Origin of the sequence: Leptospira ryugenii, from assembly GCF_003114855.1 — a bacterium.
GTDB classification, from domain to species: Bacteria; Spirochaetota; Leptospiria; order Leptospirales; family Leptospiraceae; genus Leptospira_A; species Leptospira_A ryugenii.
Genome location: NZ_BFBB01000005.1, coordinates 1 through 57,671, shown reverse-complemented (window position 1 = coordinate 57,671; position 57,671 = coordinate 1). Strand labels below are relative to the sequence as shown.

Here is a 57,671-nt window from a genome sequence, read left to right as displayed (position 1 = left end):
TTACTGACTATTCAGAATTTTTTAGTACAAAAAATCCAAAACTTGGGTCCGTCTCAGGTTATGAATGGGGATTGAATGTACGCAAGCGACATGCATTGGCTTTTGGAGGACGAGAAAGCATTCCTGATTATTTTCCTATCTATGCGAGTCGGGAGAATGTGAGTTGGACATTTCGGAAGATGAGAGAAGCAGGAAGTTATGTGGTTGTATCCCATCCGAAGCTTCACGATGCATATACGAGAGAGGACCTGTCCAAAATTTACCATTACAATGCGATAGAAGTATTTTCTCCATTTGGGGATGATACCAAAGTACTAGACCATCTATTGAGCCAAGGAAGAAATGTGCACTGCATGTCTTCAGATGATATGCACTACCTTCCTGAGTCAGTAACAAAGACCTTAGACCAGCCGTGGTGGAAAAGCCTTCTGCAAACCGTCTTACTGCAAAGAGGGAGGAAAGGAGAAGGATTCAAACGCCACCTTGTCTTTCCAAAAACACATACCAATGAAACTAACATCCATACAGACCTGGAAGCTGGCGCTTTCTTCTGCGTAAAGAAACACTTCGCAGACGCTACTGACCCGCTCGTTCCCCAAATTAAAATCGAAGGTAGTGAGATTACTCTAACATCTGAAGAGCGCTATATTGAAGTTAGATGGATCGGAGAAAACGGTGAGTATCTTAAAATTGATTCCGATACGAACAAGTCGAAGCTAGCTCTTGAAAATGTAAAGACATACGTGAGACTGGAGCTGATGAGCTTGTCGGGTGTGGTTCTTTCCAACGCACTCACCAGAACAAATCTTTAATTTACTGTCTTAAAGTTGATTTTATCGCCTTCACTGCCTGCTAAACTATCCAAGAAGTTTTTACTTGTGTATTCGTAAACCCTTGCAGCCGGTTTTCCTGCGCCTAAACTCGAAGAGGCATCGATTCCTGTTCTCGAAAACGCCTCATCCACTGACATAAAATCCGCTCCACCTACTGTCGGACTCGGGTAAGTGCTTGGAACCTCGTCTGCTCGTAGACCATCTCTAACAAATCCATTCACATCAAAAATTCCATAGGAAAGTTTAGCTCCCGAAATACTAGAAGATAGGTTACAAATGGTTTCGGGAAATGTTGAATTTGATGCCAAGGCGGAGATGCTTGCCTTTGCCGTCGTATAGAAAGGGCTCGCAAACTTTTGCATGTACGCAAGCCCGTAGTAGATTTGGTCACTGCCACCACAGACTGTTTTGAGGTTGTTAAGATTTGTCGTTTGGCTTGGGTTGATCGCCACAAGTTTACTAAATTTCATCCGAACAACCGATCGAAAGCAAAGCTGTTTTCCAGAATCCACTTCGGTCAAAACGACTCTCCCGATATCACTCGGCCAAGTTGCATTTTCTGGACCGTTCTTCCAGGTGTAGGATTGGAATTTTGTACCATAGCTTGATTCGTTTGCAGTATAACTTTCAGTAATGACTGATCCCACATTTGCAAAGTTAGGTGAATTAAAGTCACCTAGTTTGTAATAGATGAGAGCTCCATCATTTCCCAAGAGTGTGTTTGGATCATCAAAGAACAATTGGAGGCTGGGACTTGCGTTTCCTGTTTTTGTTAGTTCTAAAAAATGATTGAAAGCCTTTGTCCCTGCATAGGCGGAGGAAGTGATCCCTGAGATGGGACTTGCTTGTTGGTTGATCTTTAGTCGAATCGTGGTGCTTCCGAGTCCATCCAATTGGATATTGGTGAGCGTTTGGCTGAGTGGTGCAGTGGAATTGAAATAACCTGCATTTTTTAAGCCAGCGATCAGGAGATCAATTAGGTTTGAGTTGCCTCTTGCCCAAGTCGCGGACTGCCGCACAAAGCCCCATGCATTTGCATCGGCATAGATCGGGTTAGTGCCAAAATCTAAACGCAAGAAAGAGCCAATGTCAATCGGTAGACCTCTTTCCCAATTTTTTTGGAAAGCTTTGTCACTGAACCGAAGGGAGGAGCCAAGGATGAAGATAAGGATAAGTAAGTAACGCATCGTTTACTCCGCTATCCCTTGGGGGATACAAATTGTAAAACCAGACCTTGGATTGCAGGCGGCAGTATTGGATCTCAATAGGAGAACACCTAATATCAGCAAATCATTGGAGTTCTCTTCTTTCTTTTTGCAAAGAATATTTGTAGAGAGCAGTAGGACTAGAACGAGTGTAACAATGAGTTTCATGCGCATTGCTTTATTATATATGTCTCCGAATCCTTTTGCAAGATTTGGTGGAAAAAAAAACGACAAGTAGAGAATCAAGCTAGAAGTTTGGTAATTCCCTTGAACAAACCTGTTTCCATTGCTGCTCTTTTTTTCCTTTGTGCCTGGTCATTTGCGTCTAGCGCAGAACCAAGGAAAAAGGGAGTTCTAACAGACCAAAAATCAGGCAAACGGATTGCCCTTTTGGTTGGCATCAATGAGTACAAAGATGTAGGCCTTTCTGATCTCCGAAAGGCGAGAAATGATGCGAAAGGCCTAGCCAAAATCTTAATCCAGAATGGTGAGTTTGATTCTGTCGTGGTCATGACCGATGAGATTGATCCAAAACAAGACCCTGATTCACTTTTTCCTACCAAATTGAACATCGAAGAAAAACTAGATAGCTTACTTGTGGAAGCAGGCCCGGATGACGTCTTTCTTTTTTTCTTCTCAGGCCATGGCGTTTCAGATTATGAAGAAAAAGGTTTTCTACTTACACAAGATACTGTTTTATCCAAACCATTTAATTCTTCGCTCTCTGTAGATTTGATTGCAGAAAAGATATCCAAGAAAGGAATTAAGAATTCACTTTTAGTTCTAGATGCTTGCCGAGATTCCATGTACACTTCAAAGAATGCATCCGCCAATTCTCTGTTAGAGAGCGGCCTTTCTCGTTCGGAGATTTTTGCCATTTTGTATAGCACAAAGGCAGGCTTTTTCAGTTATGAAGATGATGAAACTTCTTATGGTGTATTCACAAAATATCTGATCTACGGTTTGGAGGGGAGGGCCGATGCCAACCGAGATACACAAGTTAGTTTTAGTGAACTAGAAAACTATATCACAGCTGCTGTAAAAGATTGGTCTCAGAGAAAAAACAAGCAGCAGAAACCGTATACAAAGTACATTGGAGAAAAATCTGGAGATCTGATCTTAACTTACTCTACTAATCCCGAAGTTAGTTTGGCAGATGTGCCAGTGAACCAATATGCACGGGAGTCCATCTACGTTCGTTCACTATTGTTTCCTGGTTGGGGTCAATACTACCAAGGCTCAGAGGTTAAGGGAAAGGTTTATATGGGAATCGCAGGTGTTTTGTTGCTTGCCACTTTGGATTCCTATTTAAAATACCAAGACGCAAAGAAAAATTATGATTCCTTTGTTGGTCTCCCGCCTAGCACAAGGTTTGGTGAATCTTTTGTAATCAATTCTATCCTATTAGAACCAAGAGAAAGAGCATTAAACGAAGCAAGATCCAATTTCGAAACCTCCAGTCTTTTGTTTGGCTTGTTTTATTTCTGGAACATTGCCGATTTAGCTCTGTTCCCCAAAGTTGCAGAAGAACCAAAACAAAGGTTTTCGTTTTACATGACTCGAGAGGCTAGATCTGAAATCTATCCCATGGCCCTTGGAAATCACAGGTACGAAGCCTCCTATGAAATTAGGTTTTAAACATTTAACCCTCTTTTGCTTTGCTCTATCTTTGAGCTGTTCCTCTAATCCCAACCAAACAGTTGTATTAACAGAACTTTTGGGTTTAGGAGCCTCAATGGAGGCAAGCTCTCAACCTCAAATCAGTTCAATTCTAAATGAATTACCATCTCTACGTATATTTTTGCCAATGGAACCTTTGCGACCCTTGGGCAAATCCGATTGGGAAATAGATGGGGAGGCGAAAGGTAGCCTAAGTCTTGAGTCTTTTGAGCAAGTAAGTACAAAAGAATATCGATTGGCATTGGCAGGAAAGGCGGAAGAAGGACTTTTGCGCATCAAACTCAAACGGACTACTTTTTTGGGAAGGTTTGGCCAAGAAGAAAGAGAATTTATCTTTAGTTATGTGATAGACCAAGGTGCACCAACGGTCACTTTAAATTTTAAAGAAGGAGACTTTCCTGTTTTTTTAGACGATGGGTTTTTGGATCTGACCTTTTCAGAGCCGGTAGAAGGGGCTAGTCTTAAAAGCAATTATTCATTCTCGGCACCGGTTTCCTCAGATGTTACCATCATTAATGTACTTTCCTTAAGTAGTAAAAGCTACCGACTTGTATTGTCGGGCAAACCCCAAAGATCCTTCGATCGATTGCAATTTTCGATTAGCAATATAAAAGATTTTGCTGGTAGGGAATTACAAAACAAAGCATTCAATTATTTCCAACCCAAGGTAAATATATTGCCCTCTCTTAATGTAGCTCGCTGTTACCCTAGATTGGTAACTCTGAGTGATGGAAAGGTAATGATCATTGGGGGCATCATACCCGATTCTAGTCCCCAAGACACTTTGTCCTCGATAGAAATTTTTGATCCAGCTACCAATCAATTCACTGTATTTCCTCAAGTTTTGAACCAAAAGAGATCCGATTTTACCGCCAATCGACTGTCAGATGGTCGGATCATTGTAGTGGCAGGTCTTCTCGGTCCTGGTAGCAATTTAGCTAATTATCTATCTGATTTTGAATTGATTGATCCTTCTGGTACTGTGGCACCTGTGCGAAGGATGCTACCTGCACAAGTCCGCGCAGGCCATAAATCAGCTTGGGCAGGAGATGGATTTTTATATATCCTAGGGGGAAGAGGCCATCCCTCTGCCGCCAACTCCCTTGCGTATTTGGATCGAGTCGACCGTTTTGATCCGTCTACTAATGATTTTGTGAATGTAAAGAAAATTGCAATTGGTCGGGATGGATTGGAAGTAGGGACAGATTCTAAGGGAAGGATACTTGTGACCTTAGGTATCAGAAGCCAGAGTTTTCATTCCAATTCCTTTGAATACTATGATTCTTCTTCAGTTACTGCGAGCACGGAACACCCTGTCCTTTTGGCAAATACCAGACGTTTCCATAGCCTACTGAGAGACGGTGCAGATCAGTTTTATGTCTTAGGTGGTGGGAATCTAGATAAAATCACCGCCATCGAAAGGATCAATGCCGATGGTTCCAATACTTATTTAGCTAACTTCACGGAACAAAGATACTTTGCTGGTTTTTCGTTTTGGAACCAAAACCAAATCCTTGCCATCGGAGGGAATACAGATTCAGGCTTTGCCTCCAGTATTGAATCTTTAAATCTGAGTAATTCTAAGGTATATACTGTTGGTACACTTCCTTACCGTAGTTCTTGCACCACGGTGCATACCCTCGGTAATCGTGATATTTTGATCTTAACTGGTAACCAACCGGCACAGAGGTTGCAAATTGCGCAGTAAGAAGTCTGTAACTATTTTATTGTCTCTTTTCCTGTTCCAATGCCAAGGATTGCTAGAGGGTGGGCGAAGTGGCCAGGATCAAATTTTCCTTTCAGAGATTGGTTCTAGACTTCTGTTTCCCAATATACTCCTGACCAGCAATCCTTCCTTAGGTTCAGCGATCTCTGCCCGTGAGATTGCTGTTAGAAGCTCGGAAGCTGTATGGACCAAACAAACAATTCCACTCCTAGAAATTAGAAACCAGTCCAATGGAGATCTCGTTACGGCAAAGATAGAAGAAGTAAGTGCGTCAGAATTTAAAATCCAACTTCCGAAAGATTTAGCTCGCGGAACTTATGTGGTTCAGTTAGAATCAGTTTCCCGTTTGCTTGGCAAATCATTTAATCCCTCACGATTGGAGGTTAACTTTGATCCAGAGGCACCAACCGTACAAAGTGTATTCGGAACTATTTTAGATTCATCTTTTTTTAACCAAGGGTATTTGGATGTTTCTTTCAATGAGACCGTACAGAATGCAAATCTTCTTTCCTCCTATTCTTTAAATGGTCAATCGCTCGGAACACTTCGTTTATCAAGTGTATTCCCTATTTCGGGCAATTTGTACCGTCTTTTTTTTACAGGTCTGCCCTCGTCTACTGGTGGTATCTTGGTTCTTTCCTTTCAAAATATATTGGATACTGCTGGGAATGCTTTGCAAGTACCAAACCTACAATTCCAAGTCTATGGTTTCAAGTTTGCTGGTGAGATGCAGACCGCCAGATCCCAGGCTGTGAGTGTTCTTCTTCCCTCTGGTCAAATCCTAACGATCGGAGGTGTTACAGGCTCTGGTGTGAGCAACCTTTGCGAACTATACAATCCTAATACGAAGTCCAGCGTTAGCGTTGGAAATTTAACAACGGGGAGGAGACGTTTCACAGCAACCTTGTTAAATGATGGCCGAGTTTTTATCGCAGGCGGTGATCGGAATACAAGTCAGAGTGCAGGAGATACCATCAATACAACAGAAATTTTTGATCCAGCTACAAATACATTTTCAAATGGTCCAAATTTAATCACAGGTCGTATGGACCACGCAGCCATTCTCCTTGCTTCGGGTAAAGTCTTGATTGCTGGTGGGATATTAATTGAAAATGCCTCACCATTTTTGAGTACGAATTTAGCTGAAGTGTATGATCCAAATACAAACACGATGTCCTCCACTGGAAATTTACAATATCCTAGGAGAGATTTTGTCTTCAAGAAGTTAGCCGATGGAAATGTCTATGCCTTTGGTGGATTGCGAAAGATATTAAGTGATGAGTACATTCGTGAGACAGAAGTTTTTGATGAACAAAGTGGAAATTTTACTGTGGTTCCTCGCTACGAACTTCGTCTCAATCGTTCTACTTTCTTTGTGGAGGAGTTTTCCGACCGCATCCTCGCTTTTGGCGCTGTGCCTACCACAGAACGTCTGTTAAAGAATGAAAGTGCATTTTCTCTAGCAGCTTCCTTTTCGACGATTCGAACCAAATTCTCACCTATTGCATTTGCTGAAGAAAAAATCATTTTGTTCGGCGGGGAAGCTGATGGCACCTATGTTCCGCGCATTGATTATTATGATATTCCCAATAATAGATTTACACTAGGTTCACGGATGCTCGTTCCTAGGATTGACAGCCAGACCATTCGATTGCCATCGGGTAAGGTAATTGTCATTGGAGGCCTTGCGGCAAATCCTGTAAAAGAGATCGAGGAATACTCTTATGAATGAGAGAATTTCTCTACTTTTTGTTATCCTTAGTTTTCTAGTCCAGTCCTGTACTTTGAGTCCAAAACAAGACCAAAATGGCAATGCAATACTCGCTGAGTTAGGTGTATTTTCTACCTATAGCAGCCAAACAGCATGTAGTTCGAGCCCTCCCAACCAGGCATTCGTAAAAGAATTGCAAGAAGTCTCCATCGTTTGCCCGCCTGGTTTCCGTATCATGGAACCTAAGCTTGACAATCAACTCAAGTATACCTCTTTATCTTCCATAGATACACTTCGTAAACAAGATTTTGAGTTTATACGAGTCTCTGACCACCAAATCAAGGTCCGAGCCAATCGGAACATGTTGGCGGGAGAATGGATACTTACTTTAAAAGAGATTTACAATAGAGACTCCCTTTTGCTTCCAGAAACTATTTGGAAGGTAAATGTGGATACACTCAGTCCGAATTTGACGGCTAGTTATCCCTCGGGTAGCTATGATCCTTCCATCTTTTTCACAAATCAATTTGATTTACGATTTGATGAGCTTGTGAGTGGGATTGATGAGCTCAGTAACTACAAAGTAGAAACCAATTCAGGTTCAGTCACGATTCGAAATATTGCAAAGTTAAGCGAACAATCTATTCGAATTTTTTGGCAAGGAGATTTTCCTAGATCTGGAGGTACATTGCGATTGTCCTACCTTGGAATCAAAGACCGATCCGGGAATGAAATCAAAGGAGAATTAAACTATCGTATATTTGGTTGGAAGGATGGACCTAACGTACAAAATGGAAAGAGAGACTTTGCGATCGCAAACTTAAGTAATGGAGATAGTTTGCTGATTGGGGGTTTGGGAGTCATTAAAAATACCAGTTCTACATCCACTCTTTCTATTGTTGAGAGATGGAATGTAAATTTAGGTACGATCACAGAAGTAAGTCCTCTCAATCAAACTAGGCGGTTTTCTAGTTTTGCGCAAACAAATGAGGATCGCATCGTACTCTCAGGAGGATTTACAACGAACTTATCAAGCTCCATTACCAATACGACAGCGATTTACAGACCAGACACGGGAACTTGGAATGCTGGCCCCAATTTATCTACGGCGCGCATTGGGCACGCGAGTTGTGCGATTTCTAGCAACAAAATTTTAATCACTGGCGGAAGGACAACAAACTTGGGTTCGGCGGTAAGTACAGCTGAGATCCTTACTTTAGATTCCATTGGTGGAGGAAGCATACAAACCATTTCCAATCTACCGAACGCCAGGATGAACCACCAATGTATTCGATTGGCAAATGGCATGTATTGGATTGTGGGCGGAAGTACGACTACCACGGAAATTTTCAATCCCACAACTGAGTCCTTTACTACAGGACCTTCTCTTGTGTTCCCACAAGAGTTGTTCACAAGCCAATTTGATTTGAATGGAGATCCTTTTTTGATCGGAGGTCGTTCTGGCTCACTTGTCACCGATATCGTGCAAAAGTTAAACCAATCCAATATGACTGTATCGGTGTCCACTTACCTCTTCCAAGCAAGGATGGAACATGCATCAGCTCGCCTTCCTGATAGGAATTTTATTTCAGTGGGGGGGATTGCATCCGCAACTGGTTCTGTTTTGTCTTCAACGGAAAAACAATGGAATCGTAGTGGCATCGACTCCTATGTTTTGCCTGCCACCAAACAAGGAAGGCGTGGGCATCGTTTGCTGAATCTAGTGGATGGCAGACTCCTCCTGGTTGGAGGAATCAGTGGAGTAGGCGTGCCAGATTACCTCACGAGTACGGAAGTCTTTGGTGATTAGTTGGGTGCGATTGTAATTTCCCACTCTGCCACTTCTACATCTTTCAGCATCTGAGTTGTGACTTCTGAAACGATGATTGATTTCGAACTTGTTAGAGCAGGAGGAAGCAATTTAAAGAAACTATCCCCTTTTTTGTTTTTGAATTGAAACTCATCCCAAGCCTCTTTGGAAGCAAACGCTTTGATTTTGTCTTTTCCAAAAGGCGGTGCCGTACGAAGTGAACCCAAATTTTCTGGAATTGTTACCTTTTCTCCTTTTTTCAAAAAGTTAGCCGTCTGTGTCGAATTGGGAAAGATCAAAACGGGATCCTCTTGCTTGGATTCGGGTACTAATAAGACATACACATAGTGGTCTTCTTCAACCTCAAGTTCAAAACGAAGGGGCTCTCCTGCTACATATTTTGATTTGAGAGCTGTAATTTTAATCGGAGCAGAGGGAGATGATTTTTTTTCCGAAAGAGCTAAGTAGATATTCTTTTTGTCAATGTGCGCATAAAAATCTTGGAACAAAGTTTTATGCATGGAACTTGGAAGTGAGTTTTTGTATTCCAAGTTACCAGATTCTATATCATACAATTGAATGCTTGTCATCGAACCTTGGTCTTTCAGTAAGATCAGCTTTTCTGCTACTTTGATTTCGGCTTTCTCTTCTATGATTGCATTTACGTTTAGCTTCTCATCACCTGAAAACATAGGATCGGATACGTAGATAAAATCTCCTCGTTTGCTTTGTATGATTTGCCCGCGAAGGTGATTGCTGATCTCAAGTGCATCCGTCGTTCCTTGAGAGACAAGAAGGGCATATTTATAAATAGGGAGTTTAGTTTCTTTTGGTTCAGCAAACAATCCTATTGTAAGGATAGCTACAAGGATCAACAATCGGCTATTCATTTGTTTTTCCCTTCATTTCTTCCATTAGCTTCTGGTTGTTTAGATGTTGTTCTTTAAATAATTGGTAATTTTCTTCTTTCATTTGGCTCAGCTTTTGAAAAATCTGCATCTTTTCTTTAGCATAGTTACTTAATATCTGTTTCTTGAAATCTTTTCCTTTTAGGACGATTTCTTCATTTTGTTTGACCATCACTTCTTTTTTGTCTGGTCCACTGACTGCTACAGAACCCTCGTTTACAAATACTCCGCTTTCCAAATCCAAATCTGGATTGGTCCCACCTTCATCAGGATTTGAGACTATAAATTCTGTCCCACGAACACCTGCTACATAGCTAGGGCTAACCACGGATAGCTGGTGATTTTTGGTTTTTTCATGTTTGTGGACTTTGACAAACAATTTTCCAGCCATAGCTCGCACTTTTGTTTGTTTTGTCTTTGGATTGAGAATGTCCTCAAGAAAGATGCGGCTGAACTTTTCGATGCGGATCGTGGCCTGTGTGGCCAACTGCAATTCGCATATACCATTTTCCGTCTGGATGCTATCCCCCGCTTTTAAGATCTGGTTGAGTTTCACTGATTCGGCTTTAGTTTTGCCCGAGGCAATGAAGGAAACTTTTCCTTGGATAAAGGTGAGGACGGCTACTTCTTCAGAAAAAAGTTGTGTAGAAAGGCTAAAAAAAAGAACCAAAAAGGCAAAAGATCTCATACCTCTTTGGTACTGCAATTTTGGATCGCCTTCAAGCTAAAAAAACTCTATTTACCTGCCAATAGCTCATATTCGGCGACCAGTCTCTCTAAATCCCCAGTGCCTTTGGCTCTGTAGACCCCCCGGAGGTAGTTTTGGGTATCGAGCAAAAATACATTTTCCGTGTGGACAAAGTCTTTCCAGTCATACTTTCCTTTGATAAATTTCACATCCGCCGAAAACTGATCGCGTGCTAAGGAATGGATCTGCTCCCTATCTCCCGTGAGAAAAATCCAATTGGATTGTTCAATTTTATAGCGAGATCTGTATTTTTTTAATTCTTCTACTGTATCTTCTTCAGGATTGATGCTTACCGAAAGAACTATGAGCTTCTTCTGGTTTTTGAGTTTGGGTAAAAAACGAATCAAATTGCTCGTGATCATTGGGCAAACGCCCGTACACTTTGCATAAAAGAAAACTATAATTTTGTAATGATTTGGATATTCATCCAAATCAAATGTTTTGTTTTGTTCTGATACCAAGGAAAGATTCAGGATACGTTTGAGATCTGAGGGAAGATCTCTATCTTCGCTCCAATAGGGATCGAGCAAAGCCCCTTTGAAATAGGGTAGGATACCAGGAATCTGTTTGGATACAAATGTTAGGTTTGGGTCGATATTTGGTTTCTTATCCTTACACCCTAAAATTAGAGAACAAAGTGAAATCAAAAATAGCAAGTTAATTTGTTTCATTGTTTACTTCACTGTTTTTGATCGGTTTACAAACTTTACTTCCAGGGAGTCCGTAAGAGCTTCCATCTTCTTGGAATACAAGATTCATATATATCTTCCCCTCTCGGTAGAACTTTTTAGCTCCTAGAATCTTTCCTTCGGGCGTATACTTTTCATAGAGTGCAAGTTGTCCGTTATCATGCCATTCCATACGGTCATTGACATAAAATCCATTTTTGAACTCTGAAAAACTTCTGTTCTTTCCATTCAAAAACCAAGTATAAGAATATCCGTTTTGTTTACCATTTTTGAAAGGAGTTTTTTGCAATAAAACACCTGAGTCATGGATAACGGTAAAATCTCCATGCTGAATTCCATTGTCAAATGTAGTCAGATGGGTCTCACTCACCGCTGGGATGTATTGGCGAATGATACCGGAGAGCAATTGGTTTTTATGGACCATCACACCAGAAATCATTTGGAGATCTGGGTCAGTTGCTTCATAGATTTTTGCTTGGCATTGGAGAGTGAGAAACAAACTGAAAATCGCCCATCCCTTAGCTAGGGATAGACGATATAAATGGTATCGAAACATAGAAACTAGTTATTGGTCACTGATCCTATATTGCCTCGGAAGAAAGAACCCATGAGAGTATAGATAGTAGCAGTTGAATCATAAGCATAACGGTAATGGTAGGTTCCATTCGGAAACTCTGCGGTTGTACCTGTTGTTCCATGAAAGGAATCTAAGGTCGGAGCCACTCCGGCATCATTTTTTTGACCGTAAATCGGGTAACCATCCAAGGCTATGCCTATCAACTTAGCATTGTTACATGCACCTGAATTGCTCGTATTCGCTGCTCCATCACACACTTTTGGTACAGCGGCATGGTGGTGGTAAACTCCTGTATTTTGTGGGTGTCCTTGGAAGTTATCAAAAGTAGTCGCTTCTGAGGCGAGAACATCACCGGGAGCTGCAGCATTGTTATAAATCGCTAGCCCATTGCGCGTCACACCAATAGCGACCAGGCCACCTTGGGTTGAGACTGTACCGGATCCTGTTGTTGGTGTTGCCGGGATGGTAAAGGTAAGGTTTTGTGCAATGATTACGTTTGTACCAGCACTCGAATTGCCAGAGGGAAGAGCTTCGTATAAGGGTGCGCTTGTAACACCTGTTCTACTTGCGTAATAGTAACTTTTGGTATTGGGAAGGTTTTTGGTTTTGATTACGTAGTTGGAGCCAGAGACATATCCAACCACACAAGTAAAATTGTTTTTGATCCAGGCAGGGAGATTGCTATCCAAACATGTCACCACACCATTCACACAGCCTGTAGCATCGTTGAGTGTGGCAGTAGAGGGAGTCACGGTGGAGGTGGTGGTGCTTGTGCTTGCACTGCAACTTGAATTTGCGCTTGCGATCGCTGCCAATGCCAGTACCAAAGTTTGGTTGTCATCGTCCTCTTTACCTGTAATTGCATCGCAATTGACCATTGTGCATAGAGAAAGTACAACGATCCCAAAACGAGATCTCTGAGAAAAAGTCATAAATGCTCCTCTTTAGGTTTCCTAAACGAGAAAAAGCTATATGCTTTTGCGCCTATGTCAAGGAAATTCTAGAATGAATCTGATTCTATTTCTAGAATTGATGGACATTTTGTTCGTTAATTAGATTTATTTTGTGCAATGCAAGATTAAGATAGAACATTTGGTTTAAATCAGGTGGAGTCCAAGTTAAGAATTGAAACTATTTTGTGATCAAATCTTAAAATAAGAAAATTTGAATATAGGTGAAAAAAAAAGAAGCAATTCGATTGATACGGTATGCAGCCTTATTTGGTTCATAGAATCCGAATTTTTAATGTAGCAAGAATATTGATTTCCTTTGTTTCTATATCCTATCTAAAGATTTTTCATGAACTTTCCTTTCATCTAAGTTTATTATTACTTTTCCATATCATCTTTAGTCTTTTTTGGGTGATGTTTTCCGAAATGAAGTTGTTGGACAAAAATCTCTCCAATTTGTCTATCCGAATGTTCTTCCCTTTATTTATTGATCTAATGGTAGTTAGTGGACTCATCGTAGCTTCCGGAAATTTGCGATCTCCTTTATTAGGATCATATTTTGTATTTACCACGATTGCTTCTGTAAGTGAAAACAAAAGAATTGGGATATTTACAATATTTGTATCTGTGATCTCCTCTTTATGTATGGGTATCTTTGCCGAAACTGAGTTTATTCGCAAATTCTATATTGCAAATATAGCAAAGAATATAATTTCCGAGGAGACTACAATTGTTACTGTTTTTTGGTTAGCGATCGGTTTGTTTGCCAATTTTACAATCGTCTTCCGCTTTGTCCAAAAAAGTCTGGAAGAGAATCAAAAAGCCACCTTTGCCAAAGAGAAGGCTGAAAACTATCTGTACAAATTAAAAAAAGACCTACGTTTTGCGGGAAACATCCAGAGAAATTTGTTGCCATCCCAAAACTTCCAATTTGATGAGATTCAATTTTCTACTTGGATTCGGCCGTTGACTGAAGTAGGAGGGGATACATTTGGTATTGTTCCTTTGCAAGAAAAGAAACTTCGCATTTTTTTAGTCGATGCAACAGGTCATGGAATCGAAGCGGCACTCATGACACTTTTAATCCGATCCGAATTGTTAAAATTTATGTACCAATCGATTCCCTTGCATGATGTATTAAATCAATTCAACAAAGTATTCATCGAGAATTATCAGAAATTAGGATATTTTTGTACGATCGCATTGTTGGAGATAGATTTATCCAGTAAAACACTCGTATATAGCTCGGCTGGTCATCCTACTCAGTATTTACGAAATGGAAATCAATGGCATCATCTGCAATCCTATGGAAGGATCATTGGACTTTCAAAGGAAAGCGAGTTTGAGTCAGTATCTCTTCCCTTACAGGATAGTTTCACCTTCTTCCTTTTTTCAGATGGAGTATTTGAAGAAATTTCGAAAGATGGAACACTTTATGGAGAAGTCTTATTGGAAAGAGATCTCCAGGAAATTAGCGGACTATCTCCCGAGGATATTTGCCAAACAATTGAGGCAAGACTTGAAGAGCATCGGTCTACAAAAGGGTATCGAGATGACATTTCACTCGTTGTCGGCAAAGCCAATCTTGCCTATCCCTCTTCAGTTAACAAAATATAGGTGCTTAGTTTGTCGCATATTTGAAAAAAAATGCAAATGAACGAATCAATTTTGGCAATTCAATGAGTGAGAGTAGGGAAAAACCAGTATCACCATGTGAGATGAGATTGGTTTTGCATACATTCCAAAGCGAGTGGTGTTTTTTGAGTTCTTCAGCCATTAGGTCAGCTTCACTGGCAGGCACTACATCATCCTTATATCCGTGTACGAGGAGAACGGGAGAGCTTACCTCTTTTAAATGCTCCAAAACAGACAAATCCGATAGTAGATGTTTACTCTCTCCACCATTCCCCAAAATCCTTTCCCAGTGATATAATCTTGTCTCTGCCTGTGATCGAAGTTGATTGAATAGAGTTATATTTTCTTCAGACATATTTTTAAGAAAGGGGGCCAAACGTTTGTCATGCTCTTTGAAATAGTTATCCAAGAGTGCAAATCGTATTGCTTGGTATAATTCTTGATTTTCACCTATCGAAAGAGGTAAAAAATTAAGTAGAAGGATCATCCTTCCATATTCATCTAAGTCTTGGTTTGAAAAAAGATTTTGGATCACCGTTTTTACATTTCCATAGGCACCTATACTACAGATTGCATTTGTGATTGGTTTCATTCGTTTGTCGGAGCTGACGATGAGACTCAAAGAGCCTGAAAAGGATGGAGCAAATAAGGAGACCTTTCCGGAACTGGTAAGTTCTTCCCTGGAAGATATCCATTCAATAGATTCGCGGATGAGAGATATATTTTCTTTTGAAATGTAAAAATTGCAAATATCTTCATAATAGGGGCTAACGACCGTAAAACCAAAGTTTTGTAGACTCTTATTCACAATGATGAATCGTGGGTCGCGATTGCCAAGTGGGGCTAGTCCATTGATCGTGACAATGGTACCTAGGCTCCTTCCCTTTGGGATATAGACATCCGCATTCAATTTTTGTTTGGAAGTTTCGATCTGTATTTCTTCTACGGATGGAAGGGTAGAGTTTTGTATTTGTAGGTCTTTTAAAAAATGAATGGTTTTCCAAATGTATTTGAGTTTCTGCATGCTTCGTATGTCCAATACTGCTCTAAAATTGCAACGAGAACAAAGGTTTGGAACAAAACGAATGCATTACATTTCAATGGCAGAGCCATTGCAAAAAGAAAAACAAATCAAACAGAAAGAAAAAAATTCTGTTGATGAAGTCTATGGTACAAAAGTATAGAATTTGAACGTATTGATTCATTTTTTTCTCTCCATTTATGACAAATACATTACATACAAATAAAAACCAATCTGCCTACACCAAAGCACTGTTTTTTGAAACATACGAGGAGTGCCGAAAGGATTTTCTAATTCTAACAAAGAAAGTAAAAAAGAAATTTCCTGAATCCAGGATTGAGAAAATTACGTTTTCAAAGGTAGAGGATCCCATTGATTCCTTCTTCTTTCAGCCAAAGAAAAAGCGAAGCAATAGGTTAATACTGATTACCTCTGGGATTCATGGAGTGGAAGGATTTACTGGCAGCGCAGTCCAGCGTCTTTTTTTACAGGAAATCTTATCTGGAAATTTTGCGAAAGGTTGTGATTACTTCTTTTTGCATGGCATCAACACTTTTGGTTTTAAAAACCGAAAGAGAGTCAATGAAAACAATATTGATTTGAATCGTAATTTCTTTTTTAAGAAGGAAAAAATTCCAAAAAAAGAAAGAAACTTAGGCTACCGTAGATTTGCCTCATTTTTTACTCCGAAATTTCCTTTTACTTTTTTACCACTTGAGTTTGCTATTTTCTTTCTTCGATTTTTGGGCATCATGCTTCGTATTGGGATTACAAATTTTTCGAATGCCTTTGTGAGAGGACAATATGAGTATAAGGAAGGACTCTACTTTGGAGGGAAGAGGCCAGAGACGGTTGTTAAACGCCTTAAGAGAAATTTTAAAGACCAATGCAAAGGATACAAATCTATCCTCCATTTGGATCTCCATACAGGCCATGGAGAGGCGAATGATGTTGTGCTCATCCAGAATGCTGATTTAGGAAGCAAAGAAGATCAATTCATTTCTCAAGTTACAAATGGTCAATCTCTACTCAAACCGGGATCAGGTGGTGCTTTCTATAAAACTGCAGGAGATTTTACAGATCTATTGTCCAAAATTCTACCTAATGACAAAGAAATCATACCATTAACTGTGGAGATTGGCACAACAGGAAATACCAAATTTTTACAAGCCGTTTGGACGAGTTTTCTCATCGTTGCAGAAAACCGAATCCGTCATTATGGCTCTTGGTTCCAAAAGAACAGGTATGCAATCGAAGAAAAATTCTTTCGGTATTTTTATCCTGATTCCGAATTTTGGCGCTATACCATCTTAATGAAAACACGTGATATGATGCATGAAATCATCCGACAGTTTTGTGAGTTCCCAAGTAAATAAAGCCTGTAAATAATTTGATTATAGACAACAAGCTACTGGATTGCTGGTATCACAAGTCTTCCACGTAACCCCTCCAGACTCATTTGCAGTCCCCCCTTGTGCGGCCGATGCACTCGTCCAACCATTGCAATCATAAACATTCAATGAAACCGTACCCAACCAATAGCCATAAGCTGAAAACCAACTAGGCTCAGCTACGCTAATCCCTTGTTGGCGTGTTAAAGACATCTCATGAGCAGTGCATACATGCGCATTCGTATTGCCGCAAGCCGTTGCACAAGCTGACCTAAGCCCCGTAAAGCCGCCTGCATTCCCAGTCGTACTACTTGTCACTCCACAATACAGTCCTAAATTTCGAGAAGAGATTCTTCCATTGACAGATAGAGTAGAAGAGTTCGCAAGTGTTGACGTGTTCAGCATCAATCCGCCACCTGCAAAGACGGCATTGACTCCATTCTTTGTGAAGTCTGGTATAGACTCAATGGCAGTCCTCAATGAAGAAAAGTTGGTATTCAAATCATTGGCTTTAATGACTTGGCCGGAAAAAAACGTATTGATTGTTCCGGTAATGGTAATGGCAAATATATCGAATGTATAGATACCAAAGGCAAAAGCAATGCCAGTGATAAATCCTTTTGTTCCTAATTTGGAAAGTTCTCTCAAAGTTTCTTTCATGCATTTGTCCTCATCAATCAAAGATACAAGAATTAAAAATACCAAAATCATACTGGCATGTACTAGAAGGAGTGCTACTAGTGGAAAATACCCAGGAATAGGGATCGGACATAGAATTTCCAGCAAGATCCTTGACTCCTGTACGCAATGTAACGATGAAAGGGGTAAGGCTTGCCAAATTAGGACTTGGCACAAAAGCCAATGTTCTATCTGTTAGGTTGATATTCCCTGTTGGATTTCCAGAGATTGTAAATTGGTTGCCGGCTAAACTAGTTGGGTCTATAGCCTCTGTGAATGTGATGATGATGGTTCCGTTTGGGGGGAACCCAGTCTCCCCTGCTTCGGGCGATGTGGAGCTGACCCTAGGTGGTGTGATGTCAATTTCTGTACCAGTCGAGAAAGTAGAAGTAAACTCCGATTCCAACCCATTCTCCTTCGGGATTTTGATCGTAAATGTAGTGTTTGGTGAAAGGAACTCTTTAGGTGTAAATAAAATGTATTTGCCTGAATAGTTAAAAGTTCCATTTACTTTTTCTCCATTTGAGGAAAGGATTTGAATCTCAGAAAAAATTCCCGTATTTTTAGAAAAACCTATTAAGATATTTGTATTTCTAAAATTGTTTGTCGATGTATCTTTGGGAAAAATACTACTGATGACAAAGGGTGATTCGTCACGGAGTAGTATACTTAAAAGTTTCAAAAGGTAATCTGAGCGTACCTTGGAAATATCCCAAGGGTTACATGCTACAAAGCAACAACAGACCAAAAGAAAGAACCGCTTCCTAAGCTTCAAAACAAATACCTGAGTTCTAGAGAATAAACCGATTCATTCATTTTTTGGCCGTATACATTTGTCTGTGGTTTCATCTGAAAGTGCATAGAAGCTTTTGGCAAAACATTTGGCAGACTGGGTAAGTAATACGTATCTACCAATGAGAATAGGTATACCAGTCCCAATAAAGAGACCGATTCTCTACTCTCTGCAGCCGATCCCTCGAGCCTCTGTAGTGACCTTTGTTCATTCCAAAGGCTTATGAGATCAAGCGACCTTGTATTGCTTAAGAGAAGAATGTCTTTACTTTCCCTATAATTATCCTTTTCATTCTGGAAGGACTGGTAGTCAGTATATGCTTTAAACATAAGGATACTGGAAATTACACCAAAAGTCAGGCCGCGGTAGAATGCAAAATTTTGCTCTTTTTCCTTTCCAAAATTGATCTGACCAAATCCAGGGAAGTAGGCGGACTGTTTTAAGTAGATTAGGTTGGGAATATTAGATTTGGAGTAATATGATACATCGTAATATTCTAAAATACCGCCTGCAATTTTTTTACTAAACAACTCTGATCCACTGGCTATATCTTTAGATCGTTCGATAACTTCGCTTTCCGCGAACTCAATTCGCTTCTCGCTGGGATCAACTACCATTGCGTTGAGATATAGAATGTTTCCCACTTTGGTCACTTTACCAGTGATCAGCCTTTGCGCATTTAAAAGTGAACCCAATAACATATTACAATCTTTACGATTGGTTTTGCAGTCCGGATTGAATTTTTCCTGTTCTGACTTTATCTTTTTTAATGACTGGGGGTCAATGATGGAAAAGAGATTGGTTTGAACTAGGGTGGTGGAAAAGATTTGGTTGATGGTTTCGATCTCACCCGAGCTCACACCCTCTCCTGCCTCGAGAGGGAGAAAGGCAACGGTAGGCTTTCCACCTATCTCCGATTCCCAATCAAATTGTCCCAAGAAGGATTCAGCCATCCGGATCCTTTCCTTGGCCAGTTCATCGCTTGCAGAGATGGGCTTTTTTGTGGGCTTAGTTGGTGCAGTGCCAGGATCGTTTAGAAGCACAGGACGAAGTTTTAGCGAAGCCAATTGTTTTTTGGGAAAGCTCTTTTTGGTTCCATTCCATTCAAAGACAACAAAGTCCGATTGAATCTCTGATTTTACATTTTCAAATTTTTGTCCATTTTTCAAGACGATGGTATCTCCAAAGACTTGAGAAGATAGCAAAAGGAGAAGGAAGAGACCAAATCTAAACATAAATCGCTTCAAAAGGATGCTCCCATTCATTAGGCTGTCAATCGAATTGGAGGTTCCTTTGCTAAAAAGTAAAGTTTAGGAAATTACAGAGTGACATTCTATCCTTTTCAATTGATGGAATTGGAGCGGTAGTAACACCTAACAGATTGCATCGGCGATTGGATTTGTTCCGTGTAGAGTGGCTTGGAAAAATGATCTAATTTATCTTTGTCTTGGAGAGTATTCTACGGAGAGATTTGCTGGATTTTCCACCATTGTTGCTCTATCAATAGCTGAATTGGATGCTATTGTTTTTAAAATTCTAGCAAGTCTTTAATTTGCAAATAAAATCAGTCTAATGAAAGTAAAGGACATAAAGCTGGTCATTTTTTTATTGCTTTACACTCGTTTGACATTAAGTTAGAAAATCCATAAACGATGGGATCTACCTCTCGCAATCTGATCATAGTGGTTTTCGCAATTTTGTTTTGTGCATGTAAACCACCTTCATTGAACAATGAATGCGACAAAAAATCTTTCTCCTTAGAAGACCAATGGATCGCCGATCAGATCTTAGCAAATAATCCTACATTTGATCGACTGGTATTGAAGTTAATCGTACCAGATCGCGTATCACTATGCTCAAATCAAAATCGCACTGTAGGGACAAATTTGACTGCCCCCACTCTCACTTCCTTTAGTTTCAAAGGGTCATTAAACAATTTAAACCAGGATTATGTAGGAACCATCTCCGAAAGCATCATTTCGATTCGCTTCCCATATGGAAAAGCAAATCAGATGATACCTAGCATTGTTTCAGATTCTGTGAGCATCAAAATAGGTGATCTGACTTTCAAAGACCAAGAAACCGTTATTGATTTTTCTAAAAACCAGACTGTAGTATTAACAAGTGCTAGTGGCATTCAAAAAACTTATACGATTACTCCTTATTTTTTGACTCCGGTTGCGGATACTGGCCAGACAAAGTGTTATGTAAATGATGCTACCGCGGCGGTCTGTTCTGCTGTTACAGCTACTATGGCAAACCAAGACGGAGAACTTCAAAATTTTCCGAACGCCAAAAATGTGCAACTTAGTACGACTACAACCAATTATCCAAATGATCCGATCAATATTGATACCTTGAAGGGGATTGTATGGAAAACCTGCCATCAAGGATTAACAGGAAATAGTTGCACGGGCGGAACTTTCACTCAGTATACATATGCAAATGCGGTCACGCAGTGTGACAATTTGAATTCTGTGAATTCTGGACAAGGCTATGCAGGATTAAAACAATGGCGGCTTCCTACAGCGCAGGAGTTAAACCAACTGATGGAGCACAATACGGCAGGGACAACTCTCCATTGGAATACGACTTATTTCCCTAATACTCCTTCTACGGCAGGTGCAAACATGAATCGCTGGACTTCGTCTTTGCTTCTTCCTGCGGCAAATTCCAGTTTAGCCTTAAACGAATTCTTAACCGTACAGCTTTTAAGCGGAACAAATCCAGTACATTGTGTCAATGGTGTGTCTCCTCCTAGTTTTGATTTAAAGGATAATGGGGATGGAACTGTTACTGACAACAGAACTCTTTTAGTTTGGCAAAAATGCTCTGCTGGTCAAACCAATGATGCAAATTGTACGGGATCCCTTAGCACTGACAGTTGGTCTGGAGCTCACCAATATTGTAAAAATTTAACCTTAGGATCTCGGTCTTGGAGATTGCCAAACCTGAATGAATGGTTAAGCCTTTTGGATATGTCAAAATCTACGTATTATGATACTGTTTTGTTTCCAAACATGAGTTCAGGCACATTTCATTCCTCTTCTACTTTAACTAGTAACGAATATTATAATCATTTGCTTGTTCTGTCGATACCCAATACACAAGGGATTTCAGGCAAACCAAATAACTATAATATCAAATGTGTGAGCGGCCCTTAAATAGGTTCAATAGCAATTCCTGACTCTTCGCCGGAATTGCCTTTTATGCATAGGTCCATTTTCGCAAAAGCCATTCCATCGGACCAAGTTCAAACCTAGATTTCCAGAATGCTGAGAATACAAGGTTAAGACCGTAAATAGGTACGGTTAACAAAAGCACTATCCCGGGATGGAGGTAAGAAAAATAACCTAGACCCCAACCATCGAAGATAAAAGTGCAAATCAGAGATTGGGAAAGGTAATTGGTCAAGGACATCGATCCTGCTTGTGATACATACCTGACCAGAGCACTAGATTCCCATTTTTTAATAAATAGAAAGTAGATAATTCCATAAACGTATAACAAAGCATAGCTGATTCCTCCGAAGGCAAGTAAACTTGAAGGTAAAACACCCAAGAAAAAATGGTCTGGATAAAATTGACTGAGCGTATAACCGAAGTTTGTAATGGTTCCAACTAAGAATAGATATCTTTTCTTTCCCTTACCATATTCCCATATCTTTTGAGGGTCAGCAAAAATTTGTAGTTTGCCTGCCCAAAGACCTATCAAAAACATCATTGCGGCAGTCGGCACATTGAATAGAAGAATGAAAGGAAATGCAATTCCATAGTCGATGATTTGTTGTTCAAAGTTTTGTTTGAGGCTGCCCAAGTGGTTCACAATGGAATCTTGGGTGAGTTTGTTTGCTAATTCCTTTCCATCGGAAAAGCCATAATAACTTACGAGGCCAAGTGCAAAATAGGCAATAAAAGATAGGATCCAAAAGCATAAAATATATCGTTTCCATACATGGTCTTTGTCTTTAAGGTAATATAACATCAGCCCTAATAGCGAATACGAGACTAGGATATCTCCTTCAAACAGAAAAAAGGCATGTAGCAAGCCGAGAATAAATAGACCAAATAACCTTCGTAGGTAGATACGTTTTGGATCCTTTCCTTTTGCTTCAATGCTTTGCAATAGAATGGCAAATCCATAACCAAAAACAAATGAAAAGAGCACAAAAAACTTTCCAGTAACAAAGAACATATAGAGCGCTTTTACGCACTTTGCCGCTAAGTCTTGGAAAGTTGAATCAATATAGATTGGTGCAGATAAAATAGGGATATTGGACACTAGGATTCCAAACAAGGCAAATCCTCGTAAAAAATCCAACAGGAGAAGCCGCTGGTTCTGGGTGGTATTCATAGGCACAGAATAGACCCTCAGGTTTTTTTGTCAACATACATACCGTCGGTATGTATGTTTTGTACATATTTTCTCAGTTTTTAGTTTGCATTTTTTTTGTTTCAAGGGTAACTTTTGCTTTTTACGAGAGGTAAACGATGATAAAAAAAATCCTTATCGGACTGGTATCCTTTATAGCGATCATTTTGCTTGGTGCTGTATTTCTTCCTGCACAGTATCATGTAGAGAGATCTATTACAATTAATGCTAGCCCAAGCGCGATCTATCCGTTTCTGAACAATTTTTCCGAATGGGACAAGTGGTCCATTTGGGCAAGCCTTGATCCAAACCAAAAACTAACGGTAACGGGCGAAGTAGGGAAGCCTGGCCACAAACAAGAATGGGATGGACCCATCAATGGAAAGGGTTCTATGACCATAGAGTCCTATGAAACAAATTCCTTCATCAAGATGAATTTAAAATTTGATGAACCACAGCCTATGCTTGCAACCTCAAAGTTTGAATTGAAAGCGGATGGTAACCAAACAAAAGTCATCTGGCATAATGAAGGTGATTTGGATTTTCCAATAGGCCGCTATTTTGGGTTATTTTTAGATTCTATGCTTGGAAAAGACTTCGAATCAGGCCTTTCTAAGTTAAAAGAAGTTGTAGAGAAAAAATAAACCAAACTAAACTACCCAAGTTCAAAATACGGGAAAATACATACTGTCGGTATGTATTTTCTTCTTGTCTTAACTAAAAGTAAAATCATCTTGGATGTTGACCTTTTATAAGGAGTATGTCCTTGGCTATTTCTCATAAACAAAACGAAAAGATCATTCAAGGTGAAGAAACCAAAAAAGCAATTTTAAAAATTGCTAAAAAGCTTTTTGGAAAAAAAGGCTATAATGGAACATCCATCGAAGATATATTAGGCGAGCTCAAAATGACAAAAGGAGCTCTCTACCATCATTTCTCCAATAAAAGAGAAATTTTCTTTGAAGTATGCAAAATTATCAACCAAGCAGAAACAAGGAATTGGGAGACTATGACATGGAAAGAATTCAAACAGTCCCTAAACCATTTATGGGACCTTGCCGATGATCCTGATTTTGTACAGATATGGATCAAAGATTGCTTTAGTGTTCTCAGTTCTGATGAAATTTTTAGTTTAGATGAAGACTACGTGATCAAACCATTTCAAAAATTCTTGGAAAGAATGTGTAAAGAAAAGCAGATTGTTTCCCTTCCCAGTTTCGAAGAGGCACATCTTTTGGTAGGTCTAGTCAACCAAGGACTTTGGCTTTTATCCACAACTGAAAAAAAGGAGAGGCCAAAAACCAGGCAAAATTTGAACAAAATCATACTTTCGTATGTAAACTTTCGAGAACTGCGATAACGTTTTTGCAAGTATACACTAGTACTTCGAATCCACAAAGAGTTCCGTAACGAAAGGGAAAATTCTTCCAAAGTTCTACACCACAAAGAGAATCATGCAGAAAAAAAATGACAGGTGTTTCTCTATTGGATAGATCCGATATCCTGAAGTAGATATTTTTATTTTGGATGGTCAGGGATACATCTTTATATCAAGAACACATAGATCAAAGGGAAAGTTAATGTTTAAAACTTTGTAAGGAAGTAGAAACCGCTTCTCCTCCCCGATAGGCCTGGGGAGGAGAAAAGTTCAATGCCCAATTCGGCCTTGGCTACCAGGTTTGTAACGAAAGAGTTGAAAAGGTGCATGTTCCAATATCTTTGCTTTGGGCTGTAAGACCAAACTTGGGATATCACTATCTGCGATGTATAAATATCCATCTGGACCCCAGGACAGTCCGTCCGGCCAACGAAACCGTTTGCTCTGGATTGAGTATACCAATTCACCATTTTTACTTAATTTAGCAATTGCTTGGTGTTCGACATCTGTTAGGAAGAGATTGCCCTCATTGTCGATGGTAATCCCATCAGAGAGTATTTTGGGACCAAAATCTTCTATCGATGCCTTTAGTTCATTTTCTCCCAATGATTCATCAATTAACTTGAGAAAGGGGATACGATACAAACGATCATGCGTCATTGCTGCAAAGTACACCCATTCTGATTTTGAATCTATGGCGATTGAGTCAATTCCAGGTTTCATCGCAATGAGTCCTCCCAGACGGGACATAGGACCACTATATGCTTGGATCAAAAAATCTTTTGGTTTAACTTCCGGGATGTTTTCTAATGCTCTTCTTTCTCTTTTGTTTCGTATGTCATAGAGAACAAAGGCTGGCTTTTTGCCAAAAAAGTTTACATCTGCAATGATCACGTAGTTTCCGCTTGGGTCTATAACCAAATCTTGCAAGTAGGATAATACAGGAGCCACTTCTTTGGAAAAAGTATGGTCAATCTGAATGGATCCATTGGAGAGATCAATGGCGACGAGCCTTGCTCCATTGATTCCATTGTCCCCATGGTCTATCGTCCAGAGTCGGTTTTGGTCATCAATGCGGATACCTTGTGGAGAGTGATAGAGTTTTTCCTGTAGTTCCGCACTAGGGTAAGGAACAATCTGTCCGTTTTTGATTTCGGCAACTTTGGCAAGGCTAGGTTTACCTTCTGGATGTAGTGTAATGAATACTCTTCCTTCCTTTGAAACTGCTATATTTCCAGGAGCTTCAGGCAAATCAGCAACCAATTCAAGATTTGCGTCTGTCAGGAGACTTTTTAATTTTGGGTCAGGAAATATTTCACCCCCTCCGTATAAAAGTCGAATGGTGATGGCAAACAAGAGAAAGAAAACACCGATAGAAAGAAGTAGTTTTTTCATAATGCTCTCATTTCCCTGGGGCAGCCAATTCCCTTAACTTCACCAAAGCCTTGTAAGGTGAATCTGTTACCGAACTATTGGCAACAAATGCGGGAATATTTCCTGCAGGGTTAGCGTGGAGTTGGTAGATTACCTTTGTTTGGTTTCCTGATTTTTGAAGAGACCAAGATCCTTTCAATTCCGGAATTCTAACGAGCCCAGCTTTTTCTGGGATTTCATTGGGAACAGCTTGTACAAGGATATTGATATTTCCCTCTTTGTCTTCTTTGGCCTCAAATCGATTGATGGTATCCCGATTTTGCAGTGGGAAAGGAACCTTGGTGACGAAGTACACATACCAATCCTTTTGGCTTGGTCGTTTGAGTACCTTTGACTCAATGCAGTCTGGCCACCATTGCACCATTGTATCAGCATTTTGTAAAATGGCCAGAATACTTGCCGGGCTTGCATCAACGATAGTCTCTGCTTTAAATTCTTTTAAGGAGCTGCCCGCAACCTCTCTCGTATAGATAGTCACCCCACCTTTTTCTAAGGCTTTCTCCCATGCTAACAGAGGTGAAATGGTTACCAATGAAATAAAAATAACAATCATCTGTCTCATATCGATTATCCTTTGGGCTTTAATAATTGGTATGCCGTTGAAATGGCCATCTTTCTTGGAGTAAACCGAATCGACCAAGCTAAGAACCAATTCATGAATCCAGGAATGGTGGATGGCTTTTTTCCTAAGTACTTCAAACAACGAGCCACCACATCAGAAGGTTCAGACCAACCCGCGAGTGGTTTTTGTTCTTTGTTCCCTGCAACTGCTTGGAATTCTGTTTTTGTGTAACCAGGAGTAAGGCAAATGACATCTACACCTTTGTGTTTTACTTCACCATACAAGGCTTCTGCGAAAAGTAAATTCCAAGCCTTTGTCGCACTATAATTGGCAAAGAATGGAGTTGGTTGGTAAGAGCCAACGCTCCCTAAAAAAATAATGCCACCTTTCTTTTGTTTCACCATCTTTGGAAGGAAAAGCCCCGTAAGAGCTAAGGGAACGCGGATGTTTAGATCGACCATATTGATCTCAGTATCAAGAGGCAACTCATCAAAGTAACCGTAGGTTCCAAAACCTGCATTGTTGACTAGGAGGCCAACATCCCATCCCTTTTGTTGAATCTCTTTTTGTATCCTTTCGGGGGTACCAGCCGTTGTTAAATCAGCTTCGATGATCTGAACCTGCACTTTATAGTTCTTTGCCAAACTATCGGCAACCGTTTGCAGTTTGTCCTTACGCCTAGCCACAAGAATCAAATTCATCCCTTTTTGGGCCAATTGTTTTGCAAATTCTGCCCCCAATCCTCCAGAAGCACCGGTGATGAGTGCATAGGAACCGTACTTTGTTTTCCAATCCATAATCTACCTCTGGTCTATATGAATGAATATTCATTCATTTTTGGCAACTATTTTTTCCGGATCAAATCCCAAGCTTGCGCCACCGCGGATTGGAAATTTTTTGCATTTGCTTGCAAACTTCCTTTCTGAATTGCCTTAAAGATCCCAACCACCCCACCATCTAAAATCGCAAGGAGAAGAGCAGGAGGCACATCTACCACCCATTTTTTCTTTTGTCCTTCTTTTAAAAATTGGAAGAGAAACTCCTCGATCTCTTGGTCGATTTTTGTGTTCTCTTTGGAAAGGTAAGGGAAGTGGTAATGGAGAGATAAAAATTGGAAGGAAGTAGGGGCATCAATAGCAAACTTCAAATAACTGGCATAAAGCGACTTTAATTGTGATTCATAATTAGCGTTTGGATCTAAGGAATTCCAAAGCCTTTCTTTGAGTTCTAATTTTTCTTTTTTCCAGAGAGCGTTAACCAATTCTTCTTTGTTTTTGAAATAAAGATATAAAGTGCCACTTGCTACGTTGGCAAGTTTTGCTATCTCGGGCATTGTGGTCGCTTCGTATCCCTTTTCGGCAAAGAGAGCTAGGGCAGACCTTAAAATCGCTAAGTCTTTATCCATTGGTTTTGCCTGCAAGGGCTGCTTTGCTTTCATAAAAGAAACAATTGGTTGGGCACTCTTCTCGTCAATCCAAGAATTTTTGCATGGAATGGTTTCTTCTTTTCATCTTTTCTTTTACAAATTAAAAAAAGTGAGTAAAATAGCACCTAGACCATTTTGCTTTTGAAAAATATCGCCTAGGTAGGTGTTAAATGGCTAAGGATGTGTTAAAATGAAAAGCCCTTGGTGGAAAAAGACAAGTATTTACCAGATCTATCCATGGTCCTTTTGTGATTCTAACGGAGATGGAATTGGAGATCTGCAGGGTATCATTTCTCATTTAGATGACCTACAAGAATTGGGCGTGGAAACCATTTGGTTTTCTCCTTTTTACCTTAGCCCTGGTAGAGACTATGGCTATGATATATCTGATTATCTTTCAATAGATCCAAGGTTTGGGACCAAGGCTGATTTTGATCGTTTGGTCAAAGAGATACACAAACGGAAAATGAAAATTGTTTTGGATATGGTGATGAACCATACTTCGGATGAACACCTATGGTTCCAAACATCTAAGTCCTCACGTAAAAATCCGAAACGGGATTTTTACATTTGGAAAGAGGGCCAGGGCAAAAGACCTCCGAATAATTGGAAGTCAATGGTAGGTGGCTCTGGTTGGCAATATGATGCCCATACGAATGAATACTACTACACAAACTTTTTACCATTTCAGCCAGATTTAAATTATAGAAACCCTGAAGTCAAAAAACAGATGTTTGCTGTTTTGGACCATTGGCTGAAACAAAAAGTTGACGGTTTTCGTTTGGATATCTTTAACTCAATATTTAAGGACGAATTGTACAGAGATAACCCCAAGTCAGCCAGATTTTTTCCTAGTCCAGACAACCATGATGAGGCTTTTTTCCAAAAAAAAACTTTCAATCTAAACTTACCTGAATCCTTTCAATTTGCCAAGGAGGTTCGAAAGAGACTTTCTAGATACGCTCATGAGCCTTTTTTAATCGGTGAAGTAAGTGGAAGTGATACTGTTTTAAAATCTTTTTTAGGAGAGCGCTCGGATGGCCTACATCTAGTGTTCCAATTTGAATTGATTCACTTCCAATGGAAGGCATCCTTCTTTAGAAACATCTTACAAAAGAATGAACAAGTTTTCCCTTCACCCTATATGCCTGTTTATGTTTACGGAAACCATGACCAGAGGAGGTATATCGATAGGATCCAAGGAAATCCAGAGAAGGCAAAGGTCCTCTCTACATTACAGTTTTTTGCTCGTGGGATTCCTGTTATTTATTATGGCGAAGAGATAGCAAGAAAGGAAGGACGGATTTCCAATTGGTCAGGACAAGATCCCATCGCCAAACGGAACTCATTTGTTCCACTCTGGCTTTCAAATCTACTCGGGATTTACATCAACCGAGATAATTGCCGTTTGCCGATGCTCTGGGACAATAGTAAAAATGCCGGTTTCTCCAAGGGTACACCTTGGTTACCTCTTGGTACATTTCGTCCAGAAGATACGGTAGAAGTCCAAAAAAATACAAAAGGTTCCCTTTGGCAGCATTACCAAATTCTCTTTCGTTTGCGCAAGTTGAACCGAGTATTTACGGAAGGTAGTCTTTCCATAGAACAGGAAAGACATCCCAATGTGCTTGTCTTCGAAAGGAAGTTGGGAAAGGAAAGGGTTTTTGTATTGCTGTCCTTTTCCGATTCGCCTATTGAGGAGAAATGGAAAGTTTCAGCAGAAGTTCTCCATTCATTTGGTGCTGTGGAAAAGTCTAACGATTCAGTTCGCATCCTTGGGATAGGTGGAATCGTTTGGAAACATAGGGAGATTGTTTCCAAACCTAAACCCAAATTTTCCTAAAAAACCAGTTCTATGATTTTCTGGGGACGGAAAGGATGTACTCTTGGTTGGATTTGCCAGCGGGGACAAAGGGAAATACTCCTTCCTCGGTAGGAATTTCGATTTCCCAGAGTGAAGGTCCTTTTCGTGCAAACCAATCAGATAAAAATGGATACTCCTCTCCCAATTGGCAATGTACGTATTCCAGACCAAAACTAGTGGCCAGCTGACAAAAATTAGGTTGGAAATTGAATTCTGAACCAGAGCGGATGTTCTCATAGAATAACTCTTGCTGCTGACGAACTAAGCCCAAATGTCGATTGTTCATTAAGATCAACTTCACATTTAAATTCCATTCTTTTAAGCAGGCGAGCTCTTGTAAGTTCATCATAATAGAACCATCCCCCGTAAAACAAAGGACAGTTGCACTAGGATTTTTGAGGGCAACGCCGATCGAAGAGGGTAGTCCGAAACCCATTGTCCCCTGTCCCCCAGAGGTAATCCAGGAATTGGGTGTGGCAAAAGGGAAGTGTTGGGCTACCCACATTTGGTGCTGGCCTACATCTGTAAGGACAAAGTGTTCTCCATTAAGACAATCGTAGATCTGTTGGAATAAAGAGGGGAGAGGCGCATCCTGGATAGAATGAGCTTTCTCTTCTAAGAGATGGTCTATCCAGGAAATATCCTTGGGATTGATGGAGTTTTGGAGTAAACACTCCAAAAAAATGCTTAGATCTCCTTTCCAAGAAACATCGACTTTTTTATTCTTTCCAATCTCTCTTGCGTCGATATCAATATGGATTACCTTCGCCTTCGGACAAAATGTATCTATATTTCCCGTGGCCCGGTCATCAAATCGTACACCAAGGGCAATGAGAAGGTCACAGTGAGTTAGCGCATCATTTGCAAAGGTACTTCCGTGCATGCCCATCATTCCCAAATACAAAGGATCTTTTTTTCCAAATATTCCAAGCCCCATCAAAGTGGACACAGAAGGGATTTGAAATTTTTGGGAAAGATCTCTTATGAGTGGAAAAGTGTTCACTCCTCTGGCACCGCCACCGAAATAGAGAAGGGGTCGTTCACAATTGTTCAAAAGGGATATCGTTTTTTGGATCGCTACCTCTATGCTATTGTTAGGCGAGTCTGTAAGAAAATAATGGGAATGTCTCTTTTTCTCGTTTATGGGTCCAAAATCCAAGGCAGACATTTGAATGTCTTTTGGTATGTCAATCCATACGGGTCCTTGTTTTCCGTCCATCGTTGCTTGGAAGGCATCTTCTAATATCTTTGGAAACGAATGCGCATCCAAAACCAAATGCGCTTGTTTGGTGATGGACTTTACTATCTCTATCGTGTGTAATTCCTGGAAAGCATCGGTTCCTAAGAGTTGGGTTGGGACCTGGCCAGAGACGACTAACAACGGTACGGAATCTCTCTGTGCATCCGCAACGGCAGTGATGGCATTGGCAACGCCAGGGCCCGAAGAAACAAAAAAGACCCCTGTCTTTTGGGAAGACCTTGCGATACCTTGCGCTATAAAACCTGCCCCTTGTTCATGACGTGCGAGGACATGCTGGATTCTAGAATTAGCTAGGGAATGGTAGATAGGAAGGATGGTCCCACCGGGAACTCCTGGAATGTATTGGATGCCTTTGGCCTCCAAAAACTGGATTAAGTAATCGGCAACTGTGGTTTGTTTGTTGGGCATGTTGTCTCCTCTGTATTCCCCGCAGATTGCTTTCTGCCTTGCGGGGAGTCTTTTAGGGACGGTGCACTTATGACAGAAAGCTAAGACTATAAGGGGAGACGACGAGGACGACTGTGAGTAGAGATACCAATGGCATAGTGCTTTCTTTGAAAAGAAATAAACTGTCTAGGCATGGTTTCATCTTCACTAAGCTTCTGAAATCAAAGTACAGTCTGTCAAACGTTTTTTGATAGAAGTACTGTTAAGAAAGACCCACTTAGGTTGGCTCAGGCATTGGATTTGCCGTTTGGTACGTTGAACTAATGGTTTAGGGACCAGAAACGTAGATCGGAACATGGGACGCTGTTCAAGAGATCGCATTATTTGTGCCAGCACTCGCTGTCTCAAGAACTAGGACAGTATCTGGGTAGCAGTTGTCGTATAATCAGCATTATAAGTAGAAAGCAAATACTCCATTTTTCCGATACCAATAGCTTGGCGGAGATGGTCTAAAGCGAAGGAGGCTATGGCATGAACCGAGAACGATTAGAACGCCTTCTCCCTGGGTATGGAGAGCCAAGGACTCTCCGACCAAAAACAAAACTCATTTTCCCCGGCCACACAGAAAAACAGTTTTTTTTCATCCTGAGTGGACACCTCCAACAATACTATTCCATCAAAACAAAGAAACATGTGTTTCGGTTCATTGGACCAAATGATTTTTGTGAATCCATTACACTTCTACGGGGTGAGCCCAATACCATTGAAACCATCGAAACAGTAACGGAAGTACATCTATTGCAATATGACTATACTAGGGTAAAGGAACAAATGGAAACCAATCTGGAGCTTTCCAATGTATTTCGAAAGCTCTTTGAAGACTTTTTGTTTTACCAAGAAAGGAGAATCCAAAAATTTCTCTCCCTTTCGCCAAAGGAAAGATACTTAGATTTTGTGAGAGAAGAACATTACGCCTTCGGGACATTCCCAGACAGTGCCATTGCTTCTTATTTGGGGATGACCAAAGAAACTTTGAGCCGATTCCGAAATCGAAAAAGTTGATTTGGATCAACACCCAGAAAGATAATTCTCATTGTTGTTTCCCTTGGCTCGGTTCGCATAGATCTGAGGTAATCGTATGGAAACAATCTATTTCGCAACCGCGATCTCTTTTCTCTTTATCCATGAATTGGATGCAATCCAAGCCAAGGAATGGAAGCTATTCATTGTTTTACGAGACTTACAAGAAAGACAGGCCTATTCCATTTGGTTGGCATTGCACTTTCCTTTGTTTTTGCTTCCCTTTCTTGTTGTTACCGAATCCTTTGGCCGAGACACCACAATCTTTGTGCGCATAGGCATTGACCTCTTTCTTGCTTTCCATTTGTTTTTGCATATCTACTTTCGAAAGCATAGAGACTACCACTTCCATTCGATCCAATCCAATTTGTATATAGTCTTTACCGCTCTGTTTGCGTCCCTGGATCTGTTGGTCTTGTCGAAATCCTAGATTAGATGAATAACGAAAGAGTCAAATGTTACGATATGTACTCTTTTTTTTGTAAGCTTGGCACCTCGGATGCTGAAGTGGATCGCAAATTTTTCTAACAACCGACCGCGCTCTCCCTCGGCGAGGGCGCTCGGTCGATCGCTGGTGCGGGTCCAGGTCTGGGCGAGATTAAAAATTTCAATGGCATTGTAGGGAAATATGATTTTTATCTTTAAGATTTCCAAATACACTACTAGAATAGTTTTAATACATTTTGATACTAAACCATCATCCTATAATCCAATGTTACGCAGACCAGGGGAGGGTTTGACCAGAAGCGGTTAGCCATAGTTATGTGCCAAAGCAAATCTATACATGAATCAGTTCAAAAATTCGTTTATCTCTAAAATTATTGATAATTAAATCGGCTTGAGATAGATCTTGATTTCCAGAATTAGGATTATAATAGCCTACACAAAACATATTGGCAGCCTTTGCGGCTTTAATTCCATTGGTGCTATCTTCCATTACGATACAATTGCTAGTACTGCAATTGAAGAATTCAGAAACTTTTAGGAATATATCGGGATTTGGCTTTCCGAATGCAACTTCCTCTCCACTGATAATAAAGTCAAAGTATCCAGTAACATCGAGTTTGCTGAGGATTAGATTTATATTTTTTCGTAAAGAAGATGATGCTAGAGCAATTTTGCAATTTTTCACTTTAAGGAAATTTAAAAAATCTACTAAATAATCAGTGGGTTTTAAATCCAGCCTTGAAAGTGTCTTAAACTTTAACTCTTTCTCTAATTCAATATAATGCTGAACATCTTCCTTTAACTTGAATTCAGATTTAAGAAAATTCCAGAAAATACTGGCGGAGATACCGATATAGTTTTGATGAATTTGAATAGGCAAATGAAATCCAAGTTCATGGAACCATTTTTGGTTCATATCGAGGTAAATTTTTTCGCTGTCTAAAATTACTCCGTCCATATCGAAAATAAAAATATTCCTCATAGATAACAATTTCTATCGCCTTGATTTCTATGAAAGATTTTTTCGATGACGTATGATCGTATATGATGCGCAATGCGAAAAAGTCTGCCATGGGGCACAAACGAAACTCGGAGGACAATGGGAACGTTCGAGAACTTGGTGGGCAACAAAAAATGGACAAAAAGAACGGTCACTGTAATTCTATCGAGGGACAAAAAAATATTGTGACTATGTACCCAGATATCACTCAGTGAAATAATCGAAATGGATTATAAAAGTGTAGATTACTCCAAAATCGTAAGTCCAATAGTGCTTGAATTTACCTTAGGTGGTTTACAAGCGCTCATGGACACTTTTGATGACCTCTATCCAAATTTTAATGTCAATGATGAGGTTGCTGTTCGTAAGCTATTTCAAGCAGAATTGGCTTCAGCAGACTATGCGATCAATAATCAGACGAATGTTTATATATCTAATTCATTTCGCTATTTTTTGACCAAAGATAACCTAGATTTTAGCGATGTGTTTGACCACTGCTCCTACCTTCCTTTCCAAAAACCTGAGAATCCAAGAAAGTTTTTTATTTGTATGTTCGAAGAAATGTTCCCAGGAACCTCATGGAAGATGGAAAATACGGGAAATTATTTGGTAACGACAAATCATTTGATCCATCATATAGCTCGCAATACCGATCCGTTAAGCTATATTAATAGTTCGGATTTTCATGAAATCATGAAAATGTTTAATTTTGAAAGCAAATTTAAGTTTAAAGAATCGTAATCAATTAAATGTAAGTAAGGAATATTGATAGTCTTCGTAAAGAATTAATTTAGATGTTCTAATGGTGTTGAACAGGTTAAAGTGCAGAATCATTTGCGAAAGCGAATAAGTTATTAGTATCAACACACCAATTCCAGTCCAACGCATCTTTTAGAATCAGAACTTACGACCTAATTTTAAACGTAGCAAAATCAATTCCAATTCGCAGCGGGTATGAAAAGGCCTTGTTCGAAATCCTTTGCGCGTATTTTTTTGTTTTCGATTCATTTCGTTCGTGTTACGGAATGAAATGAAATCAACATCATGCTAAGGACAAGGATTTTGTAGATATGACCAATACATGGAAAAACGAAGATCTTTTTTAGAATTTCTTTCAAGTTCTGGCAAGGAGATCCAAGGATAAAATGATCGAATCTGGAGTATTGGAATGCTCTTGAGTTTATACCAAAAAAAACAAGTGAACAAGCTCAGCAAAAATGTTTATTACATTCGCAAACGAATTGATCCGAGATATTGTTTTATCGCGATTGAGTGTCTTGCTGTTGAGAACGAAATCTTTTTCCACTAAATTATTTGTAAAGAAAGTACCAAACCAAACATCTTAAACCTTTCTGTCCGTTATGTGGAACGCTATGGTTCTTTTCTTATGGCTTCTTTCTCCTTCTGTCCTCTTTGCTGATTCCCAAGATGCTTTAGAGATAGGTCTACTCGAGGCAGAAGGCATTGCCTTAAGCAATAGTGTCATCCTCGCTAGTTTAAAAGACCGTCGGGAAGTCTTCCGCATGATCGCTTCCGAAAAATGGAGAAATTACCTTCCCAGAGTTAGTCTTTCCTACTTTGGTCTGAAAAATGCAAACCTTAACCAAAGTGATAGCCAATACAATGATATCAGATTCCAACTCAACCAACTTTTGTATGATGGCGGAGAAACAGCCTTGGAAATTGAATCGGCCACCTTGCAAGAGTTATTGAACCAAGAAGATTGGAAGCTCAGTAGAGATCGTCTCTTATTAGAAATGAGAAAAACCTATGCTAAGTTTTTGGCATCCGATACCAAACTCTTTGTAACAAAACGAACCAAAGAGCGTATGGAACGGCTATGGTTTGAAATGAAGAAAGAACGTGAACACGGTTTTTTGAATGAATTGCAAATCATCGAGACCAAAACCAAATTACGTGACCTAGAACTCAACTGTCTCAAGGCAGATTCCGCAAAGAAACAATGGGAGATAGAGCTCAAAAAACTTATGCAGTTCCCACCTGATACAAAGATCCGTTGGAAAGAAAGTTTACACAAAGATTTTTTTTTCTCTCCCATCAAATCTATGGATAATGTTCAGCTTACAGAAAAGGCAGAATACAAAAAAGCGAGACTTGCTGTGGAAACCACAAGGATCAAGAAAGAGATCGCTGAGAATGATTGGAAACCCAAACTATATTTAGGTGGCTACTATGGAGAAAATACGAACGGACCATTGCCTGTAAAAAACGAAGTGTACGGTTTTCAATTTACCTTGCAAACAAAATTTGGTTCTACGACCAACCAAAGCTCTTCCCATTATGGTGTCCAAACAGATGGTACAGGGATACAACGCATCCCAGGCTTTGGACCTCAATTTGTCGGAAGAGGGGACAACGCATTCAATAGTTCCACATTCCAACTCTTTGACGATCTTTCGTTTAGTAGAAAGATTTATGAAGGCAAGATTGCGCATTCGGACGCCATACGCAACCACAGAATGACAGAGGCAAATCTATTAGCAGAATTGGAAAAAGCAAAACAAAAATCAAAGGAAAGCTGGGAAATGATCTCTATGGCCAACACTCGCTTTGAATGGACATTAGAGCTTTGGAAATCTTACCGCAAAAAAGTAGAACTGGGTTTTTTGAAAGAGAGTGAACTCTTGGGTGCCGAGCTTGAAGTACTTAAGGCATTGGAAGAATTAACCTCTGCACTTTCCACCTATATGGAGTCAGGTGCAGAATATGCCTTTGCCTTAGGACTGCCTCTCGAGGAAATTCAAGCTTTTCAGATAAAAAAAGGAGAAGGCAATTCCTATCTAAAACACTGGTTAGATTCTGATGAGGTTGCCTATGCTCCGAGTCCAAAGTAAAACTATTTTGTCATTCTGTTTCCTTGCCACCTTTCAATGTGGAAAAGCCTTACCAAAAGCTGACCAAGTCTTTCCTTTGCTGGCAAACAATGCCTCTCCAAAGATTATCTCTGCACTGCCAAAGATGGGTGATGCCAATCTACCGAAGACCCAAAAGATTAGCATACTCTTTGACCGACCAATGAATATCAATTCTTGTGTGCAAAGTTTTTCGGTTTCGCCAGCTGTGCCAGGATACTTTACACTCACCGATGTTTCTCTCACTTTTACGCCAAGTTCTCTATGGAACTTCGGCACCTATACCTATACACTTACAAAAAATTGTGAGGCAAAGGATGGGAGCGACCTAAAAGAGCTCTATAGTGCAAGCTTCAGTGTGGGAACACCGCAAACAGCCGGTGATCTTCCCAGACTTCAATCAGTGACGCTCTATGCTGGATCGAGTACAGTTTGTTCGAATGCCTCCGCTCAAGAAATGGAACTCATCAACCAAAAGCTTGATAATGTTTGTATGGGTGCTCCGCTTAACAATCCCATTACATTTCGTTTTTCTCGGGCAATGGACAGAGAAAAGACAGAAATTGCTCTTGTCTTTGCACCTAATTTTCCACATCGAAGGGATTGGCTTGATGACCAGACTCTAAAAGTCATTCCGGATCGAGCCTTTGCCAACCAAACTAGATACAATCTAACATTGGCTGCTACTGCAGAAGACCGTCAAGGCACTCGTTTGGCGGAGGCAGTGACTCTAAGTTTCTACGTTGGATCAGGGAATATGGTACCCGAATTGTCCAACATTTTGATTCCATCGGGAACACCTATCGAATGTATGACGGGATTAGCCGTGAACCAAGACCTCATGCAAACCAAGCTCAACACTGTTTGTACGGGAAATCCAAACCAAACGAGGATCAGTCTCACATTTTCGCGTGCCATGGACCCAAATTCCACAAGAGCTAATATTGCAATCAGTCCAAATTTCAGTAAGCGGGAAGAATGGTCCCCCGATTTTCGCACGATCAATATCCTTCCTGACCAAAAGTTAGTCTATGGTACTCGTTACATTTTGTCCGTTGGACAAAATGCACTAAGCGCTGACTCCGTTCCTATGAGTCATGGATTGTCCTTTGATTTTCAGGTAGGGGGCCCTTCCCAAGAGGCACCCAAAGTCCAAGCGGTGGGCCTAGCCTCTCAAAGTTGTTCCCTAAGCTACCCAGGAATCGGCTCTCTTATTGGCGCCGATTGGAATGCTAGTACCTGCTTTTGGGATGACAGCCTCCCCATATTGATACCTTCCTCATACCGATTCCGAGCCGGAGACCAAGGCACTGGTCTTTCAAATTCACCTCTATCTTGCACAGATGCAAATACAGACAACTTCCGACTGATCTTCTCTCAGTACATGGATGTAAATAGCACAGTGAATGCCATTCGATTGAACCGTAAGTCACCACCTAGCACCTTAGTTCAGTTATCCACTTGGAATTGGTCTGACTGCCAAACAGTTTACCCATTTGGTTGTAGGGTGATCGATTTGGTATATGCGGAATCGGAAGCATCTTGCAATGGTCCACTTGCATTCGGAAATGCGTCCACGGGAGGAGATTTCAATCTTTTGCGCTCGGATAACATGCCCATTGGTTTTCCCGTCTATTCTCTATCAGTTGATACCTCAGCACGCGATGTACTCGGAAAAAGTCTACAACAAACTTTTATCTTTCATATGGAGGCCAAGTGAAATTTTTATCCTATATCTTTCTAGTATTTCTGAGTTTCTCTTCCTGCAAACGGAATAGTTTTCAAATCAAAGAAGAAAGAATCCAAAGGTCAGGTCCACATCTATATCTTTATGAAGTTGAATGGAAGGCTCTCCTTCCGAGCAGTTTGGAAAAAAAAGAGATTGAGGGCTTATTACGATTAGAACTGGCAAAGTATGGGTACCATTTGTATCCCAATATCCATACCTCTCAAATGATGCCAGAGGTTTTGTCAGACATAAATCCCATTGATTTACCAAATAGGATAAAAGCAGTTGCAGGGGAGTTCCAAGCTCAGCCTACGCAACAAAATGGAAGAGCAAATTCGAACAGTCTCTTGTCGTTTCCTTATGAGAAAGGATTCTACTCCATTCGCACCCTTGTCTATGCGGAACATTCTGATTCCTATCCCAAATTGCATTGGCAGTATACCATTTATTTTACGCTATATGATCAATCGGGAGAGGAACTTAGCCTCCTGCAGACTAGTTGGGAGCGCACAGAATCATTCTTTTTGCAATCAGCAGAATTTCCCATTGCCCAAGTCTGTAAACGAATCCATGGAATTTTCCAAGGAGAAAACCAGAAATGAGAGTTAATTTACTCTTATACCTGGGATTCCTTCTCATCTCATGTTCGGCCACTGACAAGGAAGACATGGAAATCTTCAAGAAGGCAAAGAGAGAGTATTCCTTAGGAAATTTGAAAGTAGCGGAAGCCTTATTTCTTTCAATAGAGAACAAAGGTATAGCGGATGTTAATATATATTTGGCAAAACTTGCCTTTTACCAAGGGAAGTTTCAGCTTGCAAAAGAGAAGTTAGAGCCTTTAGTAAACGGTCCAATCTTTAACTTTCAGGCAAAACTCTTAGAAATAAAAATCGATTTTGTTTTGGAAAGCAATAGAGAAAAGGTTCGTGAGAAAATCCAAAGCCTTTTTGCTCAGTCGAATGGACAAACAGAGCTGCACTTACTTGCAGCAAAAATGGAAAAAGAATTAGGAAACATACCAGGAGCAATCTTTCATTACGAAGAAGTGATACGAAGTGTTGATCATGTAGTATTAGCTCACAAAGGATTGGCTTCTTTATTCCAAACATTAGGACTCAAAGATAAAGAACATTTTCATGAAGAGAGGATTCAATGGTTGGAATCCACATACAAATCGAAACAAAAGGAGAAACGTTACAAATGAATGTCTTACTCATTCCGTATATGCAATCAAAAGAAATTCTTTCCCTTCTTTGGGTAGGCAGACTCTCAGCCATTTTTGTTCCTGAAATGACTCCCAATCAAATATTCAGAAAAGGATTAAAGGCCTTTCTTTCCCTTTTTTGCGTCTATGTATTTTTCTATGTCAGCATCTTTCTTTTGGCTTATTCTTATTTTACAAAATTAAATGAAGCCATGGCTAAGGAGTTCTTGTCCAAAGGATTTTCTAAGTTTAGTTTGTTTTTGAACCAATATCCCTGGAACGTTCTCTATATCCTTAGTTCTCTGCTTATCTTTTTCCTTTGCATCTCTCATCTGACTTATTTTTTGAATAAAATTTTGGAGGAAAAGACACAATCCTATTTTGCTCACCTAGGTATCTGTTTGTATGCTACAACATATATTCTCCTTTCCATTCTCTTTGTTTTTTTGATCAATACAATCTTTCCATATAGACCTGAACTCTCAGTATATTTAAGTTCCTGTATTATTGCTTCCTGGATGCTTCTGTACATTTTTGCTTTATATTTTAGTACTAAAGTATATTCAAATATATACTTTTCTATTTTTAATTCATTTAAGAGGAGAAGCGCACTGGTTTGGGCATTTTCCTTTATATATATTAGCTATCAAATCGTATCGATTTTGGTTGGAATCTAAAGATGTTAAAGTCCTTTTCTTCTTTGTTATTGAATATTCCATTTGTATCAAAGCTCATTTTGAGTAGCTTGGTTTATTTAGGACTTAGTATTCTATATTCCAATGTAACATGGCCAGAAATCCGCACTAAATTGCCTTTATTAAATCGAGCATTCTATTCTAAACATCTATCTGTGATATCGCTATATGAAGAATTCAATAGCAAGGATCAGGAAAATATCGGTGATTTATCCTCTTCTATTTTTGTAAGTATCTTGTCAGTCCAAGAAGAGGCTATGCGGCCAAGTTTAACATTTTCTTCGTTATTGGAAGCAAAAGAAAAAGTGGAACTTTATTCAAAGGTAAGTGGGCGTATCGAAGCATTTTACGTAAAAGAAGGAGATCATGTTTCCAATAATCAAAAATTGGTTCAATTGGAGCATGGCACTTTTAGTTTAGAATTAAAAAAACAAAATGCAATTTTTGAAGCTTCAGAAGCATCTTACCAACTAGCAAAAGATAAGTTAGAGATGGCTAAGAAAAATCTGCAGGTAAGATATGCAGAGTATGAAAAAAGAAAAAATCACCTCAGAAAATCTCAATTAGAATTCGAACGATTTGCAAACATAGTCCAAAAAAAGGAAGAACTTAGGACTGTAGGAGCAATTTCAGAAGAAGAATTAAATAATCTGAAACTGGAACTAGAAGCCAAGGAGATTGCTGTCAAAAATGCAAATCGTGATGTAGAGATGATTTCGATCGGTTTGCGTGATGAGGATATCCTCGCCAATCAAGAATCGATTCCTCAAGATCTCCATCAGTATTGGGCAATCTTACAAAAGATCAATACAAAACTTGAACAGGCTGAACTCTTGGTTGCGGCAAAGAATGTCCAATTGAGTGCGGTGAATCGAGATAGTACTCAGGTTCTCATCCAAGAGTCATTGGTCAAAAGTCCAATCCAAGGCATCGTAGCCAAAATCAATAAAAATGTTGGTGAGTTAATCAATGGAGGGAGTGGGGGACCTGCGATTCTGACTCTCATCTCAGAAAAAGGAATTTATGCTCTCTTTACTGTAAACGAGGTGGATGTAGGAAAGATAAAAATTGGCCAAATGGTGAATGTTTCGATTGATTCCCTACCTGGTAAGGAAGTGCAAGCAGTCGTTAAACGCATTAGTCCCTTAGTGGACCAAAAAACCCATACAGCGGAAGTGAGAGCGGAATTTATACAAAAAGAAACCTTTTTACGTCCTGGAATGTTCGTGCGATCGGAAGTTTTCATTGGACCTTCACAAAATGTGATCCTCGTTCCTATACAATCTTTATTGCAGACAAATGGTACGGAGGCAGAGGTATTTCTCATTAAAGATGGAAGATCTTTCAAACAAAAGATCAGAATTGGTGAAAAGAAGGAAGACCGCATCATTGTGGAAAGCGGATTAGAGGTAGGAGATTCTATTGCAGTCACTGGAGTTCATCGCTTATACGATGGCGCCCTAGTTCAAATTGAACCGAGATGATCGCCTCTTTTTATCTCAGACTTCTCCATCATAAAAGAGCAGTCCTAATTGTTTTTCTCTTTCTTTCCACCCTCGGATTGATTTCACTTCCGCACATCCCAGTAAACCTCTTACCAAATGTCGAATTCCCAAAAATGACAGTGCTCACTCGTTTTGAAAATGCCTCTCCTAAAGAAATGGAAACTCTCGTAAGCAAACCCATCCTACAAGCCTTAGGTTCCCTCCCAGGAGTCTCGCTATTGGAGGCAGAATCTAGGGAAGGCCTTTCGATCGTCCAATTGACTTGGAAGAGGGATGTGGACTTAACATATGCTTTGTTGGATACAAGGGAAAAATTGGATATGATTCGGGACCTCTTACCAACGGATGCAGAAAAACCTTTGATCACTCGATTTGATCCGAACAGTTTGCCTTTTTTAGAAATCGTATTTTTCAGCAAATCTTTGTTAGATCCTAAAAGCTTAAGACAATTTGTAGAAGAACAAATAAAACTCTATTTCGAAAGAGTAGAAGGAGTTGCATGGGTGCAAATTTCGGGAGGGTATGAGAAAGAAATCAAGATTGAGCTAGATCCACATAAAAGTGACGCATACAAAATCAATCCAAAAGAGTTAATTCAAATCATTTCTGCCCACAATCAAAATATCCCAGCAGGTAGCTTACCGTTTGGAAAAAAAGAACTTCCAATTCGCACGATGGGACAATTTCAAAGTATACATGATTTAGGAAATTTGCTTATAGGCGCAAAAGGAGCAAGCAATGGAATACGACTTTCCGAGGTCGCCGAAATTTCGGAGTCGTATAAGGAGAGAACTTCCTCTACTCAATGGAACGGAGAAGAAGCAGTTTTAGTCTCTTTATATAGGGAACCAGGAAAGAATTCCATTGAGATATCTGAAAATATCCAAAAAGTCTTGAAACAAATACAAGAAAACTTCGGAACACAAATACAATCTGATTTGGTATATGATGAATCAATTTATATTCAGGATTCCATTAAAGGTCTTTACTTAAATTTAGTTATCGGCTGCCTCCTCGCTTTTTTTGCACTCCTCCTCATCTTAAAGAATTTTCAGAGCCCAAGTATACTTCTATTGACGATACCGTTTACCTTACTTCCCAGTTTTTGTTTATTCCACACTTTCCAAATTGGATTCAATATGATGAGTTTGGGAGGACTTACTTTAGCCATCGGGATGTTATTTGATGCAAGCAATGTGGTCTTGTCAGGCATCGAACGAAATTTCAAAATAGAGGCAAATTTGGAAATTGCCATTGCGAACGGAATGTCAGAGGTCTATAAGTCTGTAAGTTCTGCTACTCTAACAAGTATTATTGTTTTTTTACCTTTGGTATTTATCAAAGGTACGATTGGTTTGGTCTTTCGAGAGATGGCTTACGCCATTGTCATTAGTTTGTCTGTCAGCCTCCTTGTGTCTTTGTTTCTTATCCCCATACTCACACTTAGCCTCTTTTCTGATCGAAGGGAGGAGAAATCTCATTTCCTTCTCTGGAATCTATACCAAAGAGAAGTTTGGATCGATCGGTATCTCAAGGCAATTGTATATGTGAAAAATCGTTTTACCGTTTTTACCATTGCAGTATTTTTCTTTTTCATTCTATCTCTATTCTTTTTCCCTTGGTTAGATAAAGAATATCTGCCGGAGTTAAAATCCAAAGAAATCAGCATCCAAATCAATCTTCCCAAGGGGACATCGTATGCGGAGCTGATGGCGGAGGCGTCTCTATGGCAAGATGAATTTTTACATTGGAAAGATGTGAAATCAATCCTATCTTTAGTGGGTCAAACAAACTCTCTATCTACTCTAGCAACCTCTTACGAGAAAGAAAATTCGATAGAATTGAAACTTAGTTTTTATGATCAAATAACGGATGCTATGAAAAAAAAGATCCATTCCATTGCAGATAGACTGAAAAAAACAAATGGAATCCAAATCAAACCTTCAGAAAACCAATTGTCTCGAATGGTTCGCAAAGAAACGCAAATCAATCATTGGATTTATGTGAGCCCTGAGGGAACTAGCGAAAATCGTTGGTTGACTAGACTCAAAGAAGAACTCTTGCGATTGGATCCACAAATTCTTGTAAAACGATACGGGGAGTCAAAATCAGAAGAGATTCATTTGCGTTACGATCCTTTGAAACTAGTGCAACTGGGCTTTTCGCAAGAGACTGTTTCATCGCAAATTCAGATGGCCCTCAAAGGTTATCCCGTAACAAATCTGGAAAGCTCCTCTAGGCAGACTCCTATTCGCCTTGGATTTAAAAAAGAGAGTCTTTCTGATTTGCAGCACCTTCTCATGTTGAGAATTCCCAATTCATTCGGAGAATATATTGCCCTTTCCCAAATACTCACTATGAAACAAGTAAAAGCTGAGGAGAGTCTCTTTCGCAGAGGAAATCAAAGCATCCAAATCCTTCAAATTCATACACCAAATACCGCAAAAACAAACCAAGAGAGTTTGGAACATACATTCCAATCAATAGCAGACCAAATGGCTATACAAACTTTCATGAAAGAAATCCAATCGGACCGAAAGGAATCTTTTCTTGAGATTCTCATTTCTTTCGGTTTTGCATTTGTTTTTGTTTACATGATGTTGGCAGGGAACTTCGAATCCTACCGCATACCTATTGTTATGCTCCTTTCTTTCCCGCTAATCTTTATAGGTGTATTCCCTGCCTTGTTCTTCTCAGGCAAAACACTGAATATTAGCTCTTTCATGGGAATCATTTTGCTCTTAGGAGTCGTCGTAGACAATGCATCACTCTACTATGAATATTTCCATTTATTCCAGTTGCAGGGAATGGAGTCTTTTCAAGCGATGTTGGAGGCCTGTTCTTCTGTATTTCAACCTATCCTTATGAATAATGCCAGCACAATTTTAGGGATGTTTCCTATCCTATTTTCATTGGGTACGGGTGGAGAATTCCAAGCACCACTTGGAATCGTCGTTGTTTCTGGACTTCTAACATCTGTCATTCTATCTTTATTTCTGATTCCGTTGATCTTCTACTTCTTAGAAAAGAACTAAATGCTTTCTAATCTTAGAACCATTCTCTCAAAAAGACCTATCCTTTGTAGGATGATCTATTTTCTCTTTGTTATATTGGGATCAGCAAGCTTAGGTCGAGTCCATTTTGTCATCACTGAAAAAGAATCATACCCAGGCATTGCCATTCGTGTAGAGGCTACAGCCTATGGAATCTATCGACTGGAGAGTGAGGTGACAAAGCCCATAGAAAAAAGTCTATCGAGCGTAGGTGGCATTGAAGAGATACGATCTGTAACTGAGGATGGCCTTGTCGAAATCCATTTGCTACTCAAACAAGGTCAGGATGTCCGAAGAAAAGCCGCAGAAATTAGAGAACGACTAGATAGAGTGTCATCTCGATTTGCTAGGGAGATTCACAAGCCCCAAGTTTTCCCTTTTGATCCTCATGAGACGCCCAGTTTTGTTCTTTCCTTCCATGACAAAGATCTTGGAAAAGATGACTTGCGGGAGTACATCGAAAAACACTATAAACCTAAAATTGAATCCATTGAAGGAGTATCCTTCGTACTGGTCACAGGTGGTCACATTCAGGAAATTTTGATAGAAGTAGACCCTAAACAGATGGAAGCATATGAACTTGGGCTTAAGGATCTTTCGGATCAGATACAATCGCAGCTAAAAAGCAGAAGCCTAGGTGCGATCGGCAAACATTCTGAAAATTTACCTCTCTACCAATCATCTTTGGTTCAAAATGTCTATGATTTGAATTTTATTCCTCTCCCCTCTGGAAGAGGAACGGTGTCTGAGCTTGCAGAAATCAAAACCCATCCCAGAGAAGAAAACAGAGGGGCGAGACGGAATGGAAAGGATTTAGTTTCCCTATTTATTTTCAAAAAAGACTCTGCTGATCTAAACCTTATATTTACAAGTCTAGAATCTATCCTTCCAAAAGAGGGTATAGGTTCCTTACAATTTGAGTTCTTAGAAGATGAATCAAAAAGGATCCGATCCTATCAACGAACATTCATCGCTGGCATTCTATGTATTCTCTTCCTACTCGGTCTTCGGGAAATTCTATGGAATCATAGCCTGAATCGATTATTTTTATATTGCCTCTCTCTATATGCGTCCTATGCCATTCTCCATTTCTGTCTCTTTCTTTTCCAAATGTGCCTCTCGCATGCGATTTTGATAGGAATGTGCTTCGGTTTTCTACTTGGGCTAGCATTAGAAGATCTTATCCCAAAGAAACGACAGAGATTTTCTCTTTTCTCGACAGGCGGGCTGTTATTTTGTTTTTGTCTCACATCCTTTTTAGTATCTGATCTGTTCGGAAGAATTCAAACCAGTACTTATTTCGCAACCTCTCTATCTTTTTGTATCTTTCAGATCAACTCACAGTTGTTTAGCAAAGAAATAAAATTTAGATCTATTTTAGGGTTTGGAAATATGGTGCGAAATGTACGGTATAGAATCTATAAAAGATTCTTTCATTTTGAAAAGAAAATACGAAGAGGACTAAAAATACATCCCAAGCTTCCTTTACTATGCATCATTAGTTTGCCTTTACTTGCAGTCTATACAATCCTTACAAAACCGATCTTCCTCCCCGAGACAAATTCACAAGATCGATTGCTCGCTGTATTGGAGTTTCCCTCGGGTACCTCATTTGCTCATACGAATCAAGTAAGTGAGACAATAGAAAAGGCAATTACCGAATTTTCTTTCATCGAACAGGTTGTCTCAAAAATCGAAATGGGGCATGTGTTGTTACTCATCAGACCAAAACCAGGGCTAGTCATCAATGCAGAATGGGTAAATGTCTTTAAAGAAAGTTTAGGGGATACGGAAGATGCTAGTATTTTCTTTTTAACGGAGTCAGCATCACCATTTGCTAAAGATTTAGTTATAGATGTTTTGGGAGAAGACGAAACCATTTTACAGAAATTATGTGAAGAATTAGCAAAGAAAGCCAAGGAAAATCAATATGTGACTGAGGTAATGCTAAAGTACAAACCAAATCGCGAAGAATTATTATTACATCCAAAAGCAAATTCAATGCTAGTTTCTTCCGTGGATATGAGCTCATTGGGGCATGAGCTTAGGACCGCCTTACAAGGAGTTGTGGTAGGGAAATTTCGATCTCCAGAAAAAGAGATGGATATCAGGATTCGGTTCCAGGAAAGGTATAGGCAGAGCAAAGAGAGCCTCTCAGAAATTCGCCTGAAAACAGGCAACGGAAAGTATAGCCCCTTGGAAACACTTGTTACTTCCTCTACGCATACGATCCCACAGAAAATCTACCACAAAAATCAAATTCGAAATCTGAGTTTTGCCCTGCGGTTTTCTTCTACTTCTGGTTCTAAGGAAGAGGCAAAGGTCTTTACGCAATTGCAATCCTATCCATTGCCAGAATCCTATCGCCTAGAAGTTTCCCGGGACGAAGTGAACAAAAATTCTCGTCTCAGAGAAATTACATTTCACCTCCTCATACCATTTTTGCTCTTTGCACTCGGAAAGCAGTCCTCTCTCCTCATACCCATTCAATACTTTGTTCTGTTTTTAATGACTTCGCATTTATACCCAACTGGTTTTTCGCAGATTCAAAACGGAGGATTGGTGTTTGCACACATCTTTGTTCATAGCAGTGGAATGAGAAACTACCAAGAAACTATAGTCTATCGACAAATGCTTTTGATTTCCTCCTTTCTCCTCTTGGCACCTTCCGAACTTTCTGACTTATTTTATCTGTCCCTCTCTATCTGTTTGTCTATTTTTATCAAACGAGCGTTTTTCGGTGTGTATCGTTCCATTTCCCCAAAAGTCCAAATGCTCCAAGGAGTCCAAAATACATTACGAGCGCAAATTTGGTTTCGATTAGGGAAGATTTTTTGATGAGAAGCAGTGATAAACCAACTAACAAGAGAAATGTTGACCCGGCCAACACTAGGGAAAGGGGACTCGATTCTCTGTTTTTTTGAAATAGGATTCTAGCCGAGGGGTTCTCAGCGGATATAGGCAAATCTCTTGGTTTTCCAAAAAGAATCTTTAGAGTTTTTGCTATGGAATCAGAAAACTTTAGGGCGGAAACGATTTCTGAAAACACATGCACATTGGCGCGTATAGGATCATATTCTAAGAGGGGCTTGACGATACCGTACTTTGGCTCTTCGTTTTCTTCTTGGATGGTACCAAAGAGCCTATCCCATAAAATAAACATCCCTGCATAGTTTTTGTCTAGGTAGATTTCATTTCGTGCATGGTGGACTCTATGGTGGCTTGGGCTCACAAAGATATACTCAAACCACTTAGGAAGTTTCGGTATCCAACGTGTATGTACCCAAAACTGATAGAGTCGATTGATGGCATCCGCAAGTAACAATATGAGCCAAGGAACCGACAAAAAGGCAAATACCATGTAGAAAGACATGGCGATGGCATTTCTTAAAAAAGATTGGCGAAGGGCAACTGTTAAATTGTATTCTTCGCTGGAATGGTGAGTCACATGAGAAGCCCACAAAAGATTGATCTCATGCGAGAATCGATGGTTCCAATAAAATAAAAAATCCAATGAAAGTAAGAGAAAAATCCAGTTCAATAAGATTTGAACATTCTCAAACCATTGCCCGGAGGAAGAAAAAGTAAAAGCGGAGGAAAGGTTCGCAACGGAAAAGTGTTTAGATAGAAAGATATACCAATCAAAGAAGAGAATCAAAAGAAAAGCATCTGTTAGACGGCTAATCATACCAAGGCTCATATTGGAAATACTATCTTTCCAGGAATAGAAATCGGCCTTTCTTTTATAGGTCAAAAAAACTTCCAAGCCGATCAAAAGAATAAAAACGGGAATCAAGGCTTCTATAAAATTCATGCTGAGCTAAATTTTAACCTACATTTTAATTTTGTCTTTCCATAAATTGTATTCAGCCTATTTTGCACCAAAGCCTTTTTTATGTTCGATAAATTAAAACAGCGTTTTGAAAGAGAAGTGAGGCTATCCGAAAAAGATTGGTCCATACTTGTCCAACATGTAAGATATATCGAACTACAAAAAAACCAAATCCTCCTAAGGCCAGGTGAGATTGCAAACTATGGTATCTTCTTGATGGAGGGTATTTTGCGCATCTGTAACCACCACGAAGGTAGAGAATACACCCGCAATATCTTTACTGAGGGTGATTTTTTCACAGAGAGCGGAAGTTTTTTTAGCAACCAATCCTTCGGCTTTCAGATTGATGCGCTCGAGGATACAAAGGTATTCCTCCTTCCCAAAGCAAGCATCCAACTCTTAGAAAACCAATCTGTAGAATTTTCAACTTTCTTTCGCAAACAAATGGAAAGGGCGCTTGTCTTTCTCACAAAGAAAGTTCTCGAAAACCAAAAGACAGCTTTGGAACGATTTTTAGAGTTTCGGAAGCAAAGGCCAAGTCTATTGGGACGCGTGCCTCAATATGTTTTGGCATCTTTTTTAAACATCACTCCTGAAGCCTATAGTCGTATCCAGAAGCAAGCCATAGAACTTGATCTAGATCAAGAAAAAGATCCAAAGCCTTAACACAGATCATTCCCTTTCCTTTCGAGTTCCAGTATTCTGAATGCTGTGAGGGAATATGAAAATTCAAAAATTTTTTTTACTATTAAGTTTACTCTTCGCTAAGACAATGTTCGCGGAAGAAAAGAAATGGTCGCTCGAAACAGAGTTGATCCAACCATTTTTACCAACGATCCATATTGGTCGCATCCAAGCAACACGCACGGTTTGGGGAGATTGGAACTCTGCCCATGGAGAGTTGAAAGTGGGAGCTTTCATTCGTCCACGGGTAAAACATGATGTTGTAGATGTCATTGATGAATACGCTGCCTCTTTTGGCTACCGCCACTTCTTCAATGAAAATTGGCATGTAGAAGCAAATTACTACATAGGCTATGTTTGGGCTGATAACAATAAATGGAACCGAAGATACATTGGTCCCTATGCCTTCCTTTCCGAGAGTCCCGAACTCAGAGCCTACGCCTACCAACAAGTGGAAAGGGATTATGAAGGAAGAGTGCAGTTTGCGGAAGCACTCATTGGCTACAGATTTTTATTGAATGAAGAAAAGACCATTTATATGATCCCACAATTTGGTGTTTTACATGGAATGCATGGCTCAGGGATCATTGGGCCTCGCGATGGCAAAACAGAAACCTTCTTAGAAGGAAATCTTATCGTAGGCATTCGCCTTTAGCGGGAAGAGGAGTTACAATCAAATGAATCAAATCAATCGTATGCAATTTCTTTCCCAAGCCGGTATCACCATGACGGCCTTAGCCTTTTTAAAACAGTGCAGCTTTGCCTTTCCAAGACAAATGGAAAAAAATAAAACGGCAAACAAGGATCAATATACCGTCTTTGAGGAACCAATCCTAAACGCAATTTTATATGGGATTACGGCACCAAACCCACACAATACACAAGCCTGGAAGTTCAAAATAGTAAATCCCGAAGAAATGCTTTTGTATGTTGATGAAACACGGCTCCTGCCTATCACAGATCCCAGCACACGCCAAATCCACATCGGCCAGGGAACATTTTTAGAATGTCTAGCAATAGGTGCAAGCTCTATGGGTTATGAGGCTCGCTTTACCTTCTTCCCAGAGGGATCCTATGCAAAGAAAGACATAGGCAAAAAGCCAATCGCCAAAATTAAATTGGTTCCCCAACGAAATGGATTGGATGTTCGATTCCCAATTCTCTCAAAAGCAAATAGTCAAGACTCTCTTTTTCCTTTTTTAGAAAAAAGGCGTACGGTTCGTTCGCAGTATGAAGGAGACTTGCTTCAAAAAAAAGAATTGGATTCAATTTTAGAAGACGCGAAGCCAAAACATTCGGAACTGATTTCTATACTGGAAGAGAATGGTATCCAGGTTGTGATTCGGCAGGCTATGGATGCAATGAGAATTGAAACCTTAAATGTACGCACTGCAGACGAAAGCCGTATCTGGTTTCGATTCAATGACAAGGAAATCCAAACCAAAAGGGACGGCATTGCATTGCCTGACCAAGCAGTTACAGGATTCCAAAGATGGATGTTAGAATCCTTCTTTATGGGTCCAGAACCAGAAAAATTTCATAATAAAACAGGTGTTAGCCAATTTTTGGCAGCCTATGAGAAAAAGATCCAATCTGCTAAGGGTATCTTGATATGGAAAACCCAGTCCAATGGATTTGAAGATTGGGTAAAGGTTGGCAGAGATTATGTTCGGTTCCAACTTGCGGCAGAAAAGAATGGATTTGTCATACATCCGATGAGCCAAATTGTTCAGGAATACCAGGAAATGGATGAACTCAGAAAGTCTTTTGAGGCACAATTTCAGATTGGTAAACAACAAAAGATCCAAATGATCGCAAGGATTGGGAGAAGTGAATACAAATATTTTACCCCAAGGCGCGAACTAAAGTCTATGCTTATCTGAATGTTTGGTTCCTGGAATAAAAAGCTGGCTTGATAAATGAAAAGCTGAAATCGGAAAGCACAAAAAACGTGAGGAAATGAGGGCCACCTCATTTCCCTTTTGCAAATGGTATCTATCTGCTTTGTTTATCCAATGAGCTCTAGCGCTTTAGCAGATCGTTTTCTACTTTCCTTCACTAGACTTTCATTTCCGATAAAACTCTCTCCAAAACTTGGTATCATCTTCTTGAGTTTTTTTTGCCAAGTTTCGGTTTTTATTTTTTGGGGAAAACAATCTGCTAAAACTTCCAACATAATCGAAACAGATGTAGAAGCTCCAGGGGAAGCACCTAACAAGGCTGCCAAAGATCCATCGGATGCCGCGACCACTTCCGTACCAAATTCGAGTACTCCACCTTCTTCTTCATCAGCCTTGATGATCTGTACCCTTTGTCCGGCAACGACTAGTTCCCAATCTTCGCTCTTTACTTCTGGTAGGTATTCTCGTAAGGCCTCGATACGGTCTTCATGGGATTGCAAAGCTTGGCCAATCAAATACTTTGTCAAGGGAAGGTTGTGCATACCAGCAGAGAGCATCGGAAAGATATTGCCCAGTTCTAGGGATTTGGCGAGATCAAAGTAAGAACCTTTTTTTAAAAACTTTGTCGTAAAACCAGCGTAAGGTCCAAAAAGTAATTCCTTTTGTCCATTCATAATGCGTGTATCCAGATGTGGAACGGACATAGGAGGAGAGCCAACATTTGCTTTCCCATACACCTTTGCGAAATGTTTTTCAATGACCTCGCGATTTTTGCAACGTAGCCATTGACCACTCACGGGAAAACCACCGAATCCTTCTGCTTCGGGAATATCTGATTTTTCTAATAAAGGAAGTGAACCACCACCAGCACCAATAAAAACAAAATTTGCTTCATGGTGTTCTGTCTCATGGCTTAAATAATTGGTGGCTGTTAGATTCCACAGACCATTCTTTTCTCGCTCCAAATCCTTCACATGTTCATAGTAACTGATGGTTACGCCGGGAAGTGATTCAAGATACTTAAAAATCGATCGGGTAAGCGTACCAAAATCAACATCTGTTCCTAGTTCCATTTTTGTACCAGCAACTCGTTGTTTTGGGTCTCTGCCTGACATTACGAGAGGCATCCACTCTGATAAAACATTTGGATCTTCAGAATATTGAATGGCTTGGAAAAGTGGTTCTTTACGTAAGGCTTCGTACCTTTTTTTTAGAAAAGATACATTCTCCTCCCCCCAAACAAAACTATAGTGCGGAACTGAGTGTATGAAATCTTTGGCAGGTAAGACTTGGATGTCTTCGACCAAATAAGACCAGAATTCGCGAGAAATTTCATACTGAGATGCTATGTTCTTTGCTTTTTTTGTATCAATGGAACCGTCTTCTGTTTCGATCGTGTAATTCAATTCACAGAAAGCAGAATGTCCAGTGCCTGCGTTGTTCCATGCATTGGAACTCTCACGAGCAGCAGCATCTAACCTTTCTAAAACGGTGATGGTTAAATCTGGTTCAAGTTCTTTCAAAAGAATCCCAAGTGTTGCACTCATGATTCCCGCGCCGATAAGGATGACATCGGATTTTGTTTTGATAGGTTCGTGGCTCATCTCTGTATTTCTTCTGAGCAAAGAATGGATAGAGTCTAAGCTATGGCAAGGAAAGTATGGACATATGAGATCTTTTATTCAATTTTTATCGATCTTCACTTTGATTTTAGGATCGGCTTACACCTATACAGGCATCCGACTCGTAGAAGGCCTAAACATTACTGGAAATTTTCTGATTCTTTTTTGGACATTGGTAGTTCTTTTGGTATTGCTTGTTCCAGTCTCCTATTTCATCAGTCAGTGGACGACCAAAACAAAAATCCGTTCTGTATTTTCCTTTTTAGCCTTTTTAGGTTTAGGGTATTTCACCATCCTCTTTTCCTTGGTCTTAGCCAATGACTTCCTGCTTTTACTACTTCCTCATCTGATCCCAGATCTCATCGTTTGGTTGAAACCTTCCCTAGCGAAACTCGGTTACGTTCCGCCAGAGGAGAGTCAATATCTTCCACATCTATTGTCGCTTTCAGCAGTTCTCACTTCAATTCTATTAACGGCCTATGGGTTTCTACAAACACATGTTCGACTACGAAGCTTAACTGTAAAAGTTCCCATCCAAAACCTACACCCTGATCTTTTCGGATTTAGTATCGTGCAAATATCCGATGTCCACGTTGGCCCGACCATCCAATCAAGGTTTATAAAGAAAGTGGTGAAGCGTATCAATCGCCTTCAGCCAGATTGTGTTGTTATCACAGGGGATTTAGTAGATGGCCCTGCCTCTCAATTCAAAGAGCATATCCAACCCTTACGCGAAATCCAAGCAAAGTATGGCGTCTTTTATGTGACAGGAAACCATGAATACTATTCGGGTGTGATGCCTTGGTTAAATGAACTGCAAAACCTAGGCATCCAAGTTCTACTAAACGAAAACCGCCAACTTAAGATAAATTCAGCTAATCTATGTATGGCGGGAGTTACAGATCTGAAGGCAGGTAATCTAATCAAGACACATAGCACAGACCCTGGGGCAGCGATACGAGGAGGAGAACAGGCAGACCTAAAAGTCCTACTGGCACACCAACCCAACAGCGCACTCGAAGCAGTAAAGTATGGTTACCACCTACAAATCTCTGGCCATACCCATGGAGGGCAGTATTTTCCTGGCAATTTACTGATCTATCTCTTCCAAAAATTTGTCGCAGGGCTTCACCACTACAAAGGGATGTGGATCTACGTGAGCCGTGGGACTGGCTATTGGGGGCCTCCTCTTCGGATAGGCTCTCCTTCTGAAGTCACAAAGTTGGTTCTTGTCAATCCTGGCGAAGAGACAAATTAGTTTCTCTTACCAACGTTTCCTTGGTCTACCCACTCTTTGTTCATCCGTAGCGAAGGTGAAGGAGTAGGGAGTTCAGGAAATCTGGGATAAAAAATCTCCCAATTAATTGAACACGTTCAAAAAAATGCTTGGCAAATCAATTTCTGGCTTAAAAATTGAACATGTTCAAAAAATAGGAGTTTATATGAAACCAAGAATATTTGGAGTTTTGTTTGCATCGCTCATAACTTTTCCCCTCTTTGCGGAAGGGGGATTGGGAACGGTCTGTGCGGTGGAAAACCTTCCTTGTATAAAAGAGCGAATCAAACGAGCAGAAGTCGTTGATCTCTACCAGACCAATTCTTTGGGGAGAAACTCTTTACACTACGCAGTGGAGAGAGGAGAGGATGAGCTTGTGTCATACATTCTAAATAACCAGAGTGCAGATGTCATTGGAAAGACCGATCTCTACGGAAATTCTCCACTTCACCTAGCAGTGATTCACCAAAGAAAGGAAATATTGGATTTATTTCTTCAGTACAACCCAGATCTAAACCTAGTTGACCGCCATGGAGAGACTGCCTTGGATTTAGCCTTTGCTAGTGGCAATGAGGAGATAAAGAACTTACTTTCAAATAAGGGTGCAAGCTCTCAGACTGGTGGAAAATCAAAGATCACAATTTATATATATATCGTCTACATTCTCTTAAGTTTAGCCATCACAATCTGGGTAGCGCGGACACTTTCAAAGAACGGTCGATTTTTTTTGGTGGATGCCTTCCATAACGAAGAACTAGCAGATTCAGTAAACCATCTATTGGTGGTCGGGTTTTATCTGGTCAATTTGGGATATATCACCCTTGCCTTGAAGATAGGTATGAAGCCCAATGATGCAGTGGAATCTCTAGAAATTCTCAGCAATAAGATCGGATTTGTTATCCTCATTTTGGGTGCTATGCATTTCTTTAACCTCTATCTCTTGGGCAGACTGAGAAAAAGGACATTACAAAAAAGGGAACTCGCACAACAAAATTAATATGCCAAAAAAAAGTAAGCAATCATCTTCCCTGGTTACAGAATCAGATAAATCAAAAAAGACGAAAGAGCTGATCTATAGGACGGCCATTCGTCTGTTCCAAGAGGTTGGATTTGAGGAAGCCACCATGCGGATGATTGCTTCGGAAGCAGGGCTTGCATTGGGGAGTGCTTACTACTATTTTGCTACAAAGGAGGATATCGTTTTATACTTCTATGAAATTTCTCAAGAATACGCTAAGACTAATAATGAAGAGTTTTGTAATTCCACAAAAGACTTAAAATTACGAATTCGAAATATCATCCTCTCGAGAATCGATTATTTTTCCAACTACCAAAACCTTGTGTCTGTATTAGCAAGTCGTGCTGGAGACCCTAGGCACAGGCTCTCCCCTTTTAGTCCTGAAACTGCCCATCTACGAGAGGAGGCGATAGGCATGATACGATATGCCATGGAATCCTCCAATCAAAAGCTTTCCAAAGAGATTTCAGTGAATCTTCCCGAGTTGATTTGGCTCTACCAATTAGGAATTATCTATTTTTGGGTATTTAAGTCAGAACTAAAAAGGGAACGAACTGTACAGGTTGTTGATGAGAGCCTGGATCTCATCTTTCGTTTGATTCGAATCTCGAATCTGCCTCTTCTCAAATCGTTTTTTTCTTCTCTGTTTAGATTTATACGCTTGGTTCGGGACGGAAAATAGGTCTAACAATCCTTGCCAATAAATGCAAAAGGAAAAAAGTATACCAAATAAGCTTACGACATTGATAGAACCTCTTTTACTCTCCGTCACACCAGTTACTACCAAATTTGGATCCCAAGAATTAACAAAGGCTACAGGGTTCTTTTTTGTTCGTGAGAACAGATTGTATCTTATCACTGCACGTCATGTAGTTTTGGATGAATTAACGGAGCATCGACCAAACAATTTAGTGATCAACTTACACATAGACCCTGAGAATATTACTGTCACTACAGATTTTTCTATTCCTTTATATAGAGATGGTCAACCCTTGTGGAGAGAAGCTTATGATTCCGGGGGAAGGGTAGATGTTTGCGCGATTGAATTGGATCGCCATGCGTTAGGCGAACAGGCTTTTTTTGAAGCCTTTCATATCGACCAGATGTTGGGCCCTGAGGATGATGTTGAGGTAGGGACTTCAGCTCTTATTGTTGGATTTCCTTTAGGGTTTTATGACACTTTACATAGATTACCCGTTGCTAGGCATGCCTTGATTGCTTCTTCCTTTGGCATACGGTTCCAAGGTTTTGGTTATTTTTTAACAGATGCTCAAATGCACCGAGGATCTAGTGGTGCACCCGTCGTAGTAAAAGTTGACTATGATTGGCAACTCATAGGGATACATACCTCACGTATGGATATGATCAATCGTGATAAAATTGAAGATGACCATCTGAATCTAAATTGCGCTTGGTATGCAAACATTTTGTTAAGCCTTACACAGAAAGCTTGAACTCTTCACTTCGCTTCAGAAGTCTATCGGAATATAAAGAGAAAGATCAATGTTATGGAATCGCACACGGTAGTTTTCTTGGTAATACAATGGTCCACCATATCCAAACCGAAAGGTGACATCATAAAATGGAATCTCGAAAAATAAATAAAAACTAGAAACATATTTTTCTTTTAACTTCAGATCACTTCTAGCAACGTTCATCAAAGAAACAATCTGTAGCGGTGTTAAATTTGCTTCACTATTTTGAGACAAAAGGTAGTAAGTAAATCCATTGAGTCGGCCTAAATCTAGATTGCCTTTACTATATTGGTATAGACCAAAAAGTTCTAAATTGTTGCCTTCGGACAATCTTGAGAGTAAATACACATTGATAGGATCAGTTTCTGGTTTGCCATTTCGCAGGAGGGCAAGATCGCCAAAACGATCTATCTTTTCTTGTGTTGTGCCAGCTCCTTGTAGAGCGAGTAGAGGAGCTTCTTCGCTATTCCCATTGAAAAAATCTGGATTTCCTTTCATTTTCACAAGACTAGGTCCAAAGCCAAACCCTATTCGAAAAAATTCTTTTTCTCTATCTCCTACATAAAATACAGGCATAATATTTGTTATGTGACCAGTGACTTCTGTTCCCAAGTTTTGAACTTGTCTGTTTGACCCGTAAACCGTATTTCCACTTCTAAATGTATCTAGAAAGGAACTTTGGACTGTTTGTTTTTGCAATTCAAAGTTAAATGATTGAACCAATAGAAAACTGCCCCATACTTCTCCAAAATGGAAATCTTTCGATTTTACATCTACAAACCACTTAGATTCATTTCTTTCCTCGTCTGGCATTCGCAAATGTGATCCAACGGGTGATTGAATGATCAGATTCGAGGAGCGATACTGGCCACCGACTAACAAAGTAAAGTATTCTGTGCCAATAGCAGCTCTTTGTTTCAGGAGTCCGTAGCGCTCTGTCTCAGAAGAATACCTAGTCTCTCCCTGCAGTGAACACATTGCAGAGAAAACCAGACATACCATTTGTAATATTAGGAAAGAGGATATATTTCCGAGGAACCTTCCGAGCATAGGACCACCTTTGCAATGCAAAGGGAAACAAGAGAAATCCAGAATTGCTCACACTATTTTTCCATTTCAGAAAAAAGAACTTCGAATTTTTTTCAAAAATTCACTTGCCGACATAAGGTACTTTCCAACAATGGAAAAACAGCCGATGTAGAGTAGCCGGGAGGCGATCTAGCAAAGGCCAAAGAAGAT

The 57,671-nt window shown here is 39.9% G+C and carries 52 protein-coding genes (1 of these 52 running past the window's edge); 31 read left to right on the top strand and 21 right to left on the bottom strand.

The features are described 5' to 3' along the window. On the top strand, positions 1 to 812 hold the 3' portion of the coding sequence (locus DI060_RS10155) for a phosphoesterase (protein ID WP_108976402.1). 340 nt of this gene lie to the left of the window's left edge; only the last 812 of its 1,152 coding nucleotides appear in the window; its start codon lies beyond the left edge, outside the window; the stop codon is at positions 810 to 812. On the opposite strand, the gene DI060_RS10150 is transcribed toward DI060_RS10155, so the two are convergent. Both DI060_RS10150 and DI060_RS10145 read right to left on the bottom strand, forming a co-directional pair. Further along, positions 809 to 2,020 (bottom strand): LIC_12337 family protein, encoded by a 1,212-nt coding sequence (locus DI060_RS10150; protein ID WP_108976401.1) that lies wholly within the window; start codon positions 2,018 to 2,020, stop codon positions 809 to 811. The two genes, DI060_RS10155 and DI060_RS10150, sit on opposite strands and share 4 nt — an antisense overlap. Before the next feature lie 3 nt (positions 2,021 to 2,023). Continuing rightward, positions 2,024 to 2,206 carry a hypothetical protein gene (locus tag DI060_RS10145; RefSeq protein ID WP_244594350.1) on the bottom strand — a complete coding sequence of 61 codons (183 nt, stop codon included), beginning with the start codon at positions 2,204 to 2,206 and terminating at the stop codon, positions 2,024 to 2,026. Positions 2,207 to 2,293: 87 nt separating this feature from the next. Between DI060_RS10145 and DI060_RS10140 the strand changes: the two genes are divergently transcribed. The 4 genes from DI060_RS10140 to DI060_RS10125 are packed head-to-tail and all read left to right on the top strand — an operon-like array spanning position 2,294 to position 8,965. Further along, entirely contained in the window at positions 2,294 to 3,676 is a 1,383-nt protein-coding gene (locus tag DI060_RS10140; RefSeq protein ID WP_209452027.1) for a caspase family protein, read from the top strand. After that, complete coding sequence (locus DI060_RS10135; protein ID WP_108976399.1) at positions 3,660 to 5,426, top strand: Kelch repeat-containing protein; 1,767 nt, start codon at positions 3,660 to 3,662, stop codon at positions 5,424 to 5,426. Before DI060_RS10140 ends, DI060_RS10135 begins: the two co-directional genes overlap by 17 nt. A gap of 19 nt (positions 5,427 to 5,445) precedes the next feature. Then, positions 5,446 to 7,176, top strand: coding sequence for a Kelch repeat-containing protein (locus DI060_RS10130; RefSeq protein ID WP_108976398.1), 1,731 nt, complete (start codon positions 5,446 to 5,448; stop codon positions 7,174 to 7,176). Continuing rightward, positions 7,169 to 8,965, top strand: a complete 1,797-nt coding sequence (locus tag DI060_RS10125) for a Kelch repeat-containing protein (protein WP_108976397.1) — start codon at positions 7,169 to 7,171, stop codon at positions 8,963 to 8,965. Before DI060_RS10130 ends, DI060_RS10125 begins: the two co-directional genes overlap by 8 nt. Here the strand turns inward: DI060_RS10125 and DI060_RS10120 are convergent. The 5 genes from DI060_RS10120 to DI060_RS10100 form a co-directional block, all read right to left on the bottom strand. Next, positions 8,962 to 9,855, bottom strand: a complete 894-nt coding sequence (locus DI060_RS10120) for a DUF4384 domain-containing protein (protein ID WP_108976396.1) — start codon at positions 9,853 to 9,855, stop codon at positions 8,962 to 8,964. The genes DI060_RS10125 and DI060_RS10120 overlap by 4 nt on opposite strands. Then, a complete protein-coding gene (locus DI060_RS10115) occupies positions 9,848 to 10,561 on the bottom strand; it encodes a FecR family protein (RefSeq protein WP_108976395.1) in 714 nt (237 codons plus the stop codon). The genes DI060_RS10120 and DI060_RS10115 overlap by 8 nt, the downstream gene beginning before the upstream one ends. 47 nt (positions 10,562 to 10,608) lie before the next feature. Next, the gene (locus DI060_RS10110) at positions 10,609 to 11,292 is read right to left on the bottom strand and encodes an SCO family protein (RefSeq protein WP_108976394.1); all 684 of its coding nucleotides are present in this window, start codon (positions 11,290 to 11,292) and stop codon (positions 10,609 to 10,611) included. Continuing rightward, a complete protein-coding gene (locus DI060_RS10105) occupies positions 11,279 to 11,809 on the bottom strand; it encodes a toxin-antitoxin system YwqK family antitoxin (RefSeq protein WP_135355037.1) in 531 nt (176 codons plus the stop codon). Before DI060_RS10105 ends, DI060_RS10110 begins: the two co-directional genes overlap by 14 nt. A gap of 62 nt (positions 11,810 to 11,871) precedes the next feature. Further along, positions 11,872 to 12,765 (bottom strand): YHYH protein, encoded by an 894-nt coding sequence (locus DI060_RS10100; protein WP_108976555.1) that lies wholly within the window; start codon positions 12,763 to 12,765, stop codon positions 11,872 to 11,874. Between the two features lie 330 nt (positions 12,766 to 13,095). On the opposite strand from DI060_RS10100, the gene DI060_RS10095 reads away from it, so the two are divergent. After that, complete coding sequence (locus tag DI060_RS10095) at positions 13,096 to 14,454, top strand: PP2C family protein-serine/threonine phosphatase (RefSeq protein WP_108976392.1); 1,359 nt, start codon at positions 13,096 to 13,098, stop codon at positions 14,452 to 14,454. Between the two features lie 4 nt (positions 14,455 to 14,458). Here DI060_RS10095 and DI060_RS10090 read toward each other — a convergent pair whose 3' ends face one another. After that, entirely contained in the window at positions 14,459 to 15,496 is a 1,038-nt protein-coding gene (locus DI060_RS10090) for an alpha/beta hydrolase family protein (RefSeq protein WP_108976391.1), read from the bottom strand. Between the two features lie 7 nt (positions 15,497 to 15,503). Between DI060_RS10090 and DI060_RS18965 the strand changes: the two genes are divergently transcribed. Together DI060_RS18965 and DI060_RS10085 are read left to right on the top strand one after the other, a co-directional pair. After that, positions 15,504 to 15,656, top strand: a complete 153-nt coding sequence (locus tag DI060_RS18965; RefSeq protein ID WP_167836977.1) for a hypothetical protein — start codon at positions 15,504 to 15,506, stop codon at positions 15,654 to 15,656. Between the two features lie 37 nt (positions 15,657 to 15,693). Next, positions 15,694 to 16,869, top strand: coding sequence for a M14 family metallopeptidase (locus tag DI060_RS10085; protein ID WP_108976390.1), 1,176 nt, complete (start codon positions 15,694 to 15,696; stop codon positions 16,867 to 16,869). A gap of 18 nt (positions 16,870 to 16,887) precedes the next feature. Here the strand turns inward: DI060_RS10085 and DI060_RS10080 are convergent, their stop codons facing one another. From DI060_RS10080 to DI060_RS10070, 3 genes are read right to left on the bottom strand one after another with little or no spacing between them, the layout of a single operon-like run. Further along, positions 16,888 to 17,544 (bottom strand): hypothetical protein, encoded by a 657-nt coding sequence (locus tag DI060_RS10080; RefSeq protein ID WP_135355036.1) that lies wholly within the window; start codon positions 17,542 to 17,544, stop codon positions 16,888 to 16,890. Between the two features lie 13 nt (positions 17,545 to 17,557). Then, the gene (locus tag DI060_RS10075) at positions 17,558 to 18,337 is read right to left on the bottom strand and encodes an Ig-like domain-containing domain (protein ID WP_108976388.1); all 780 of its coding nucleotides are present in this window, start codon (positions 18,335 to 18,337) and stop codon (positions 17,558 to 17,560) included. Next, entirely contained in the window at positions 18,334 to 19,590 is a 1,257-nt protein-coding gene (locus DI060_RS10070) for a hypothetical protein (protein WP_135355035.1), read from the bottom strand. Before DI060_RS10070 ends, DI060_RS10075 begins: the two co-directional genes overlap by 4 nt. A gap of 417 nt (positions 19,591 to 20,007) precedes the next feature. On the opposite strand from DI060_RS10070, the gene DI060_RS10065 reads away from it, so the two are divergent. Continuing rightward, complete coding sequence (locus DI060_RS10065) at positions 20,008 to 21,519, top strand: Lcl C-terminal domain-containing protein (protein ID WP_108976386.1); 1,512 nt, start codon at positions 20,008 to 20,010, stop codon at positions 21,517 to 21,519. Positions 21,520 to 21,562: 43 nt separating this feature from the next. Here DI060_RS10065 and DI060_RS10060 read toward each other — a convergent pair whose 3' ends face one another. Further along, positions 21,563 to 22,708 carry a DUF418 domain-containing protein gene (locus tag DI060_RS10060; protein ID WP_108976385.1) on the bottom strand — a complete coding sequence of 382 codons (1,146 nt, stop codon included), beginning with the start codon at positions 22,706 to 22,708 and terminating at the stop codon, positions 21,563 to 21,565. Between the two features lie 137 nt (positions 22,709 to 22,845). On the opposite strand from DI060_RS10060, the gene DI060_RS10055 reads away from it, so the two are divergent. Together DI060_RS10055 and DI060_RS10050 are read left to right on the top strand one after the other, a co-directional pair. Continuing rightward, a complete protein-coding gene (locus tag DI060_RS10055; protein ID WP_108976384.1) occupies positions 22,846 to 23,370 on the top strand; it encodes an SRPBCC family protein in 525 nt (174 codons plus the stop codon). A gap of 116 nt (positions 23,371 to 23,486) precedes the next feature. After that, positions 23,487 to 24,086 (top strand): TetR/AcrR family transcriptional regulator, encoded by a 600-nt coding sequence (locus DI060_RS10050; RefSeq protein ID WP_108976383.1) that lies wholly within the window; start codon positions 23,487 to 23,489, stop codon positions 24,084 to 24,086. Between the two features lie 288 nt (positions 24,087 to 24,374). Here the strand turns inward: DI060_RS10050 and DI060_RS10045 are convergent, their stop codons facing one another. The 4 genes from DI060_RS10045 to DI060_RS10030 are packed head-to-tail and all read right to left on the bottom strand — an operon-like array spanning position 24,375 to position 27,538. Further along, a complete protein-coding gene (locus DI060_RS10045; protein ID WP_108976382.1) occupies positions 24,375 to 25,499 on the bottom strand; it encodes an SMP-30/gluconolactonase/LRE family protein in 1,125 nt (374 codons plus the stop codon). Between the two features lie 7 nt (positions 25,500 to 25,506). Further along, positions 25,507 to 26,100, bottom strand: a complete 594-nt coding sequence (locus DI060_RS10040) for an START domain-containing protein (RefSeq protein WP_108976381.1) — start codon at positions 26,098 to 26,100, stop codon at positions 25,507 to 25,509. A gap of 5 nt (positions 26,101 to 26,105) precedes the next feature. Then, positions 26,106 to 26,897 carry an SDR family NAD(P)-dependent oxidoreductase gene (locus DI060_RS10035; RefSeq protein ID WP_108976380.1) on the bottom strand — a complete coding sequence of 264 codons (792 nt, stop codon included), beginning with the start codon at positions 26,895 to 26,897 and terminating at the stop codon, positions 26,106 to 26,108. A 47-nt stretch (positions 26,898 to 26,944) separates the two neighbouring features. Further along, positions 26,945 to 27,538 carry a TetR/AcrR family transcriptional regulator gene (locus DI060_RS10030; protein WP_108976379.1) on the bottom strand — a complete coding sequence of 198 codons (594 nt, stop codon included), beginning with the start codon at positions 27,536 to 27,538 and terminating at the stop codon, positions 26,945 to 26,947. A 178-nt stretch (positions 27,539 to 27,716) separates the two neighbouring features. Here DI060_RS10030 and DI060_RS10025 point away from each other — a divergent pair, with 178 nt between their 5' ends. Next, the gene (locus DI060_RS10025; protein WP_108976378.1) at positions 27,717 to 29,369 is read left to right on the top strand and encodes a glycoside hydrolase family 13 protein; all 1,653 of its coding nucleotides are present in this window, start codon (positions 27,717 to 27,719) and stop codon (positions 29,367 to 29,369) included. Between the two features lie 10 nt (positions 29,370 to 29,379). Here DI060_RS10025 and ilvB read toward each other — a convergent pair whose 3' ends face one another. Next, positions 29,380 to 31,059: a biosynthetic-type acetolactate synthase large subunit gene (gene ilvB, locus DI060_RS10020; RefSeq protein WP_108976377.1), complete on the bottom strand. Its 1,680-nt coding sequence runs from the start codon at positions 31,057 to 31,059 to the stop codon at positions 29,380 to 29,382. A gap of 510 nt (positions 31,060 to 31,569) precedes the next feature. Between ilvB and DI060_RS10015 the strand changes: the two genes are divergently transcribed. After that, on the top strand, positions 31,570 to 32,100 hold the full coding sequence (locus DI060_RS10015; protein WP_108976376.1) for a Crp/Fnr family transcriptional regulator: 531 nt from the start codon (positions 31,570 to 31,572) through the stop codon (positions 32,098 to 32,100). Positions 32,101 to 32,176: 76 nt separating this feature from the next. Then, the gene (locus tag DI060_RS10010) at positions 32,177 to 32,548 is read left to right on the top strand and encodes a DUF6713 family protein (RefSeq protein WP_108976375.1); all 372 of its coding nucleotides are present in this window, start codon (positions 32,177 to 32,179) and stop codon (positions 32,546 to 32,548) included. A 348-nt stretch (positions 32,549 to 32,896) separates the two neighbouring features. On the opposite strand, the gene DI060_RS10000 is transcribed toward DI060_RS10010, so the two are convergent. Beyond that, the gene (locus tag DI060_RS10000; protein WP_108976373.1) at positions 32,897 to 33,547 is read right to left on the bottom strand and encodes an HAD family hydrolase; all 651 of its coding nucleotides are present in this window, start codon (positions 33,545 to 33,547) and stop codon (positions 32,897 to 32,899) included. Positions 33,548 to 33,609: 62 nt separating this feature from the next. On the opposite strand from DI060_RS10000, the gene DI060_RS18960 reads away from it, so the two are divergent. The 10 genes from DI060_RS18960 (at position 33,610) to DI060_RS09955 (ending at position 47,462) form a co-directional block, all read left to right on the top strand. Beyond that, a complete protein-coding gene (locus tag DI060_RS18960; RefSeq protein ID WP_167836974.1) occupies positions 33,610 to 33,780 on the top strand; it encodes a hypothetical protein in 171 nt (56 codons plus the stop codon). A 10-nt stretch (positions 33,781 to 33,790) separates the two neighbouring features. After that, complete coding sequence (locus DI060_RS09995) at positions 33,791 to 34,306, top strand: hypothetical protein (protein ID WP_108976372.1); 516 nt, start codon at positions 33,791 to 33,793, stop codon at positions 34,304 to 34,306. A 632-nt stretch (positions 34,307 to 34,938) separates the two neighbouring features. Next, the gene (locus tag DI060_RS09990; protein WP_167836973.1) at positions 34,939 to 36,420 is read left to right on the top strand and encodes a TolC family protein; all 1,482 of its coding nucleotides are present in this window, start codon (positions 34,939 to 34,941) and stop codon (positions 36,418 to 36,420) included. After that, positions 36,401 to 38,158 carry an Ig-like domain-containing domain gene (locus DI060_RS09985; protein WP_167836972.1) on the top strand — a complete coding sequence of 586 codons (1,758 nt, stop codon included), beginning with the start codon at positions 36,401 to 36,403 and terminating at the stop codon, positions 38,156 to 38,158. Before DI060_RS09990 ends, DI060_RS09985 begins: the two co-directional genes overlap by 20 nt. After that, positions 38,155 to 38,769, top strand: coding sequence for a hypothetical protein (locus DI060_RS09980; protein WP_108976369.1), 615 nt, complete (start codon positions 38,155 to 38,157; stop codon positions 38,767 to 38,769). Before DI060_RS09985 ends, DI060_RS09980 begins: the two co-directional genes overlap by 4 nt. After that, positions 38,766 to 39,371: a tetratricopeptide repeat protein gene (locus tag DI060_RS09975; RefSeq protein WP_108976368.1), complete on the top strand. Its 606-nt coding sequence runs from the start codon at positions 38,766 to 38,768 to the stop codon at positions 39,369 to 39,371. Before DI060_RS09980 ends, DI060_RS09975 begins: the two co-directional genes overlap by 4 nt. Beyond that, positions 39,368 to 40,048 (top strand): hypothetical protein, encoded by a 681-nt coding sequence (locus DI060_RS09970; protein WP_108976367.1) that lies wholly within the window; start codon positions 39,368 to 39,370, stop codon positions 40,046 to 40,048. Before DI060_RS09975 ends, DI060_RS09970 begins: the two co-directional genes overlap by 4 nt. 2 nt (positions 40,049 to 40,050) lie before the next feature. Beyond that, positions 40,051 to 41,550 carry an efflux RND transporter periplasmic adaptor subunit gene (locus DI060_RS09965; protein WP_108976366.1) on the top strand — a complete coding sequence of 500 codons (1,500 nt, stop codon included), beginning with the start codon at positions 40,051 to 40,053 and terminating at the stop codon, positions 41,548 to 41,550. Then, complete coding sequence (locus tag DI060_RS09960) at positions 41,547 to 44,606, top strand: efflux RND transporter permease subunit (protein WP_108976365.1); 3,060 nt, start codon at positions 41,547 to 41,549, stop codon at positions 44,604 to 44,606. Before DI060_RS09965 ends, DI060_RS09960 begins: the two co-directional genes overlap by 4 nt. Continuing rightward, positions 44,607 to 47,462 (top strand): efflux RND transporter permease subunit, encoded by a 2,856-nt coding sequence (locus DI060_RS09955; RefSeq protein ID WP_108976364.1) that lies wholly within the window; start codon positions 44,607 to 44,609, stop codon positions 47,460 to 47,462. Here DI060_RS09955 and DI060_RS09950 read toward each other — a convergent pair. Continuing rightward, entirely contained in the window at positions 47,347 to 48,438 is a 1,092-nt protein-coding gene (locus DI060_RS09950) for a sterol desaturase family protein (protein ID WP_108976363.1), read from the bottom strand. The genes DI060_RS09955 and DI060_RS09950 overlap by 116 nt on opposite strands. 81 nt (positions 48,439 to 48,519) lie before the next feature. Here DI060_RS09950 and DI060_RS09945 point away from each other — a divergent pair, with 81 nt between their 5' ends. The 3 genes from DI060_RS09945 to DI060_RS09935 are packed head-to-tail and all read left to right on the top strand — an operon-like array spanning position 48,520 to position 51,023. Further along, positions 48,520 to 49,122, top strand: coding sequence for a Crp/Fnr family transcriptional regulator (locus DI060_RS09945; RefSeq protein ID WP_108976362.1), 603 nt, complete (start codon positions 48,520 to 48,522; stop codon positions 49,120 to 49,122). A 55-nt stretch (positions 49,123 to 49,177) separates the two neighbouring features. Next, a complete protein-coding gene (locus DI060_RS09940; RefSeq protein WP_108976361.1) occupies positions 49,178 to 49,795 on the top strand; it encodes a hypothetical protein in 618 nt (205 codons plus the stop codon). Positions 49,796 to 49,817: 22 nt separating this feature from the next. Further along, a complete protein-coding gene (locus DI060_RS09935; RefSeq protein WP_108976360.1) occupies positions 49,818 to 51,023 on the top strand; it encodes an Acg family FMN-binding oxidoreductase in 1,206 nt (401 codons plus the stop codon). Between the two features lie 125 nt (positions 51,024 to 51,148). Here DI060_RS09935 and DI060_RS09930 read toward each other — a convergent pair whose 3' ends face one another. Further along, positions 51,149 to 52,645 carry a malate:quinone oxidoreductase gene (locus DI060_RS09930; protein ID WP_108976359.1) on the bottom strand — a complete coding sequence of 499 codons (1,497 nt, stop codon included), beginning with the start codon at positions 52,643 to 52,645 and terminating at the stop codon, positions 51,149 to 51,151. A gap of 64 nt (positions 52,646 to 52,709) precedes the next feature. Between DI060_RS09930 and DI060_RS09925 the strand changes: the two genes are divergently transcribed. The 4 genes from DI060_RS09925 (at position 52,710) to DI060_RS09910 (ending at position 56,411) form a co-directional block, all read left to right on the top strand. Beyond that, complete coding sequence (locus DI060_RS09925) at positions 52,710 to 53,921, top strand: metallophosphoesterase (RefSeq protein ID WP_108976358.1); 1,212 nt, start codon at positions 52,710 to 52,712, stop codon at positions 53,919 to 53,921. A gap of 184 nt (positions 53,922 to 54,105) precedes the next feature. Beyond that, positions 54,106 to 54,936: an ankyrin repeat domain-containing protein gene (locus DI060_RS09920; protein WP_167836971.1), complete on the top strand. Its 831-nt coding sequence runs from the start codon at positions 54,106 to 54,108 to the stop codon at positions 54,934 to 54,936. 1 nt (position 54,937) lies between these two features. Then, positions 54,938 to 55,639 carry a TetR/AcrR family transcriptional regulator gene (locus DI060_RS09915; protein WP_108976356.1) on the top strand — a complete coding sequence of 234 codons (702 nt, stop codon included), beginning with the start codon at positions 54,938 to 54,940 and terminating at the stop codon, positions 55,637 to 55,639. A gap of 22 nt (positions 55,640 to 55,661) precedes the next feature. After that, positions 55,662 to 56,411, top strand: a complete 750-nt coding sequence (locus tag DI060_RS09910) for a S1 family peptidase (RefSeq protein ID WP_209452026.1) — start codon at positions 55,662 to 55,664, stop codon at positions 56,409 to 56,411. 15 nt (positions 56,412 to 56,426) lie between these two features. On the opposite strand, the gene DI060_RS09905 is transcribed toward DI060_RS09910, so the two are convergent. Continuing rightward, positions 56,427 to 57,410, bottom strand: coding sequence for a hypothetical protein (locus tag DI060_RS09905; protein ID WP_108976355.1), 984 nt, complete (start codon positions 57,408 to 57,410; stop codon positions 56,427 to 56,429). Positions 57,411 to 57,671: the final 261 nt, after the last annotated feature.

Excerpts from the sequence above, each read along its gene's own strand:
- DI060_RS10150 (WP_108976401.1), bottom strand. The coding sequence starts at position 2,020 with ATGCGTTACTTACTTATCCTTATCTTCATCCTTGGCTCCTCCCTTCGG.
- DI060_RS10145 (WP_244594350.1), bottom strand. The coding sequence starts at position 2,206 with ATGAAACTCATTGTTACACTCGTTCTAGTCCTACTGCTCTCTACAAAT.
- DI060_RS10135 (WP_108976399.1), top strand. The coding sequence starts at position 3,660 with ATGAAATTAGGTTTTAAACATTTAACCCTCTTTTGCTTTGCTCTATCT.
- DI060_RS10125 (WP_108976397.1), top strand. The coding sequence starts at position 7,169 with ATGAATGAGAGAATTTCTCTACTTTTTGTTATCCTTAGTTTTCTAGTC.
- DI060_RS10120 (WP_108976396.1), bottom strand. The coding sequence starts at position 9,855 with ATGAATAGCCGATTGTTGATCCTTGTAGCTATCCTTACAATAGGATTG.
- DI060_RS10115 (WP_108976395.1), bottom strand. The coding sequence starts at position 10,561 with ATGAGATCTTTTGCCTTTTTGGTTCTTTTTTTTAGCCTTTCTACACAA.
- DI060_RS10110 (WP_108976394.1), bottom strand. The coding sequence starts at position 11,292 with ATGAAACAAATTAACTTGCTATTTTTGATTTCACTTTGTTCTCTAATT.
- DI060_RS10100 (WP_108976555.1), bottom strand. The coding sequence starts at position 12,765 with ATGGTCAATTGCGATGCAATTACAGGTAAAGAGGACGATGACAACCAA.
- DI060_RS10095 (WP_108976392.1), top strand. The coding sequence starts at position 13,096 with ATGCAGCCTTATTTGGTTCATAGAATCCGAATTTTTAATGTAGCAAGA.
- DI060_RS10090 (WP_108976391.1), bottom strand. The coding sequence starts at position 15,496 with ATGCAGAAACTCAAATACATTTGGAAAACCATTCATTTTTTAAAAGAC.
- DI060_RS18965 (WP_167836977.1), top strand. The coding sequence starts at position 15,504 with ATGTCCAATACTGCTCTAAAATTGCAACGAGAACAAAGGTTTGGAACA.
- DI060_RS10085 (WP_108976390.1), top strand. The coding sequence starts at position 15,694 with ATGACAAATACATTACATACAAATAAAAACCAATCTGCCTACACCAAA.
- DI060_RS10080 (WP_135355036.1), bottom strand. The coding sequence starts at position 17,544 with ATGAAAGAAACTTTGAGAGAACTTTCCAAATTAGGAACAAAAGGATTT.
- DI060_RS10070 (WP_135355035.1), bottom strand. The coding sequence starts at position 19,590 with ATGTTTAGATTTGGTCTCTTCCTTCTCCTTTTGCTATCTTCTCAAGTC.
- DI060_RS10065 (WP_108976386.1), top strand. The coding sequence starts at position 20,008 with ATGGGATCTACCTCTCGCAATCTGATCATAGTGGTTTTCGCAATTTTG.
- DI060_RS10060 (WP_108976385.1), bottom strand. The coding sequence starts at position 22,708 with ATGAATACCACCCAGAACCAGCGGCTTCTCCTGTTGGATTTTTTACGA.
- DI060_RS10055 (WP_108976384.1), top strand. The coding sequence starts at position 22,846 with ATGATAAAAAAAATCCTTATCGGACTGGTATCCTTTATAGCGATCATT.
- DI060_RS10050 (WP_108976383.1), top strand. The coding sequence starts at position 23,487 with ATGTCCTTGGCTATTTCTCATAAACAAAACGAAAAGATCATTCAAGGT.
- DI060_RS10045 (WP_108976382.1), bottom strand. The coding sequence starts at position 25,499 with ATGAAAAAACTACTTCTTTCTATCGGTGTTTTCTTTCTCTTGTTTGCC.
- DI060_RS10040 (WP_108976381.1), bottom strand. The coding sequence starts at position 26,100 with ATGAGACAGATGATTGTTATTTTTATTTCATTGGTAACCATTTCACCT.
- DI060_RS10035 (WP_108976380.1), bottom strand. The coding sequence starts at position 26,897 with ATGGATTGGAAAACAAAGTACGGTTCCTATGCACTCATCACCGGTGCT.
- DI060_RS10030 (WP_108976379.1), bottom strand. The coding sequence starts at position 27,538 with ATGAAAGCAAAGCAGCCCTTGCAGGCAAAACCAATGGATAAAGACTTA.
- DI060_RS10025 (WP_108976378.1), top strand. The coding sequence starts at position 27,717 with ATGAAAAGCCCTTGGTGGAAAAAGACAAGTATTTACCAGATCTATCCA.
- ilvB (WP_108976377.1), bottom strand. The coding sequence starts at position 31,059 with ATGCCCAACAAACAAACCACAGTTGCCGATTACTTAATCCAGTTTTTG.
- DI060_RS10015 (WP_108976376.1), top strand. The coding sequence starts at position 31,570 with ATGAACCGAGAACGATTAGAACGCCTTCTCCCTGGGTATGGAGAGCCA.
- DI060_RS10010 (WP_108976375.1), top strand. The coding sequence starts at position 32,177 with ATGGAAACAATCTATTTCGCAACCGCGATCTCTTTTCTCTTTATCCAT.
- DI060_RS10000 (WP_108976373.1), bottom strand. The coding sequence starts at position 33,547 with ATGAGGAATATTTTTATTTTCGATATGGACGGAGTAATTTTAGACAGC.
- DI060_RS18960 (WP_167836974.1), top strand. The coding sequence starts at position 33,610 with ATGATGCGCAATGCGAAAAAGTCTGCCATGGGGCACAAACGAAACTCG.
- DI060_RS09995 (WP_108976372.1), top strand. The coding sequence starts at position 33,791 with ATGGATTATAAAAGTGTAGATTACTCCAAAATCGTAAGTCCAATAGTG.
- DI060_RS09990 (WP_167836973.1), top strand. The coding sequence starts at position 34,939 with ATGGTTCTTTTCTTATGGCTTCTTTCTCCTTCTGTCCTCTTTGCTGAT.
- DI060_RS09985 (WP_167836972.1), top strand. The coding sequence starts at position 36,401 with ATGCTCCGAGTCCAAAGTAAAACTATTTTGTCATTCTGTTTCCTTGCC.
- DI060_RS09975 (WP_108976368.1), top strand. The coding sequence starts at position 38,766 with ATGAGAGTTAATTTACTCTTATACCTGGGATTCCTTCTCATCTCATGT.
- DI060_RS09970 (WP_108976367.1), top strand. The coding sequence starts at position 39,368 with ATGAATGTCTTACTCATTCCGTATATGCAATCAAAAGAAATTCTTTCC.
- DI060_RS09965 (WP_108976366.1), top strand. The coding sequence starts at position 40,051 with ATGTTAAAGTCCTTTTCTTCTTTGTTATTGAATATTCCATTTGTATCA.
- DI060_RS09960 (WP_108976365.1), top strand. The coding sequence starts at position 41,547 with ATGATCGCCTCTTTTTATCTCAGACTTCTCCATCATAAAAGAGCAGTC.
- DI060_RS09955 (WP_108976364.1), top strand. The coding sequence starts at position 44,607 with ATGCTTTCTAATCTTAGAACCATTCTCTCAAAAAGACCTATCCTTTGT.
- DI060_RS09950 (WP_108976363.1), bottom strand. The coding sequence starts at position 48,438 with ATGAATTTTATAGAAGCCTTGATTCCCGTTTTTATTCTTTTGATCGGC.
- DI060_RS09945 (WP_108976362.1), top strand. The coding sequence starts at position 48,520 with ATGTTCGATAAATTAAAACAGCGTTTTGAAAGAGAAGTGAGGCTATCC.
- DI060_RS09940 (WP_108976361.1), top strand. The coding sequence starts at position 49,178 with ATGAAAATTCAAAAATTTTTTTTACTATTAAGTTTACTCTTCGCTAAG.
- DI060_RS09935 (WP_108976360.1), top strand. The coding sequence starts at position 49,818 with ATGAATCAAATCAATCGTATGCAATTTCTTTCCCAAGCCGGTATCACC.
- DI060_RS09930 (WP_108976359.1), bottom strand. The coding sequence starts at position 52,645 with ATGAGCCACGAACCTATCAAAACAAAATCCGATGTCATCCTTATCGGC.
- DI060_RS09925 (WP_108976358.1), top strand. The coding sequence starts at position 52,710 with ATGAGATCTTTTATTCAATTTTTATCGATCTTCACTTTGATTTTAGGA.
- DI060_RS09920 (WP_167836971.1), top strand. The coding sequence starts at position 54,106 with ATGAAACCAAGAATATTTGGAGTTTTGTTTGCATCGCTCATAACTTTT.
- DI060_RS09915 (WP_108976356.1), top strand. The coding sequence starts at position 54,938 with ATGCCAAAAAAAAGTAAGCAATCATCTTCCCTGGTTACAGAATCAGAT.
- DI060_RS09910 (WP_209452026.1), top strand. The coding sequence starts at position 55,662 with ATGCAAAAGGAAAAAAGTATACCAAATAAGCTTACGACATTGATAGAA.
- DI060_RS09905 (WP_108976355.1), bottom strand. The coding sequence starts at position 57,410 with ATGTGTTCACTGCAGGGAGAGACTAGGTATTCTTCTGAGACAGAGCGC.